At 72.7% G+C, this 57,105-nt stretch carries 47 protein-coding genes, 3 tRNA genes and 3 pseudogenes (1 of these 53 only partly in view); 22 read left to right on the top strand and 31 right to left on the bottom strand.

Features of this window, described 5'->3' with window-relative positions:
- Positions 1–171 precede the first annotated feature (171 nt).
- Positions 172–789 carry an NADPH-dependent FMN reductase gene (locus A4E84_RS12975; protein WP_062926725.1) on the top strand — a complete coding sequence of 206 codons (618 nt, stop codon included), beginning with the start codon at positions 172–174 and terminating at the stop codon, positions 787–789.
- A 104-nt stretch (positions 790–893) separates the two neighbouring features.
- Here A4E84_RS12975 and A4E84_RS12970 read toward each other — a convergent pair whose 3' ends face one another.
- Entirely contained in the window at positions 894–1,310 is a 417-nt protein-coding gene (locus A4E84_RS12970) for a gamma-glutamylcyclotransferase family protein (RefSeq protein WP_062926724.1), read from the bottom strand.
- Positions 1,311–1,449: 139 nt separating this feature from the next.
- On the opposite strand from A4E84_RS12970, the gene A4E84_RS12965 reads away from it, so the two are divergent.
- Positions 1,450–3,096 carry a M4 family metallopeptidase gene (locus A4E84_RS12965; protein ID WP_062926723.1) on the top strand — a complete coding sequence of 549 codons (1,647 nt, stop codon included), beginning with the start codon at positions 1,450–1,452 and terminating at the stop codon, positions 3,094–3,096.
- On the opposite strand, the gene A4E84_RS12960 is transcribed toward A4E84_RS12965, so the two are convergent.
- Complete coding sequence (locus tag A4E84_RS12960) at positions 3,083–5,209, bottom strand: molybdopterin oxidoreductase family protein (protein ID WP_062926722.1); 2,127 nt, start codon at positions 5,207–5,209, stop codon at positions 3,083–3,085. The genes A4E84_RS12965 and A4E84_RS12960 overlap by 14 nt on opposite strands.
- Before the next feature lie 395 nt (positions 5,210–5,604).
- Here A4E84_RS12960 and A4E84_RS12955 point away from each other — a divergent pair, with 395 nt between their 5' ends.
- From A4E84_RS12955 to A4E84_RS12945, 3 genes are read left to right on the top strand one after another with little or no spacing between them, the layout of a single operon-like run.
- Entirely contained in the window at positions 5,605–7,125 is a 1,521-nt protein-coding gene (locus tag A4E84_RS12955) for an amino acid adenylation domain-containing protein (RefSeq protein WP_062926721.1), read from the top strand.
- A complete protein-coding gene (locus A4E84_RS12950; protein WP_062926720.1) occupies positions 7,122–8,393 on the top strand; it encodes a ferredoxin reductase domain-containing protein in 1,272 nt (423 codons plus the stop codon). Before A4E84_RS12955 ends, A4E84_RS12950 begins: the two co-directional genes overlap by 4 nt.
- 35 nt (positions 8,394–8,428) lie before the next feature.
- Positions 8,429–9,196, top strand: a complete 768-nt coding sequence (locus A4E84_RS12945; protein ID WP_062926719.1) for an enoyl-CoA hydratase-related protein — start codon at positions 8,429–8,431, stop codon at positions 9,194–9,196.
- Positions 9,197–9,666: 470 nt separating this feature from the next.
- Here A4E84_RS12945 and A4E84_RS12935 read toward each other — a convergent pair.
- Positions 9,667–10,364: pseudogene (locus A4E84_RS12935) on the bottom strand (SanA/YdcF family protein).
- Positions 10,365–10,577: 213 nt separating this feature from the next.
- Here A4E84_RS12935 and A4E84_RS12930 point away from each other — a divergent pair.
- From A4E84_RS12930 to dnaG, 4 genes are all read left to right on the top strand, one after another.
- Positions 10,578–11,345 carry a sirohydrochlorin chelatase gene (locus A4E84_RS12930; protein ID WP_062926717.1) on the top strand — a complete coding sequence of 256 codons (768 nt, stop codon included), beginning with the start codon at positions 10,578–10,580 and terminating at the stop codon, positions 11,343–11,345.
- 133 nt (positions 11,346–11,478) lie between these two features.
- Entirely contained in the window at positions 11,479–12,756 is a 1,278-nt protein-coding gene (locus A4E84_RS12925) for a deoxyguanosinetriphosphate triphosphohydrolase (RefSeq protein ID WP_062926716.1), read from the top strand.
- 134 nt (positions 12,757–12,890) lie between these two features.
- Positions 12,891–14,156: an NAD(P)/FAD-dependent oxidoreductase gene (locus tag A4E84_RS12920; RefSeq protein ID WP_062926715.1), complete on the top strand. Its 1,266-nt coding sequence runs from the start codon at positions 12,891–12,893 to the stop codon at positions 14,154–14,156.
- Positions 14,157–14,281: 125 nt separating this feature from the next.
- Complete coding sequence (dnaG, locus tag A4E84_RS12915; protein ID WP_062926714.1) at positions 14,282–16,201, top strand: DNA primase; 1,920 nt, start codon at positions 14,282–14,284, stop codon at positions 16,199–16,201.
- A gap of 6 nt (positions 16,202–16,207) precedes the next feature.
- Here dnaG and A4E84_RS12910 read toward each other — a convergent pair whose 3' ends face one another.
- Both A4E84_RS12910 and A4E84_RS12905 read right to left on the bottom strand, forming a co-directional pair.
- Positions 16,208–17,203 carry a nucleotidyl transferase AbiEii/AbiGii toxin family protein gene (locus tag A4E84_RS12910; RefSeq protein WP_062926713.1) on the bottom strand — a complete coding sequence of 332 codons (996 nt, stop codon included), beginning with the start codon at positions 17,201–17,203 and terminating at the stop codon, positions 16,208–16,210.
- Positions 17,200–17,820 (bottom strand): hypothetical protein, encoded by a 621-nt coding sequence (locus tag A4E84_RS12905; RefSeq protein ID WP_237304901.1) that lies wholly within the window; start codon positions 17,818–17,820, stop codon positions 17,200–17,202. The genes A4E84_RS12910 and A4E84_RS12905 overlap by 4 nt, the downstream gene beginning before the upstream one ends.
- A gap of 139 nt (positions 17,821–17,959) precedes the next feature.
- On the opposite strand from A4E84_RS12905, the gene A4E84_RS12900 reads away from it, so the two are divergent.
- Positions 17,960–19,258, top strand: coding sequence for an RNA polymerase sigma factor (locus A4E84_RS12900; protein WP_062926711.1), 1,299 nt, complete (start codon positions 17,960–17,962; stop codon positions 19,256–19,258).
- Between the two features lie 100 nt (positions 19,259–19,358).
- On the opposite strand, the gene A4E84_RS12895 is transcribed toward A4E84_RS12900, so the two are convergent.
- From A4E84_RS12895 to A4E84_RS12880, 4 genes are all read right to left on the bottom strand, one after another.
- Positions 19,359–21,287, bottom strand: coding sequence for an ABC transporter ATP-binding protein (locus A4E84_RS12895; protein WP_062926710.1), 1,929 nt, complete (start codon positions 21,285–21,287; stop codon positions 19,359–19,361).
- Positions 21,287–23,020, bottom strand: a complete 1,734-nt coding sequence (locus tag A4E84_RS12890; protein WP_062926709.1) for an ABC transporter ATP-binding protein — start codon at positions 23,018–23,020, stop codon at positions 21,287–21,289. The genes A4E84_RS12895 and A4E84_RS12890 overlap by 1 nt, the downstream gene beginning before the upstream one ends.
- Before the next feature lie 109 nt (positions 23,021–23,129).
- Positions 23,130–24,578, bottom strand: a complete 1,449-nt coding sequence (locus A4E84_RS12885; protein WP_062926708.1) for a xylulokinase — start codon at positions 24,576–24,578, stop codon at positions 23,130–23,132.
- 151 nt (positions 24,579–24,729) lie between these two features.
- The gene (locus A4E84_RS12880) at positions 24,730–25,035 is read right to left on the bottom strand and encodes a YtxH domain-containing protein (protein WP_062926707.1); all 306 of its coding nucleotides are present in this window, start codon (positions 25,033–25,035) and stop codon (positions 24,730–24,732) included.
- A gap of 160 nt (positions 25,036–25,195) precedes the next feature.
- Here A4E84_RS12880 and A4E84_RS12875 point away from each other — a divergent pair.
- From A4E84_RS12875 to A4E84_RS12865, 3 genes are all read left to right on the top strand, one after another.
- Positions 25,196–25,268 (top strand) — tRNA-Asn (locus A4E84_RS12875).
- Between the two features lie 5 nt (positions 25,269–25,273).
- Positions 25,274–25,346, top strand: a tRNA-Asn gene (locus A4E84_RS12870).
- Positions 25,347–25,536: 190 nt separating this feature from the next.
- Positions 25,537–25,610: transfer RNA gene (locus tag A4E84_RS12865), tRNA-Ile, on the top strand.
- Between the two features lie 717 nt (positions 25,611–26,327).
- Here A4E84_RS12865 and A4E84_RS44425 read toward each other — a convergent pair.
- Positions 26,328–26,440: pseudogene (locus tag A4E84_RS44425) on the bottom strand (IS5/IS1182 family transposase); the annotation flags it as partial.
- A gap of 209 nt (positions 26,441–26,649) precedes the next feature.
- Between A4E84_RS44425 and A4E84_RS12860 the strand changes: the two are divergent.
- Complete coding sequence (locus A4E84_RS12860) at positions 26,650–27,342, top strand: response regulator transcription factor (RefSeq protein ID WP_062926706.1); 693 nt, start codon at positions 26,650–26,652, stop codon at positions 27,340–27,342.
- Positions 27,339–28,790: a HAMP domain-containing sensor histidine kinase gene (locus A4E84_RS12855; RefSeq protein WP_062926705.1), complete on the top strand. Its 1,452-nt coding sequence runs from the start codon at positions 27,339–27,341 to the stop codon at positions 28,788–28,790. The genes A4E84_RS12860 and A4E84_RS12855 overlap by 4 nt, the downstream gene beginning before the upstream one ends.
- Positions 28,791–28,987: 197 nt before the next feature.
- On the opposite strand, the gene A4E84_RS12850 is transcribed toward A4E84_RS12855, so the two are convergent.
- Positions 28,988–31,138, bottom strand: a complete 2,151-nt coding sequence (locus tag A4E84_RS12850; RefSeq protein ID WP_062926704.1) for an MMPL family transporter — start codon at positions 31,136–31,138, stop codon at positions 28,988–28,990.
- Between the two features lie 85 nt (positions 31,139–31,223).
- Complete coding sequence (locus tag A4E84_RS12845; RefSeq protein ID WP_159029571.1) at positions 31,224–31,451, bottom strand: aromatic-ring hydroxylase C-terminal domain-containing protein; 228 nt, start codon at positions 31,449–31,451, stop codon at positions 31,224–31,226.
- Positions 31,452–31,598: 147 nt separating this feature from the next.
- On the opposite strand from A4E84_RS12845, the gene A4E84_RS45740 reads away from it, so the two are divergent.
- Positions 31,599–32,105, top strand: coding sequence for a TetR/AcrR family transcriptional regulator C-terminal domain-containing protein (locus tag A4E84_RS45740; protein WP_418082197.1), 507 nt, complete (start codon positions 31,599–31,601; stop codon positions 32,103–32,105).
- A 218-nt stretch (positions 32,106–32,323) separates the two neighbouring features.
- Here the strand turns inward: A4E84_RS45740 and A4E84_RS12840 are convergent, their stop codons facing one another.
- Together A4E84_RS12840 and A4E84_RS42885 are read right to left on the bottom strand one after the other, a co-directional pair.
- Positions 32,324–32,575 carry a hypothetical protein gene (locus tag A4E84_RS12840; RefSeq protein ID WP_062926702.1) on the bottom strand — a complete coding sequence of 84 codons (252 nt, stop codon included), beginning with the start codon at positions 32,573–32,575 and terminating at the stop codon, positions 32,324–32,326.
- 72 nt (positions 32,576–32,647) lie between these two features.
- The gene (locus tag A4E84_RS42885; protein ID WP_159029570.1) at positions 32,648–32,887 is read right to left on the bottom strand and encodes a hypothetical protein; all 240 of its coding nucleotides are present in this window, start codon (positions 32,885–32,887) and stop codon (positions 32,648–32,650) included.
- Between the two features lie 392 nt (positions 32,888–33,279).
- Here A4E84_RS42885 and A4E84_RS12830 point away from each other — a divergent pair, with 392 nt between their 5' ends.
- Positions 33,280–33,729 carry a hypothetical protein gene (locus tag A4E84_RS12830; RefSeq protein ID WP_062926700.1) on the top strand — a complete coding sequence of 150 codons (450 nt, stop codon included), beginning with the start codon at positions 33,280–33,282 and terminating at the stop codon, positions 33,727–33,729.
- Positions 33,730–33,818: 89 nt separating this feature from the next.
- Here the strand turns inward: A4E84_RS12830 and fxsT are convergent, their stop codons facing one another.
- Positions 33,819–35,957, bottom strand: a complete 2,139-nt coding sequence (fxsT, locus tag A4E84_RS12825) for an FxSxx-COOH system tetratricopeptide repeat protein (protein ID WP_062926699.1) — start codon at positions 35,955–35,957, stop codon at positions 33,819–33,821.
- A gap of 200 nt (positions 35,958–36,157) precedes the next feature.
- Here fxsT and A4E84_RS12820 point away from each other — a divergent pair, with 200 nt between their 5' ends.
- On the top strand, positions 36,158–36,451 hold the full coding sequence (locus A4E84_RS12820) for a hypothetical protein (RefSeq protein ID WP_062926698.1): 294 nt from the start codon (positions 36,158–36,160) through the stop codon (positions 36,449–36,451).
- Between the two features lie 112 nt (positions 36,452–36,563).
- Here A4E84_RS12820 and A4E84_RS12815 read toward each other — a convergent pair whose 3' ends face one another.
- The 6 genes from A4E84_RS12815 to A4E84_RS12795 form a co-directional block, all read right to left on the bottom strand.
- Positions 36,564–37,337, bottom strand: coding sequence for a sulfite exporter TauE/SafE family protein (locus A4E84_RS12815; protein ID WP_062926697.1), 774 nt, complete (start codon positions 37,335–37,337; stop codon positions 36,564–36,566).
- 161 nt (positions 37,338–37,498) lie between these two features.
- A complete protein-coding gene (gene uppS / locus A4E84_RS12810; RefSeq protein WP_335340829.1) occupies positions 37,499–39,385 on the bottom strand; it encodes a polyprenyl diphosphate synthase in 1,887 nt (628 codons plus the stop codon).
- A 68-nt stretch (positions 39,386–39,453) separates the two neighbouring features.
- Positions 39,454–40,419: a YihY/virulence factor BrkB family protein gene (locus A4E84_RS12805; RefSeq protein WP_062926696.1), complete on the bottom strand. Its 966-nt coding sequence runs from the start codon at positions 40,417–40,419 to the stop codon at positions 39,454–39,456.
- Positions 40,420–40,487: 68 nt separating this feature from the next.
- On the bottom strand, positions 40,488–40,730 hold the full coding sequence (locus tag A4E84_RS12800; protein ID WP_062926695.1) for a DUF6411 family protein: 243 nt from the start codon (positions 40,728–40,730) through the stop codon (positions 40,488–40,490).
- 78 nt (positions 40,731–40,808) lie between these two features.
- Positions 40,809–40,970: a hypothetical protein gene (locus tag A4E84_RS43405; RefSeq protein ID WP_167455408.1), complete on the bottom strand. Its 162-nt coding sequence runs from the start codon at positions 40,968–40,970 to the stop codon at positions 40,809–40,811.
- 94 nt (positions 40,971–41,064) lie between these two features.
- Positions 41,065–41,763, bottom strand: a complete 699-nt coding sequence (locus tag A4E84_RS12795) for an ANTAR domain-containing protein (protein WP_062926694.1) — start codon at positions 41,761–41,763, stop codon at positions 41,065–41,067.
- Between the two features lie 185 nt (positions 41,764–41,948).
- Here A4E84_RS12795 and A4E84_RS12790 point away from each other — a divergent pair, with 185 nt between their 5' ends.
- Both A4E84_RS12790 and A4E84_RS12785 read left to right on the top strand, forming a co-directional pair.
- Positions 41,949–42,305, top strand: coding sequence for an STAS domain-containing protein (locus A4E84_RS12790; protein WP_062926693.1), 357 nt, complete (start codon positions 41,949–41,951; stop codon positions 42,303–42,305).
- A complete protein-coding gene (locus tag A4E84_RS12785) occupies positions 42,302–43,255 on the top strand; it encodes an anti-sigma factor RsbA family regulatory protein (RefSeq protein WP_062926692.1) in 954 nt (317 codons plus the stop codon). Before A4E84_RS12790 ends, A4E84_RS12785 begins: the two co-directional genes overlap by 4 nt.
- 13 nt (positions 43,256–43,268) lie before the next feature.
- Here A4E84_RS12785 and A4E84_RS12780 read toward each other — a convergent pair whose 3' ends face one another.
- The 8 genes and pseudogenes from A4E84_RS12780 to A4E84_RS44415 all read right to left on the bottom strand — a co-directional run.
- The gene (locus tag A4E84_RS12780; RefSeq protein ID WP_062926691.1) at positions 43,269–44,306 is read right to left on the bottom strand and encodes a rod shape-determining protein; all 1,038 of its coding nucleotides are present in this window, start codon (positions 44,304–44,306) and stop codon (positions 43,269–43,271) included.
- Positions 44,307–44,523: 217 nt separating this feature from the next.
- Positions 44,524–48,795, bottom strand: coding sequence for an SAV_2336 N-terminal domain-related protein (locus A4E84_RS43715; RefSeq protein ID WP_062926690.1), 4,272 nt, complete (start codon positions 48,793–48,795; stop codon positions 44,524–44,526).
- Complete coding sequence (locus tag A4E84_RS12770) at positions 48,785–49,792, bottom strand: AAA family ATPase (protein ID WP_062926689.1); 1,008 nt, start codon at positions 49,790–49,792, stop codon at positions 48,785–48,787. Before A4E84_RS12770 ends, A4E84_RS43715 begins: the two co-directional genes overlap by 11 nt.
- Positions 49,793–49,880: 88 nt before the next feature.
- Entirely contained in the window at positions 49,881–51,569 is a 1,689-nt protein-coding gene (locus A4E84_RS12765; protein ID WP_062926688.1) for a VMAP-C domain-containing protein, read from the bottom strand.
- A complete protein-coding gene (locus A4E84_RS12760) occupies positions 51,566–51,904 on the bottom strand; it encodes a CU044_2847 family protein (RefSeq protein ID WP_062926687.1) in 339 nt (112 codons plus the stop codon). The genes A4E84_RS12765 and A4E84_RS12760 overlap by 4 nt, the downstream gene beginning before the upstream one ends.
- A gap of 80 nt (positions 51,905–51,984) precedes the next feature.
- Positions 51,985–53,325, bottom strand: a complete 1,341-nt coding sequence (locus tag A4E84_RS12755) for a carboxyl transferase domain-containing protein (protein ID WP_062926686.1) — start codon at positions 53,323–53,325, stop codon at positions 51,985–51,987.
- Positions 53,318–54,763, bottom strand: a complete 1,446-nt coding sequence (locus A4E84_RS12750; RefSeq protein WP_062926685.1) for an acyl-CoA synthetase — start codon at positions 54,761–54,763, stop codon at positions 53,318–53,320. The genes A4E84_RS12755 and A4E84_RS12750 overlap by 8 nt, the downstream gene beginning before the upstream one ends.
- 13 nt (positions 54,764–54,776) lie before the next feature.
- Positions 54,777–55,016: pseudogene (locus A4E84_RS44415) on the bottom strand (hypothetical protein); the annotation flags it as partial.
- A 29-nt stretch (positions 55,017–55,045) separates the two neighbouring features.
- Between A4E84_RS44415 and A4E84_RS12745 the strand changes: the two are divergent.
- Entirely contained in the window at positions 55,046–55,267 is a 222-nt protein-coding gene (locus A4E84_RS12745; protein WP_335340828.1) for a VOC family protein, read from the top strand.
- Between the two features lie 81 nt (positions 55,268–55,348).
- Positions 55,349–55,939, top strand: coding sequence for a dihydrofolate reductase family protein (locus A4E84_RS12740; RefSeq protein WP_062926684.1), 591 nt, complete (start codon positions 55,349–55,351; stop codon positions 55,937–55,939).
- 73 nt (positions 55,940–56,012) lie between these two features.
- Here A4E84_RS12740 and A4E84_RS12735 read toward each other — a convergent pair whose 3' ends face one another.
- Together A4E84_RS12735 and A4E84_RS12730 are read right to left on the bottom strand one after the other, a co-directional pair.
- Positions 56,013–56,312 (bottom strand): hypothetical protein, encoded by a 300-nt coding sequence (locus A4E84_RS12735; protein ID WP_062926683.1) that lies wholly within the window; start codon positions 56,310–56,312, stop codon positions 56,013–56,015.
- An 80-nt stretch (positions 56,313–56,392) separates the two neighbouring features.
- On the bottom strand, positions 56,393–57,105 hold the 3' portion of the coding sequence (locus A4E84_RS12730; RefSeq protein ID WP_062926682.1) for a MerR family transcriptional regulator. It continues 364 nt past the right edge of the window; only the last 713 of its 1,077 coding nucleotides appear in the window; the start codon falls outside the window, past its right edge; it ends in the stop codon at positions 56,393–56,395.

The following is a 57,105-nucleotide window of genomic DNA, read 5'->3' as shown; positions in this document are numbered from 1 at the left end:
ACGGGTGTCAGACGGGGCTGAACCGGCGGCCTTCGACGGCCGTTTCGGCAGGTCACGGGCGTTCGGTGGGCGAGGTGCGGAAAAGCGTGGGGCGCGCGTGTGAACGGGTGACCCGGGTGTGCGCGGCCGGTGCTTGACCTCAAGTTTGGTTGAGGTACGAGGCTGTGCCGCATGAAGACAACCGCTACCGGTCCAGCCGCCCTGCCGCAAACCGCCGCCGACCCGCTCCGGCTGACCCTCGTCGTGGGCAGCAACCGGCACGGCCGCTTCGGCCCCGTCGTCGCCGACTGGCTCCTCGGCCGCATCCGGGACCGGGACGACCTGGTCGCCGAGGTCGTGGACGTCGCCGAGGCCGCGCTGCCGATGTCCCTCGAACCGACCCCGGAGGCGACCGCCGCGCTGTCCGGCATCACCCCGAAGCTGGCCCGCGCGGACGCGTTCGTGGTCCTCACCCCCGAGTACAACCACTCCTTCCCGGCCGGACTGAAGAACCTCGTCGACTGGCACTTCACCGAATGGCAGGCCAAGCCCGTCGGACTCGTCTCCTACGGCGGCCTGTCCGGTGGCCTGCGCGCCGCGGAGCACCTGCGCCAGGTCTTCGCGGAGCTCCACGCCGTGACGGTCCGCGACACCGTCTCCTTCCACAACGCCGGCGCCTCCTTCGACGACCGGGGTGCCCCGCGTGACCCGTCCGGCCCGGACGCGGCGGCGAAGACCATGCTGGACCAACTGGTGTGGTGGGGCCATGCGTTGCGGGAGGCCAGGGGGAAGCGGCCGTACGGGGGCTGAACCGGCATCAGCCGGACCCGACCTTCACGCCGGGCCCGACCTTCACGCCGGACCCGACCTTCACGCCGGGCCCGTTCACGCGGGCCCGATCACCCCCCGGCCCCTCACCCCCGCCCCCGCCAGTCCCCGCCCGCGATCGCCCGGCCCCGGGCCCGCAGCCGCGTGGCGACGGCGGGTGCGGCCACGTACACCCAGGCCCGGACGGCCACCCCGTCCGCCGCCCGGACGACCTTCCGCTCGACGCGTTCGTACAGGCTGCGCGGATCCCCCGGCACGTACTCCTCCAGCCGGTCCAGCTCGGCGAGCAGCTCCTCGTACGCCTCCGGCAGCGCGGTCACCAGCTCCCCGCTGACCACGCCGCCGCCGGGCTCCTCGACCGCGTACGGATAGCCCGGCCCGGCGTACAACACCGTGTCCGCGAGCTTCCCCGGCTCCTCCGAGCGGGTGCGGCCGCGCAGGAAGAGGTCGTGGTTGACCTCTCCCGGGCGGAGGGTGCCGTAGACGAAGAAGGGGAGGGTCACAGGAACGATTCTGCACCCTCACACACCTGCACAACGGCGCTATGGACATGCCATGTCCGCGCCGCCTTAACTCGCGGTCAACATCAACGCCGCCCCCGGTCGACCCCACGCGACCGGGTGCGCCCGTATGAGGAGACCGATGAGTCGGATACGTCATGTCCGCGGTTCCCGTCTCGCCCTCGCCGGTGTGGCCCTCACCGGCACCACCGCCCTGCTGGCAGCCGTCCTCTCCCCGGCCGCCGGCGCGGCGGACCGGCCGGCCAGGTCCGGTGCGATCGAGGACGCGCAGGCGGTGCTCGCGGACCGGGCCGGAGCCCTGGGCCTCACCCCGGCCCAGGAGACGGAGGTCCGGGACGTCGTCGTCGACGAGGACGGCACCCGGCACGTCCGCTACGACCGCACCTACCGCCGGCTCCCGGTCCTCGGCGGGGACTTCGTCCTCCACCTGAACCCGGACGGCACCTACCGCGGTACGAGCCGCGCGACGACGTCCGCGCTCTCCCTGGCGAGCGTCACCCCGGAGGTGACCGCCCCCAAGGCCGCCGACCTCGCGGCGAACCTGCTGCGCGCCGCGCACCTCGGCGAGACCCTGAGGAAGCTGACCGCCAAGCCGCGACTGGTCGTCGACGCCCTGCACGGCGCACCGAAGCTGGCCTGGCAGACCGAAGCGGTGGCGCACGACGAACTCGGCAACCCCGTCGGGCGCACGGTGCTGACCGACGCGACGACCGGCGACCGGATCGACGCCTGGGACTCCATGGAGTCGGCCTCCGGCGACGGCAAGTCCCTCTACGGCGGCACGGTCCCGCTTCAGACGACGGCGTCCGGCTCGTCGTACCAGCTGAAGGACGCGACCCGCGGCGGCACCTACACCGGCGACGCCGAGAACAAGACGGACCAGTGCCTGCTGACCGTCTGCCTGACCCGCGCCCCCGCGACGCTCTTCACGGACGCCGACAACCGGTGGGGGACGGGTACGGCCGCCGACCGGTCCACGGTGGCGGTGGACGCCCAGTACGGCACCGACGTCACCTGGGACTACTACAAGAAGGTCCACGGCCGCGCCGGCATCGCGGGCGACGGCAAGGGCTCCTTCAACCGCGTCCACTACGGCAAGGACTACAACAACGCCTTCTGGGACGACAACTGCTTCTGCATGACGTACGGCGACGGCGACGGCAAGCTGATGGGCCCGCTGGTGTCGCTGGACGTCGCCGGGCACGAGATGTCCCACGGCGTGACGTCCAAGACGGCGGCGCTGAGGTACTCGGGCGAGTCCGGCGGCCTGAACGAGGCCACGTCGGACATCTTCGGCACGCTGGTGGAGTTCCACGCGGCCAACCCCGAGGACCGGGGCGACTGGCTCATCGGCGAGAAGGTCGTCCGCTCCGGCCTCGGCCGAGAGGCCCTGCGCTTCATGGACAAGCCGTCGAAGGACGGAAAGTCGGCGGACTGCTGGAACGCGAAGCTCGGCGACCTCGACGTGCACTACTCCTCGGGCGTCGGCAACCACTTCGCTTACCTGCTCGCCGAGGGCAGCGGCAGGAAGACCCTGGGCGGCGTCGCCCACAACTCCCCGACCTGTGACGGTTCCACGGTCACCGGCATCGGCCGGGCCAAGCTGGGCAAGATCTGGTACCGCGCGCTGACGGTCTACATGACGTCCTCGACGGACTACGCGGCCGCCCGCGCGGCGACCCTGAGCGCGGCGAAGGACCTCTACGGCGCCGACAGCACCGAACAGAAGGCGGTGGCGGCGGCCTGGAAGGCGGTCAAGGTGAGCTGACCGCCTCCAGCCGCACCGCGCACGCCTTGAACTCCGGCATCCGGGAGGTCGGGTCGAGCGCGGGGTTGGTGAGGGTGTTGGCGCGGCCCTCGCCCGGCCAGTGGAAGGGCATGAAGACGGTGTCGGGCCGGATGGCGTTCGTGATCCTCGCGGGCGCCACCGCCCGGCCCCGCCGCGACACGACTGCCACCGGATCGCCCTCGGCCGCTCCCAGCCGGGCCGCCAGCCGGGGGTGCAGCTCCACGAACGGCCCCGGCGCGGCGGCGTTCAGCTCCGCCACGCGCCGGGTCTGCGCCCCGGACTGGTACTGCGCCACGACCCGCCCGGTGGTCAGCAGGACCGGGTACTCGTCGTCCGGTTCCTCGGCGATCGCGCGGTGGGAGACGGGGACGAACCGGGCCCGGCCGTCGGGGGTGGCGAAACGGTCGAGGAAGAGGCGGGGCGTGCCGGGATGCACGGCCGGTGCCTCCCCGGCGGGGACGGCGCCCTCGCTCACGTCGGCCGCCTCCGCCGGACAGGGCCAGAACACCCCGTTCTCCTCCGCCAGCCTGCGGTACGTGATCCCCGAGTAGTCCGCCGCCCCGCCCGCCGACGCCCGGCGCAGCTCCTCGAAGACCTCCTCCGGGTCGGTCGGGAAGCCCTTCTCCACACCCAGCCGGGCGGCGAGTTCGTGCATGACCTCCAGGTCGCTGCGGATGCCCTCGGGCGGGGTGATCGCCCGGCGCCGCAGCAGGACCCTGCCCTCCAGGTTGGTCGTCGTGCCCGTCTCCTCGGCCCACTGGGTGACCGGCAGGACCACGTCCGCGAGCGCCGCCGTCTCCGACAGCACCACGTCACAGACCGCCAGGAAGTCCAGCGACCTGATGCGCTCCTCGATGTGCGCGGCCCGCGGCGCCGACACCACCGGGTTGGACGCCATCAGCAGCAGCGACCTGATGTCGGTGCCCAGCGCGTCCAGCAGCTCGTACGCGCTGCGCCCCGGGCCGGGCAGGCTGTCCGGGTCGACCCCCCACACCTCGGCGACGTGCGCCCGCGCGGCCGGGTCGTCCAGCTTGCGGTAGCCCGGCAACTGGTCGGCCTTCTGCCCGTGTTCGCGCCCGCCCTGCCCGTTGCCCTGTCCGGTCAGACAGCCGTACCCGGACAGCGGGCGGCCCGCCCGGCCGGTCGCCAGGCACAGGTTGATCCACGCGCCCACGGTGTCGGTGCCCTTGGACTGCTGCTCGGGCCCCCGGGCGGTGAGCACCATCGCCGACTCCGGCTCGCAGAACAGCCGTACGGTCTCCCGGAGTTGAGGAACGGACACCCCCGTGATCCGCTCCACGTACTCCGGCCAGTGCGCCATCGCCGCCGCCCGGGCGTCCTCCCAGCCGGCCGTGCGCTCCCGGACGTACTCCTCGTCCACCCGTCCCTCGGCGATCACGAGGTGCAGCAGGCCCAGGGCGAGGGCCAGGTCCGTGCCCGGCCGGGGCGCCAGGTGCAGGTCGGCCTGCTCGGCGGTCTTCGTGCGGCGCGGGTCGATCACGATCAGTGTGCCGCCGTTCTCCTTCAGCTCGGTGAAGAACCGCAGCGACGGCGGCATGGTCTCCGCGAGGTTCGACCCGACGAGGATCACGCAGCCGGACTTCGGGATGTCCTCCAGCGGGAAGGGCAGCCCGCGGTCCACCCCGAACGCCTTGATGCCGGCGGCCGCCGCCGACGACATGCAGAAACGCCCGTTGTAGTCGATCTGCGAGGTGCCGAGCACGACCCGCGCGAACTTGCCGAGCGTGTACGCCTTCTCGTTCGTCAGCCCGCCCCCGCCGAACACCCCGACCGCGTCCGGCCCGTACTCCGCGCGTGTACGGCCCAGCCCCGCGGCGATCCGGTCCAGCGCCTCGTCCCAGGAGGCGGGCACCAGCGTGCCGCCCTCGTCGCGCACCAACGGGGAGGTCAGACGGACGTTGCTCGCGAGCACCGCCGCGGACGTACGGCCCTTGCCGCACAGCGCGCCCCGGTTCACCGGGAAGTCCGTGCGCTCGCTCACCTCGACGGTCCCGTCCGGCGCGGGCGTCAGGTTCATCCCGCACTGCAGGGCGCAGTACGGGCAGTGCGTGGGCGTCACGGTGCTCTGCATACCGTTCAGCCTGCGTCGGCCGTGTTACGCCCGGGACGGTTCCCTGTTACGCGGCCGGGACGGCAACCTCCCCGCCACCGCTGCGCCCGCGTGAGGCAGGAGAGCCCCTGGCCTGGTCAGGCACAGGCCCGCCCTCCTACAGGTCGCCGCCGACCGCCACCGACGTTGCCCGTGGGACGAGAAACGCCACATGTGGCTCATTGCGTTCCTTTCTTGGCCGATCCGGCGTCGTTGAGAGTTGAATCAGCCGCACTACGCTCTCGCTACGCGCAGCGCTCGCACGACTCCGCACGGCGTTCGACACCCGGGCATGCCCGCCGCTCACGGCTGCATCCACCCGCGGCTCCGCCGCGGGTGGCAATCCGACCTCGAAACAGCCAGGAGGCCACCCGACCATGCCTCTGCGCCACTTGACCCCCCTCGACCAGCGGCTCTTTCGGCAGTACGGCCAAGGCCCCACCGTCCCCGTCCCCGACCCGCTCCTGCACCACGCCGTCGCCCGGCACGCCAGGGCCACCCCGCACGCCGTGGCCGCCGAACACCAGGGCGCCCGCATCACCTACGGCGAGCTCGACCGGCACGCCGGCGCCCTCGCCGCCCGCCTGGTCCGCGAGGGCGTACGCCCTGGCGACCACGTCGGCCTCTTCGTCCGCCGCTCCATCCCGATGCTGGTCGGCCTGCTCGGCATCCTGAAGGCCGGCGCCGCCTACGTCCCGCAGGACATCGGCCTCGCACCCCCGGCCCAGCTCACCCACGTCATCCGCACCGCCCGCACCCGGGTCGTCCTCACGGTCGCCGAGCACGCCCGCCGCGTCCCCCTGCCGGACGGCCATCTGCTGCTCCCGCTCGACGAGCCGCTGCCGCACGCCCCGGCCCCACGCGTCCGCGTCACCGGCGACGACGGCTGCTACGTGCTGTTCACCTCCGGCACCACCGGCCGCCCCAACGGCGTGAAGGTCACCCACCGCAACGTCGCCAACCTCCTGCTCACCGCCCCGGGCGGCCTCGGCGTCCGGCCCGGCGACCGGGTCGCCCAGCTCCTCAACATCGCCTTCGACATGGCCGCCTGGGAGATCCTCGGCTGCCTCGCCCAGGGCGGCACGCTCGTCATCCGCGGCAAGGACCTCGCCGCCGCGGCCCGCACCGCCGACGTGCTGATCGCGACCCCGACCGTGCTCTCCGGCCTCGACCCGGCCGCCTGCCCCCGGGTGCGCACGGTCGCCGTCGCGGGGGAGCCCTGCCCGCGCCCGCTGGCCGACCGGTGGGCCCGGCAGGCCGCCTTCTTCAACTGCTGCGGCCCCACGGAGACGACGATCGTCAACACGATGAGCCGCCACGACCCGTCGGCCCCGCTGCTCACCATCGGCCGCCCCACCCCCAACAACACGGTGTACGTCCTCGACGCCGACCGCCGCCCCCTGCCGGTCGGCGAGGTGGGCGAGATGTGGGCCGGCGGGGACTGCGTCTCCGCCGGCTACCTCGGCGACGACGCCCTCAACGCCGAGCGCTACGCCCCCGACCCGTTCCTCGGCGGCGGCCGGCGCATGTTCCGCACGCGCGACCTCGGTCGCTGGACCCCCGGTGGCGAGCTGGAGCACCTCGGCCGCACCGACGACCAGGTCAAGGTGCGCGGCTTCCGCGTCGAGCTGGACTCCGTCTCCTCCGTCCTGGAGTCGGCCGCCGGCTGCACCCGGGCCGTCACCCTGAAACGCGACGCCCGCACCCTGGTCTCCTTCGTCTGCCCGGCCGACGTCGACCCGGACGCCGCCCGACGCGCGGTCGCGGACGCCCTGCCGTACTACTGCGTCCCCGAGCAGGTCCTGCCGCTGGCCCTGCTCCCCGAGACCGACCGCGGCAAGGTCGACAAACAGGCGCTGCTGCACATGATCGAGGAGCGCGTGGCGGTGGCCCGATGACCACGTCCCCGCCCCGGAACCAGCGAACCCGGAACCAGCAGGCCACCGGCGAACTCCCGCCGCTCCTGTCCGGCCCGCGCCGCCTGCTCAAGCACCCCCGCCTGATGCACTACAACCGGCTCGCAGCCCTGGTGCTCCTCGCCAACGCGGCCTTCGCGTGGGTCCTTCGGCCGCTGGATGCCGCCACCCTCGGGCACGCGGCCCTCGCCAACCTCGCCCTCGCCGTCGTCGTACGCCAGCAGTACGTCATCAACCTCTTCTTCCGGCTGGCGACTTCGGCGCCGACCGGCTGGCCGCTGCGGGTCCGCTGGACGCTCGGCAAGGTCTACCACTTCGGCGGACTGCACGTCGGCGGCGCACTGGCGGGCACGGCCTGGTTCCTGGCGCTGACGATCACGACACCGAGCGGCTCCCTCAGGGCCGTCGGCTGGACCCTGACAGCCCTCCTCGCCCTGATCATCGCCACCGCCCTGCCGCCCTTCCGCTCCCGCCACCACGACCACTTCGAGAAGATCCACCGCTTCGGCGGCTGGACGGCCCTGGCCCTGTTCTGGACGCACACGCTGCTGTCGTCGCCGGGCCCCTGGCAGGTCGGCACCCTCGCGGTGGTCACCTTCAGTGTCGCCCTGCCCTGGCTGCGGCTGCGCAAGGTGGACGTCCGCCTCGAACGCCCCTCCTCCCACGTGGTGCTGGCCCGCTTCGACCACGGTGAGACCCCCTTCGCGGGCTCCTCCACCGCGATCAGCCGCAGCCCGCTGAAGGAATGGCACTCCTTCGCCAACGTCCCCGCCCCCGGCGAGCCCGGCTTCCGCCTGACCATCTCCCGGGCCGGCGACTGGACCGGTTCCTTCATCGACGACCTGCCCCGGAAGGTGTGGGTCAAGGGCATCACCACGGCCGGCGTCGCCAACATCGAGGTCCTGTTCACCAAGGTCGTCTACGTCGCCACCGGCAGCGGCATCGGCCCCTGCCTGCCCCACCTGCTCGCCGCCCAGGTGCCCTCCCGGCTGGTCTGGGCGACCCGCGACCCCCGCGCGACCTACGGCGACGCCCTGGTCGACGAGATCCTCGCCGTCCAGCCGCACGCCCTGATCTGGGACACCTCCCGGCACGGCAAGCCCGACATGGTGCGCCTCGCCCACGAGGCCCACCGGGACTTCGGCGCCGAGGCGGTCATCTGCATCTCCAACAAGAAGCTGACCTGGCAGGTGGTCCACGGACTGGAACGGCGGGGCATCCCGGCGTACGGCGCGATCTGGGACTCGTGAACCCGGCCGCGCGATCTCTCGGAAGGAGAAGGCATATGAACCATCTCAAGGTCGAACGGCACGGCCGAGTGGTGACCGTGCGCCTGCACCGCCCGCACGTCCGCAACGCGCTCAGCAGTGAGCTCCTCACCGAACTCCTCGACGTGCTCCGCCCGCTGGACTCGGACCCGGAGACCGGCTGCTTCGTCGTCACCGGCTCGGACACGGTCTTCGCCGCGGGTGCCGACATCAAGGAGATGGCGGGGAAGTCGGCCGTCGACATGGCGGCCGAGGACTACTTCGCCGGCTGGGAGGAGTTCGCGGACCTCCGCACCCCGAAGATCGCCGCCGTCAACGGGCATGCCCTGGGCGGCGGTTGTGAGCTGGCGATGATGTGCGACCTGGTCGTCGCGGGGGAGTCGGCGGTCTTCGGCCAGCCCGAGATCAAGCTGGGCGTGATCCCCGGCATCGGCGGCACCCAGCGGCTGACCCGTCTCGTCGGCCGGGCCACGGCCATGGACCTGGTCCTCACCGGCCGCACGATGGACGCACGGGAGGCTGGACGCTGCGGTCTCGTCTCCCGCGTGGTCCCGGACGACCGGGTCCTGCCCGAGGCCCTCGAAGCGGCGGCGGCGATCGCCTCCCACGGCCGTGCGGCGGTCAGGGCGGCCCGCGAGTGCGTCGACCGGGCCCTGGAAACCGGCCTGCGCGACGGTATCCGCTTCGAACGCCGCGTCTTCCACGCCCTGTTCGCCACCGACGACCAGAAGGAGGGGATGACGGCGTTCCTGGAGAAGCGCCCACCGCGCTTCCGGGGCCGCTGACGGCCACGGCGGATCCGGGGGTGGGGGCGCGGCGCCGCCCCCACCCCCGGACGCGTTCAGGGAGGTGCCTGGTCAGGACACGGTCCCGGTCACCCTGCGGACAGCAAGGTCGGCACTCGTACGCGCAGTACGGCTCGTCACCCTGATCCAGGCCGATCCTGCCGACCCCGCCGGGGCCCATCTGGATGCACGACGGGTCCCAGCCGTCGACTTCCACGCCGGCGGAGATGGTGTGCCCGCACACGTTGTGGATGTCGGCCCACCACTGGCCGTGGGCGCCGGGCTTCGCGCAGCCCGGCTCCGGAGCCTGGATCACCGGTGCCGCCTCGGACGCCGCCGAGGCGGTCCCCATGGCGGCCGGCACCGCCAGCAGCACAACGCGACTTCGCTCCGCGTTGGTGGTGGCCGCCGCAGGTCACACGCGAGGGTGAAATGACCGCATCAAGCCTGTAGGAGGAGAACGTCCGGATTCATCCGAGCGTTTCTTCGGCCCTGGCCAGCGCCCTTTGCACGCCCGGCTCCCGCGGCCCGAGGAACCGCGATCCGGCCGGAACACCGCGTCCAGCGCGGCCTTCCCGGCGGCGAGGATCTCCCGGGCGCCCCCGTAGTACCAGGTCGCGTCGTGCACGGCGTCCACCCCGACCCCGTACGACTCCACCCCGGCCGCCTCGCACAGCGCCACCGCCCGCCGGATGTGGAAACCCTGGCTGATCAGCACGGCCTGGTCCACCCCGAAGATCTTCTTCGCACGCACGCAGGAGTCCCAGGTGTCGAACCCCGCGTAGTCGCTGACGATCCGCCCGCCGGGCACCCCGTGCCGCGTCAGATAACCGCGCATCGCGTCCGGCTCGTCGTAGTCCTCCCGGCTGTTGTCCCCGGTGACCAGCACCACCTCGACCCGGCCCTCCCGGTACAGCTTCGCCGCCGCGTCCAGCCGGTGCGCCAGGTACGGCGAGGGCTCCCCGTCCCACAGCCCGGCACCGAACACCACCGCCACATCGGTACGCGGCACATCCGCCGCCGTACGCAGCCGGTCACCCGCCACGGCGTACATCCACGTCGCCGGAAGCAGCGCGAGCACGCACCCGGCCATCACGGCCTGCACCAGCCTCCGCTGCCCCCGCCGGGTACGCGGCAGTCGCGGTCTGCGGAACGTCACACGGCGCATCGGACGGTCCCTCCCCAGGTCGGCCCCTCGACAGTCAGGGACGTCCTCCCGGCCCGCCCGGTTCACCCGCGGCCACGTGATCAGCTTCACGTCGCCGTGGAAACCGCAGGTCAAGACGGCTCACACACCCACTGTCCCGCATGGTGAACCGCTGGAAAACACCCGTGACGCCCACGCAACGGGAAGGCAACGTGGCGCCGCGACCATCTGTGCATGCCCAGTCAGCTCAGCCTCGTCCCGCCGCCCGCCACGCGCCGCCCGGCCCCGCCCGCCCTCGTGGTCGTGGCCCACGGCAGCCGCGACCCCCGCGCGCTGAGCACGGTGAGCGCGCTCCTGGACCGGGTCCGGGCCCTGCGCCCCGACGTGCCGGTGCACCTGGGCCACATCGAACTCAACGCCCCGCTGCTCCCCGACACGCTCGCCGCCCGCGGAGACACGGAGGCGGTCCTCGTGCCCCTGCTCCTCAGCCGCGGCTACCACGTCAAGCGGGACATCCCCGAGATGGCGGCGGCCTCCCGGGCCCGCACCCACCTGGCCGCCCCCCTCGGCCCGCACCCGCTCCTGGTCGACGCCCTTCAGGCCCGCCTCACGGAAGCCGGCTGGGGCGGAACCCCCCACCGCACCAGCGCGGTCGTCCTCGCCGCGGCGGGCTCGCGCGACCCGGACGCGAAAGCGGACACCGCCCGCACGGCCCACCTCCTGGCGGCCCGCCTGGGCGTCCCGGTCATCCCGGCCTACGCCTCGGCCGCCACCCCCACGGTCCCGACCGCGGTCCGCACCCTCCTGGCAAGGGGCCGCCGCCACATAGCCCTCGCGTCCTACTTCACCGCCCCGGGCCGCTTCGCCACGGAGTGCGCCCAGAAGGCCCCCTGGATAGCAGCGGCTCCCCTGGGCACCCACCCGTCGATGGCCCAACTCGTCCTCCACCGCTACGAGGAAGCGCTGACGGCGGCTGCCGAACCGGCACTGGCCTCGGCCTGAAACGGGGAGTGGGGCCGCGTCCTCAGGGGCGCGGGGAACTGCGCGACAGGCCACGACGAGCCCGCACGCGCCACACCACCGGACTCGGCACACGGGACGGCGCACAGCGCACCCGTGCCCGTACTGTCGACACATGGCAGGCACCGCACAGAACCCCCCGGCCTACGACCCGACGTCAGTCGACCGCTGGGCCCCGGAACCAGACAAACGCCCCGGCCGCACCGCCTTCCAGCGCGACCGGGCCCGAGTCCTCCACTCCGCCGCCCTGCGACGCCTGGCCGGCAAAACCCAGGTGGTAACGCCCGGCACCCGGGGCCCCGCCTGGGACGCCAGCCCCCGCACCCGCCTCACCCACTCCCTCGAATGCGCCCAGGTCGGCCGCGAACTCGGCGCGGCCCTCGGCTGCGACCCCGACCTCGTCGAAGCCGCCTGCCTCTCCCACGACCTCGGCCACCCGCCCTTCGGCCACAACGGCGAACAGGCCCTCAACGAGTTCGCGGCGGACTGCGGCGGCTTCGAGGGCAACGCCCAGTCCCTCCGGCTCCTCACCCGCATCGAGCCCAAGCGGTTCACCCCGGACGGCTCCGTCGGCCTCAACCTCACCCGCGCCGCCCTCGACGCCGCCACCAAGTACCCCTGGCCCCGCGGCGCCCACCCCACCGACCCGGCCTCGAACAAGTTCGGCGTCTACGAGGACGACCGCCCGGTCTTCGACTGGCTCCGCAAGGACGCCCCCGGCACCCGCACCTGCTTCGAGGCGCAGGTCATGGACTGGTCCGACGACGTGGCCTACTCGGTGCACGACGTGGAGGACGGCCTGCACGCCGGTCACATCGACCCGAACTGCCTGCACGCCGATCCCGAACGCCGGGACGTCTTCCAGGTCGCCCGCGGCCGGTACGTGCCCGCCGACACCGATCCCGCCGAGCTCGCCGAGGCCCTGGACCGGCTGCTCGCCCAGGAGTGGTGGCCGCACGGCTACGACGGCACCGCCGTCGCCCAGGCCCGCCTGAAGGACGCCACCAGCCAGCTCATCGGCCGCTTCTGCCTGGCCGCCGAGACCGCGACCCGTACCGCGTACGGAGCCGGGCGGCTCACCCGCTACGCCGCCGAGCTGGTCGTCCCGCGCGAAACCCGGATGGAGTGCGCCGTCCTCAAGGCCGTCGCCGACCTCTACGTCATGCAGCGCGCCGAGCAGGAACGCCTGCGCGCCGACCAGCGGATCGTCGTCGCCGAACTCGCCGAGGCTCTCACCACCCGCGCCCCGGAGGGCCTGGACCCGCAGTTCCGCGCCCTGTTCGACCAGGCGGCGGACGACAGGGCGCGCAAGCGGGTGATCGTCGACCAGATCGCCTCCCTCACCGACACCTCCGCCCGTTCGCTTCACGTCCGTCTGACGGGACAGGCATGAGACTGACGCGAGGGGAGGGACGCGAGCGCCCTCCCCTGTGACCCTCCGTGGCCTGATCGGGTCACTCCCTCTTCCCGCACCACGCTCCGTGCGGGACGCTCGCAAGTGGCGACACCTTCACGAGGAGGCACCAAGTGGTCGACGCGGATCAGACATTCGTCATCGTCGGAGGCGGACTGGCCGGCGCCAAGGCGGCGGAGACGCTCCGCGCGGAGGGCTTCACCGGCCGCGTGATACTGATCTGCGACGAACGCGACCACCCCTACGAGCGCCCGCCCCTGTCCAAGGGCTACCTCCTCGGCAAGGAGGAGCGCGACAGCGTCTTCGTGCACGAACCCGCCTGGTACGCGGCCAACGACATCGAGCTCCACCTCGGCCAGACCGTCGACGCGATCGACCGTACGGCGAAGACGGTCCGCTTCGGCGAGGACGGCACGGTCGCCCGCTACGACAAGCTGCTCCTGGCGACCGGCGCCGAGCCCCGCCGCCTCGACGTGCCGGGCACGGACCTGGCGGGCGTGCACCACCTGCGCCGCCTCGCCCACGCCGAACGCCTCAAACACGTCCTGACCAACCTCGGCCGGGACAACGGCCACCTCGTCATCGCCGGCGCCGGCTGGATCGGCCTGGAGGTCGCGGCGGCGGCCCGCGAGTACGGCGCGGAGGTCACGGTCGTCGAGCACGGGCCGACCCCGCTGCACGGCGTGCTAGGCCCGGAGCTCGGCGCGCTCTTCGCCGAGCTGCACCGCGAGCACGGGGTGCGCTTCCACTTCGGCAGGCGGCTGACGGAGATCGTCGGCCAGGACGGCATGGTCCTCGCGGCCCGCACGGACGACGGCGAGGAGCACCCGGCGCACGACGTGCTGGCGGCGATCGGCGCGGCCCCGCGCACCCACCTGGCGGAGGCGGCCGGCCTGGAGATCGCCGACCGGGCCCACGGCGGCGGCATCGTCGTCGACGAGCGGCTGCGCACCTCCGACCCGGACGTCTACGCGGCCGGAGACGTCGTCTCCTTCCCGCACGCCCTCTTCGGCACGCGGGTACGGGTCGAGCACTGGGCCAACGCCCTCAACGGCGGCCCGGCGGCCGCGCGCTCCATGCTGGGCCACGACGTGACGTACGACCGGGTGCCCTACTTCTTCTCCGACCAGTACGACCTGGGCATGGAGTACTCCGGCTGGGCACCCCCGGGCAGCTACGACCAGGTGGTGATCCGCGGGGACGCCGGGAAGCGCGAGTTCATCGCGTTCTGGGTGAAGGACGGCCGGGTCCTGGCCGGGATGAACGTGAACGTGTGGGACGTCACGGACAAGATCCAGCGCATGGTCCGCTCCCGGGCCCCGGTGAACACCGAGGCCCTGGCGGACCCGCGCGTTCCGCTGGACAGCCTCGTCTCGTAGCCGCCGGGGCCGTCAGGAGTGTCGGTTCGCCGCCGTGCTGCAATTCCCGGGGGGCGGCCCCCGGACCCCCGGCCGGAAAGCCGTCTCGCCTCAGGAGTGTCGGTTCGGCCCCGTAGACTCACCTCGTGGCTGGACGGATCAACGACGAGGACGTGAAGGCGGTACGGGACGCGGTCCCGATCGACGCCGTGGTGTCCGAGTACCTCCAGTTGCGCAACGCGGGCGGCGGCAACCTGAAGGGACTGTGCCCGTTCCACGACGAGAAGTCGCCCTCCTTCCAGGTCAGCCCGAGCAAGGGGTTCTTCCACTGCTTCGGCTGCCAGGAGGGCGGCGACACCATCACGTTCGTGATGAAGATCGACCACCTCTCCTTCTCGGAGGCGGTCGAGCGCCTGGCCGGCCAGGCGGGCATCACCCTGCGCTACGAGGAGGGCGGCTACAACCCCTCCCACCAGCGCGGCGAGCGGATCCGCCTGGTCGAGGCCCACAAGATCGCCGCCGACTGGTACGTGGAACAGCTCGCGACCAGCCCGGAGGCCGACACCGGCCGCCAGTTCCTCGCCGAACGCGGCTTCGACCAGGCCGCCGCCCAGCACTTCTCCGTCGGCTACAGCCCCCAGGGCTGGGACCACCTCACGCGCTTCCTGCGCGGCAAGGGCTTCACCGACAAGGAACTGATCCTCTCCGGCCTCTCCCAGGAGGGCCGCCGCGGCCCCATCGACCGCTTCCGCGGCCGCCTGATGTGGCCCATCCGCGACATCGGCGGCGACGTCGTCGGCTTCGGCGCCCGCAAGCTCTACGAGGCGGACAACGGCCCCAAGTACCTGAACACGCCCGATACGGCGATCTACCGGAAGTCGCAGGTCCTCTACGGCATCGACCTGGCGAAGAAGGACATCGCCAAGGCGTCCCGCGCGGTCGTCGTCGAGGGCTACACGGACGTCATGGCCTGCCACCTCGCCGGTGTGACGACCGCCATCGCCACCTGTGGCACCGCCTTCGGCGGCGACCACATCAAGATCCTGCGCCGCCTGCTCATGGACAACGGCTCGGCCCGGGTCATCTTCACCTTCGACGGCGACGCCGCCGGCCAGAAGGCGGCCCTGCGCGCCTTCGAGGACGACCAGAAGTTCGCCGCCGAGACGTACATCGCCATCGCCCCCGACGGCATGGACCCCTGTGACCTGCGCCTCGCCAAGGGCGACGAAGCCGTCGCCGACCTCGTCGAACCCCGCACCCCGCTCTTCGAGTTCGCGCTGCGCCAGATCGTGAGCCGCTACGACCTCGACACCCCGGCGGGCCGCGCGTCCGCGCTGGACGAGGCCGCCCCGATCGTCGCCCGCATCAAGAACAGCGGCGCCCAGCACGAGGTCGCCGTCCAGCTCGCCGGGATGCTCGGCATCCTCGACACCCAGTTCGTGGTCAAGCGGGTGGCCCAGCTGGCCCGCTGGGCCCGCGACCGCGGCGGCAAGGGCCCCGCCCCTGAGCGGCACCACCAGGGGCAGCAGTACGCCGGCCCGCCGCAGTCCGCCACCCCCCGCGGCCCGGCCCTCAACCTCCGCAACCCGGTCTTCGCCACCGAGCGGGAGCTGCTCAAACTGGCCCTACAGCGCCCCGAGTTGGTCTCCCCGGCCTTCGACGCGTACGGCGTGGACGAATTCACCGCCCCGCCCTACGCCGCCGTCCGCCAGGCCATCCTCGACGCGGGCGGCGCCGAACCGGGCGTGGCCGACCCCCAGGACTACCTGGTCAGGGTCCGTGAGGCCGCCCCGGACGACGCGGTCCGCGCGATGGTGACGGAACTGGCCGTCGAGGCGATCATGCTGCACAAGGGCGTGAAGGGGGTCGACGAGGTGTACGCGGGCGCCCAGTTGGTGACGGTCCGCCGCCGGGCCGTCGAGCGCCGTATCCGCGACATCACCGGCCGCCTCACCCGCCTCGGCACCCACGGCGACCCGGCGCAGCTCGCCGCCGTGCAGAACGAGCTGTGGGTCCTCCAGCAGTACGACCAGACCCTGCGAGAGCACGGCGCCGCGGCGCTGTAGGCCGGGTCAGGCCCCGCTCTCCTCGAACGTCGGGGTCACGGCCCGCACCAACCGGTCGGCGAACGCCCGCTCGTCGTTCCTGAACTGCGGATACTCCGTGACGAAGTGGTTCCACTCCACATACCCGACCGCCTCCACCACGTGCTCCAGGACGATCTTCTCGCGGTACGGGTACGGCCACTCGCCGGACAGCCGGAACACCTCGTGCAGCAGCTCCCGGCGCAGCGGATGCCGCTCGGCCAGGAGCACGGCGTCGTACAGGTCCTTGCCCTGCGCGTACGTGTCGTTGATCAACCACATCAGCTTCCACGCCAGCGACAGCTCCGGCGTCGCGGCCTGCACGATCGCGCCGCCCGGCAGCTCGACCGGCTCGGGTTCCTCGGGCAACCGCTCGTTGAAGACGAAGTCGAGCTGGACGTGCCCGCCGGGCAGCCCCGGCGCGCTCCAGGGCAGCAGCATCCGACGGCCCGGCACCCGCTCGTAGCTCCAGATGTCCTCGGCCACCGCGCCCCGGGCCGAGATCCCGACCTCGCGCCCGCGGGCGTCGGCCAGCGTCTGTGCGGCCTCTGCGATCCCGGTCAGCATCCGGTCCGTACGCCCGTCGTCGATCCGCCAGGCCGGCGGTACGACGACGAAGTCCAGGTCCCCGGGTTCGCGGGCGGCGCCGCCGAACCACACCGACATCAGCACGCTGCCCCGCAGTACCAGCGAGTCCACCCACTCCGAGTCGGCGATCGCGGCCAGCACCAGGTGCAGGGCCCGGCGGCGGGCCGCTCGCCATGCCTCACCCCGAGTCGGGTCGGCGAAGCGCGGGTCGGTGGCGCGGTAGGCGTTCTGGTAGTGCTTCAGGGCCGGGTCGAAGACCGGGAGCTGCACCACGTCGTCCCCCGGCACCGGCCGGAGCGACTTCGGCAGCTGCTGGGCCTTGCGGGTGGCGTCGTCCAGGGGCTCACGGGGAATCTCCGTGTTCGCCCAGCCGAAACCCTGCCACGACTGTTTCATCCCGACACCCCCACCGGCTCCCCGAGCCATCCGTCGTCCATCGACACATCACTGTCGTGCAGGACGAACTCACGCTCCACGCCCAGCACTTCGTATCCGCCCAACTCGGTGAGCAGCCGTTCCAGCTCCCGGCCCGCGCCCTCGGCGTCCACCCCGCGGCACCGCTGGGTCACGAACCGCTCGTGCCGTGCGCCCGCACGGACCCGCCGGGCGTTCCACGACAGATGGGCGCCGTGCGGGAGCACGCGGGCGGTAAGTCGCGCGAGGTCCGCGTCCGGAGCGAGCAGCAGCTTCACATGGTGCTCGAAGTACCGTCCGTCCGCGCAGGGCCGACGCGGCACCTCAGGCGCCCACGGCGACGACTCGATCTTCACGCGCACAGGTTCGAAGCCGTCCGCCCGCAGGCGCGCGGTCACCTCCCGCGCCCGTCGGAACTCCTCGGCATACGACGCGGAACCGCACAGGGTGAGCATCGGCTGGTCGCGCATCCGGCCCCTGGCCAGCACGATGTGCGTGAGCTTGAACCCGCCCGCCGCCGCCCAGCGGCGCAGCCGGGCGACCTCGTCGGGGCCGGCGCAGCGGACCGTCACATGCGACTCGTACAGGGAAGCGGACATCGGATGATCGTCGCAGACCGGCGGCGCATGAGGCATCCGGGTTTCCCACGAGGGGCGACCGCGCGGTCACGGACCGGCAGCAAAAAGTCATCGCACGCCCCTCGTGGCGACGATGTGTCTTACCCCACACTGGGTTCCGGTGCCTGAGTCCTCGGAGCGCGGCCGATCCGTCACCGACGGGTCCCAGACCCCCGTGGTTCCGCTCATCCCGTACGGGACGGAAAGCGGCGAGGCCGTCGACTCCGCCCCCGAAGTACCGCTGCCGTACCCCCTGGCAGCGATCATCCTGGAGGTCGCCCCCGTGCAGACCCAGACCCTCACCCAGACCGACGCCGGTGCCGCCCCCGGCGCCGACGGGACCGCGCCGGACGCGGAGGCCGACGCCCTGTCCGCGGTCCCGGCGCAGAGCCGCGCCGCGCACCACCCCGAGGCGGAACCGGAGCCGGAGGAGCCGCCCGCCGGTGCCGTGGAGCCGGCCGAGGTCCCCGAAGCCGTCGAACCGCCGCCCCTGCGCACCGAGACCGGAAGCCCCTCCTCGGACCTGTTCCGCCAGTACCTGCGGGAGATCGGCCGCATCCCCCTGCTGACCGCCGCGGAGGAGGTCGAACTCGCCCGCCGTGTCGAGGCCGGCCTGTTCGCCGAGGAGAAGCTGCGGCTCACCCCCGACCTGGACAGCCAGCTCGCCGTGGACCTGGACCGGCTCGTCGTGATGGGCCGCATGGCCAAGCGCCGTCTCATCGAGGCGAACCTGCGCCTGGTCGTGTCGGTGGCCAAGCGCTACGTCGGCCGTGGTCTGACGATGCTGGACCTCGTCCAGGAGGGCAACCTCGGCCTCATCAGGGCCGTCGAGAAGTTCGACTACGCCCGCGGCTACAAGTTCTCCACGTACGCCACGTGGTGGATCCGCCAGGCCATGTCCCGCGCCCTGGCCGACCAGGCCCGCACGATACGGGTCCCGGTCCACGTGGTGGAGCTCATCAACCGGGTCGTCCGCGTCCAGCGGCGCATGCTCCAGGAGCGGGGCTACGAGCCGACGCCGGAGGAGGTCGCGGCCCACCTGGACCTCGCGCCGGAGCGGGTCAGCGAGGTTCTGCGCCTCGCCCAGGAGCCGGTGTCCCTGCACGCGCCCGTCGGCGAGGAGGACGACGTCGCCCTCGGTGATCTGATCGAGGACGGCGACGCGGCATCGCCCGTCGAGTCGGCGGCGTTCCTGCTGCTCAGGGAGCATCTGGAGGCGGTCCTGTCGACGCTGGGGGAGCGGGAGCGGAAGGTGGTGCAGCTCCGCTACGGGCTGGCGGACGGCCGCCCGCGCACCCTGGAGGAGATAGGCCGCATCTTCGGTGTGACGCGGGAACGGATACGGCAGATCGAGTCGAAGACCCTCAACAAGCTGCGGGACCACGCCTTTGCCGATCAGCTGAGGGGCTATCTGGACTGACGCCGGTCCGCGCTCCGACCCGAGGGGCGCGGGGAACTGCGCGACCGGCCCCCCGGCTCGCAGCCGCCCCGCGACCCACGCGGCACCCCCGGATCGCGACTCAGTCGACCTCGGCCACCGCCTGCGCGAACTGTGCCTGGTACAGCCGCGCATAGGCCCCGCCCGCCGCCAGCAGCTCCTCGTGCGCCCCCTGCTCCACGATCGACCCGTTCTCCATCACGAGAATCGCGTCCGCGTCCCGGATCGTCGACAGCCGGTGGGCGATGACGAACGACGTACGCCCGTGCGCGAGTTTCGCCATGGCCTTCTGGATCAGCACCTCCGTCCGCGTGTCGACCGAGCTCGTCGCCTCGTCCAGCACCAGGATCACCGGGTCGGACAGGAACGCCCGGGCGATGGTGATGAGCTGCTTCTCACCCGCGCTGACCCCCGCCCCCTCGTCGTCGATCACCGTGTCGTACCCGTCCGGCAGCGTCCGGACGAACCGGTCCGCGTGCGCCGCCCGGGCCGCTTCCTCGATCTCCCCGCGGGTGACCTCCCGGGACGCGCCGTACGCGATGTTCTCCGCGATCGTGCCGCCGAACAGCCAGGTGTCCTGCAGCACCATGCCGATCCCGGCGCGCAGTTCGTCCCGGGACATCCGCGCGATGTCGACCCCGTCGAGGGTGATGCGCCCGCCGGTGACGTCGTAGAACCGCATCAGCAGGTTCACCAGCGTCGTCTTGCCGGCGCCCGTCGGTCCGACGATGGCCACCGTCTGCCCGGGCTCGACCTTGAGCGACAGGTCCTCGATGAGCGGCTTGTCGGGGTCGTAGCGGAACGCCACGCGCTCCAGCGCCACCAGCCCCCGCAGCTCCTCGGGCCGCACGCCCGGCACCGGATCGGCACTCTGCTCCTCTGCGTCGAGCAGCTCGAAGACCCGCTCCGCGGAGGCGACGCCCGACTGCACCAGGTTCGCCATGGAGGCGACCTGCGTCAGTGGCATGGAGAACTGCCGCGAGTACTGGATGAAGGCCTGCACATCACCGATCGACAGTGAGCCCGAGGCGACCCGCAGCCCGCCCACCACCGCCACCAGCACGTAGTTGAGGTTCGACACGAACATCATCAGCGGCTGCATCACCCCGCTGTTGAACTGCGCCTTGAATCCCGCCTCGTACAGCGCGTCGTTCTGCTCGGCGAACTGCTGCGCCGACTCCTCCTGACGCCCGAACACCTTCACCAGAGCGTGCCCGGTGTACATCTCCTCGATGTGCGCGTTCAACTGCCCCGTCGAGCGCCACTGCTGCACGAAGTGCGGCTGCGACCGCTTGCCCACCCGCGTGGCCACGACGAACGACAGCGGCACGGTCACCAGCGCGACCAGCGCGAGGATCCAGGAGACGTAGAACATCATCGCGAGGACGCCGATGATGGTCAGCACCGAGTTGATGAGCTGCCCCATCGACTGCTGGAGCGTCTGCCCGATGTTGTCGATGTCGTTCGTCGCCCGGGACAGCACCTCACCGCGCTGGCGCTTGTCGAAGTACGACAGCGGCAGCCGCGACAGCTTCGTCTGGACGTCCTCGCGCATCCGGAACATGGTCCGGTTCACGGCCCGGTTCACCAGCCGCGTCGCCACCGCCATCAGCAGCCCCGCCACCGTGAACACGACCAGCGCGATCAGCAGCACATGCCCCACGGCCGTGAAGTCGATGCCCTCGCCGGGAGTGAAGTCGGTGCTGCGCAGCATGTCGGCGACGTCTCCGTCCCCGCGCTGCCGCATGGAGTCGAGGACCTGCTCCTTGCTCGCCCCCTGCGGCATGCCCCGTCCGACGAGGCCCGCGAAGACCAGGTCGGTCGCCTTGCCGAGGATCTTCGGCCCGACGACGTTGAGGCCGACGCTGAGCACCACGCACAGCAGCAGCACGCAGATGGTCGCGCGCTCCGGCCGGAACCGTGCGACGAGCCGTTTGCCGGATCCCTTGAAGTCCAGCGAGCGCTGGTCGGGGCCGCCCCCCGCCATCATCCGCCCCATGGGCCCCGCCATCAGGCAGCCTCCGCTTCCGTGAGCTGGGAGAGCACGATCTCCCGGTAGGTCTCGTTGTCCGCCATCAGCTCGTGGTGCCGCCCGGTGCCGACGACCCGGCCCTCGTCGAGGACGACGATCCGGTCGGCGTCCCGGATGGTCGCCACCCGCTGGGCGACGATCACCACGGTCGCCTCGGCGGTCTCCTGGGTGAGCGCGGCCCGCAGGGCGGCGTCCGTGGCGTAGTCGAGCGCGGAGAAGGAGTCGTCGAAGAGGTAGATCTCGGGCCGCTGCACCAGCGTCCGGGCGATCGCGAGCCGCTGCCGCTGCCCGCCGGAGACGTTCGTCCCGCCCTGTGCGATCGGCGAGTCGAGACCGCCCTCCAGCCGCTCCACGAAGTCCTTGGCCTGCGCCACCTCCAGCGCGTGCCACAACTCCTCGTCGGTGGCGTCCGGATTGCCGTAGCGCAGGTTGGTCGCCACGGTCCCCGCGAACAGGTACGGCTTCTGCGGCACGAGCCCGACGGTCCTCGCGAGCAGCTTCGGATCGATCTCCGCGACCTCGACACCGTCGACGAGCACCTGCCCGTCGGTCGCGTCGAACAGCCGCGGCACCAGCCCGAGCAGGGTGGACTTGCCGCTGCCGGTCGAGCCGATGACGGCCGTCGTCTCACCCGGCCGGGCCACCAGGTCGACGGCGCGCAGCACCGGCTCCTCGGCACCCGGGTAGCGGAAGCCCGCCCCGCGCAGCTCCAGATGCCCGTGCCGGCGCAGCTCCCGCACCGGCGCCGACGGCGGCACGACACTGGAGGAGGTGTCCAGCACCTCCTGGATGCGCTCGGCGCAGACCTCCGCGCGCGGCACCATCATGAACATGAAGGTGGCCATCATCACGGACATGACGATCTGCATCAGATAGGCCAGGAACGCGGTCAGGTCACCGATCTGCATCCCGCCGCTGTCGATCCGGTGCGCTCCGAACCACACCACGGCGATCGACGACAGGTTCACCACCGTCATGACGATCGGGAACATCAGCGCGAGCAGGTTGCCGGTGCCCAGCGCGAAGTCCGTGAGATCGGTGTTGGCCTTCCGGAAGCGCTGCTGCTCGTACTCGTCGCGGACGAAGGCGCGGATCACGCGGTTGCCGGTGATCTGCTCGCGCAGCACCCGGTTCACCGAGTCCAGCCGCTCCTGCATCGCCCGGAACAGCGGCCGCAGCCGCCGCACGATCAGCGTCACGCAGATGCCCAGCACCGGCACGACCGCCACCAGCACCCCGGACAGCGGCACGTCCAGACCGAGCGCGAGCACGATGCCGCCCGCGCACATGATCGGCGCCGACACCACCAGGGTGAACGTCATCAGCGCCAGCATCTGCACCTGCTGGACGTCGTTCGTCGTCCGCGTGATCAGCGACGGCGCCCCGAAGTGGCCCACCTCACGCGCGGAGAACGACTGCACACGGTCGAACACGGCACCGCGCACGTCCCGTCCCAGCGCCGAGGCCGTACGGGCGCCGTAGTACACGGCACCGATGTTGCACACGACCTGGACCAGCGAGATGCCGATCATCAGACCGCCGTAGCCCAGGATGTAGCCGGTGTCGCCGTTCACGACGCCCTGGTCGATGATGTCGGCGTTCAGCGTGGGCAGGTAGAGCGTGGCGCAGGTCTGCAGGAACTGCAGCAGCACCAGCAGGGCGATGGGTCTCTTGTAGGGCCTGAGATAGGTCCGCAGGAGTCGTATGAGCACGCTGCTTCTCTCGGAGTGGGCGACGGAGCGGTTGGTTGCCCCTGGCCCCTATCGTCGAACACTCCACCGGTGTTACCTCAACCGAATTAACCCAACAGGCGGTCAAAGGTCAGAGGGCTCCGGGATGCGTCTGCTCCCGCACCGCGACGAACTGCTGCCGCACCGCCTGCCCCACGGCCAGTTCGTCCCCGGGGTCCAGCACCTGCGCCACCGCGCCCTGCCAGACCGGCGGGTTCCGCACGTCGAGCGTGCCCTGCGACGCCCCGAGCGCCCAGGCCGCCTGACGGGCGGCGCCGATCGCCGCGTAGTCCGCCGGCTGCGGCACCACGACCTGCGTCCCGAACAGCATGGGCGCCGCCGCCTGCACGGCGGGCAGTTCGGCGGCCTGCCCGAGCAGGAACACGCGCCGCACGTCCACGCCCCGGCCGCGCAGCACGTCCAGCGCGTCCGCGAGCCCGCACAGCATCCCCTCGAACGCGGCCCGCGCCAGGTGCTCCGCCTTCATCGACTCGCGCCGCAGCCCGGCCAGGGTCCCGGCCGTGTGCGGCAGGTTCGGCGTCCGCTCGCCCTCCAGATAGGGAAGCAGCACCAGCCCGTGCGACCCGGGCGTCGACTTCATCGCGAGGTCGGACAGGCTCTCCAGATCGGGCAGCCCCAGCAGCTCGGCGGCCCCGCGCAGGGTCCGTACGGCGTTCAGCGTGGTGACGACGGGCAGGTGCATGCCGGTCGCGTCCGCGAGCGCGGTGATCATGCCCGACCCGTCGACCAGGGCCTCGGGGTGCACGGCCATCACGGACCCGGACGCGCCCAGCGACACCACCGCGTCGCCGAGGCCGATGCCGAGACCGAACGCCGCCGCCATGGTCTCGCCGGTGCCGACGGAGATCAGCAGCCCCTCCGGCGTCGTACCGGCCGCGTCCGCCGGACCGATCACCTCCGGCAGCATCACCTGGTGCCCGAGCGCCAGCTCCACGAGGTCGGGCCGGTAGCCGCCGGTCGCCGCCGACCAGTAGCCGGTGCCGGACGCCCCGCCCCGGTCGGTGGTCCTCCTGACCGGCCGGCCCAGCAGTTGCCACACCAGCCAGTCGTGCGCCTGGAGGAGGATCGCGGTGCGCTGCGCGTTCTCCGGCTCGGTCCGGGCCATCCAGCGCAGCTTCGTGACGGGCTGCGCGGCCTGCGGTACACAGCCCACGGCCTGCGCCCACGCCTCACGCCCGCCGAGCGCGTCGACCAGGTCGGCCGCGGCGACCTGCGTCCGCTTGTCGCCGCCGACCATCGCCGGCCGCACGGTGTTGCCCTGCGCGTCCAGCGGCACGACGGCGTTCTGCTGGGCCGAGACACCGATCGCCTGCACACCTTCGAGCAGCCCACCGCCCGCGGCCTCGCCCAGAGAGAGCAGCCACGCCTGCGGATCGACGTCCGACGGCCGGCCGCCGCCCGCGGGGCTCTCCACCGGATGCGGTGCATATCCCTGCCTGAGCACGGCTCCGGTGTCCGAGTCACAGACGACGATACGAGTGAAATCGGGTGAACTGTCCAACCCGGCGACTATCCCCATGGCCAAAATTCTGCCGTACGCTCCGCTCGGGTTGAGCCGTGGGCGCCGTGGATCTTGACGCCGGTGCGCGGGTGCGGGGTTCGTCGTGGCTGGTCGCGCGGTTTCCCGCGCCCCTGAGAGACGTGCCCGCACCCGGCGCGAGAAGGAACTGTTACGTGTTGGTCGTGCCCCAGTCGTCCTCGCCGCCGTTGTGGGTGGCTCGGTCGCGGAGGTGACGGACCCGGTCCGCCACCGAGTCGGGGACTCGGTCGCCGACCTTGTCGCTCACCACGTGGTACGCCTTGCCCGCGAACTCACGGCCCTGGTGGGCCGCCGTCTCGGCGGTGTTGCGGACCGCGGGGTTCTGAGCGAACTGCCGGGCTGACTTCTTCAGCTGCTCGTAGCGCTCGCGCCCGGCCCTCGTGCCCAGCACGTAACCCAGGACGACTCCGGCGACGAACGTGAGCCGGTAACGCATGGCGGCCACCCTTTCCTTGCGTAGGTCTCCAGTGCGGCGTCGGCGCCGGGGAGTACCGATTGGCGGAGCACCCCCCTGCTTGCGCTAATGTATGTGTCGCAGCGAACGCGCGCCCCCTGGCGGATACCCAGGTAGGTACGTTCGATGCAAAACGAGACCTTCCTCGGTAGCTCAATTGGCAGAGCAGCCGGCTGTTAACCGGCAGGTTACTGGTTCGAGTCCAGTCCGGGGAGCTCGGTCCTCCGTAGCTCAATTGGCAGAGCAGCCGGCTGTTAACCGGCAGGTTACTGGTTCGAGTCCAGTCGGGGGAGCAGGTTGAACGAGGACCCCTCTCAGGGGTCCTTTTTCATGTCCGATCCGTTGTCCCGGGAACCGCGCGGTACCCGGCGCAGTCCTCAAGGTCATGTAGGCCGTGCGAAGCCGCCCAGCCGAAGCAGGAGATCGTATGAGCGGCTATGCTGCGGCAGACGGCGCGCACACGTGTACGCGACACGCCGCTATGGGGCGGTAGCTCAGCCGGTTAGAGCAGCGGACTCATAATCCGTCGGCCGTGGGTTCGAGTCCCACCCGCCCCACCTGTGCAGGCCTCTGACCTGCGGAAACGTTCCTCGTGAGGTGTCGGAGCGTCAACTCTCGCTCAACGGACTGAATCCGCTGCTCGCGAGTTCGAAGGCCAGGAGATCTGCGGTAGCCAACAGTCCTGTGACCTGCGCGTATGCGCCGTTTCCACTGTCAGTGCGGGTCGTGCCAGGTGCCCCATTCTGCGGCAAGGCAGCGATGTGGGGACACTGTGGGGACACGGGGATCATGAAAGTGTGTGCGATGGGTCTCGTCGGCGAGGTTCGCCTCCGGGCGCGGCATGGTTGGCGGGCTCCATTGGGTGTAGCTCCTCTATAGAGACCGGACCGGGATCGTGTACGCGTTACTCGGATCGGTGGCGGATTGCTGAGAGGAAGCGCCGCATGCCAACCACGTGCCCGTCCGTCCCGATGGCGAGCCGTCGGTAGATGCCGCCGGCCAGGCCGGGAAAACGGCAAGGGGCCGTGGCCCAGACGCTGTGCAGTCCGCGGATCCCACCAGTCTCGCGTACTCGGCCATGCCGGGACACGAGAAGGATCGGTCCAGTGCCTCGCCCAGACTGCGTCAGACGTCGTCGACCCGCGCCGCAATGACCGTCGCGTGCTCATCGAAGTACGGCAACGAAGCGATCACCCGGCCGCGGCGTGCACGCTTTGGGTGTCGAGCACGACCAGGCTCGGGTCCGCCTTCCGCCGCGCCTGCTCCCGTACCGGCCCTGATGGCCGCTGATCGAGGGGTGTGCGGCCTTCCATGCGGTGATCACCGACTTGATCAGCGCCCACTGCCCGTCGGACAGGTCGGTCTTGTAGGGCTTGCGCTCACTCAGGGCTGTCCAGCCCAGCACGCCCGAGCCCGCCGACCGGCTGAGATGCCGCAGTCCCACACGTTCAGGAGACGACAAATAACCTACCGGACCTCATATCGCCCTCTTAGGTATCCGTAAGAACGCGGTCCCCAGCGACGCTCTAATCCTGGCCTCAGGTTGATCGGGGACAATGAGCCGCAAAAAAACCGACTGGAAGGGGGCGGGTCGGCGTGCGGATCATGATCGCGGATGATGAAGCGGCCATCCGTGAGTCGCTGGAGCGGGTGCTCCAGGTCGAGGGTTACGACACCAGCACCGTCGCCAACGGTCTCGCCGTGCTCGACGGGGTCGGTGGGGCCGACGGCGACACGCTGGATCTGCTGATCCTCGACGTGATGATGCCCCGCCTCGGCGGGTTGGAGACCTGCCGGCGGTTGCGGGCCGCGGGTCGGGATCTGCCGGTGCTGATGCTGACCGCCCGTGACCAGGTCTCCGACCGGGTCACGGGGCTGGACGCGGGCGCCGACGACTACCTGCCCAAGCCGTTCGCCACCGAGGAGTTACTGGCCCGGGTGCGGGCCCTGCTACGCCGGCGCACGCCGACCGACGGGGAGTCGCAGATCCTGTCGTTCGCCGACGTCCGGCTCGATCCCGACAGGTTCCAGGCGTGGCGGGGCGGGCGGCCGCTGCGCCTGACCCGGACCGAGTTCTCCCTCCTGCAGGTCCTCATGAGCAACGCGACCCGGGTCCTGACCCGCGACGCGCTGTTCGAGGCGATCTGGGGCTTCGACATGAGCGCCACCGCCAACAACCTCCAGGTATACGTGAGCTACCTGCGCCGCAAGATGGAGGCCGAGGGTGAGCCGCGATTGATCTACACGCTGCGCGGCCTGGGATACACGTTGCGGGAGACTCCTCCGTGAGCAGGCCCGCCGGCCGGGAACCGCGCCGGCTGACCCGATGGTGGCGCCGGCGGTCCCTGCGGACCAGGCTGACGGTGATCGCGGCGACGGCCATCGCGGTCAGCGTGTTCGTGGCCTTCCAGGTGGCCAGCGAACTACTGGACTGGGAGCTGCAGGACACCGCCGAGAATCAGCTACGCGCCGACTCCCGCGTCCTGGCGACGAACGCGCAGCGCGCCGGTCTGGCGCAGGTCCAGCTACCGCCGTATCCCGGAACCGGTCGGCTGGTGCGGGTCATCCTGCCCGACGGCTCGACCCGGACGCCGGCCGGCCAACCCTCGCTGCCCCCCGTCAGCGAGCACGCCGGGCGCGTGGCGCAGGGCGCGTCGGCCGACCTGATGGAATCCAACGACAGCGACGACGACGGCTACCTCATCTACACGCTGCGGGCAGGCGACGGCGCGGTCCAGGTGGCCCAGGTCGCCGACGACAGCCCGATCAACCAGTTCGGGTTCGGCATGCTGCTGATCGGGCTGCTCTGCGTGATCGGCGGCGCCCTTGTCGGGCGGACCGTGGCGCGGACCGGGCTGGCACCGATCGACCGGCTGACCGCCGCCGCGGTACGTGTCGCGCACACCCGGGATCTCGACGCCGACATCCCGGATGAGGGCGGTGGGGAGATCCGGCGGCTGATCCAGTCGATCAACGACATGCTCGCCGCGCTCCGGGACTCCCGGCGGGCCCAGCGACTGCTCGCCGAGGACGCCGCCCACGAGCTCAAGACCCCGCTCACCAGCCTGCGCCTCAACGCCGAGCTGCTGATCCGGCTCGATCGGAGCGGCACCCTGGACAGCGCCCTGCCGGCGGAGAGCCGGACCCGGCTGCTCAACGATCTGGGCGCCCAGGTGGCCGAGTTGAGCACCCTTGTCGCCGAGCTGACCGACCTGGCGCGCGGTGACGTCAGCGACGAGAGCACCGAGGTGCTCGACCTCGCCGACGTGGTGGTGGCCGCCGCGACCCGGGCGCGTTCCCGCGTGCCCGACATCGAGGTCGCGCTCGACGTGACCTCCGTGTGGGTGAGCGGGCGTCCCGCTGCGCTCCAGCGGGCGGTGCTCAACCTCATCGACAACGCCGGCAAGTGGTCCCCCGAGGACCAGCCGGTCCAGGTCCGGCTCCGTGCCGAGGGCACGTCGGCGGTGCTCGAGGTCGACGACGCGGGGCCGGGCATCGACGCCGTCGACGTACCGCGGGTGTTCGACCGGTTCTACCGTGCCGACAGCGCCCGGGCGTTGCCGGGATCCGGTCTGGGGCTGTCGATCGTGCAGCGGGTCGTCGACGCCCACGGCGGCCGGGCCACCGTCGCCCGCTCCGCACGCGGTGGCGCGCTGCTTCGGGTCGACCTTCCGGCGGCGGCCCCGCCCGCCCCGATCGCGCGGCTCACCGCCGGGGAGGACACCGCGGCGTGCTGACCCGCCCTGCGGCGCAGGACAAGGGGCGGCGGCCCTCGGGCATGGCCCCGCGCGGCTCACCGTCGGGGCAGGACACCGCGATGCGCCGACCCCAGCCCTGGCGTGTGGCGCAGGACCAGAGGGCGGCGACCGTCGGGCCCATAAAAAGGCCGGGACGGGCCTGGTGCCCGTCCCGGATCTCGTCCGTGCCGCCGCGCTCACCGTTGCAGCGCGGGCTCCTCGTCGTCGGCGAGCGGCTGTTGACCGTCCGGCAGCTCCGCCGCCGGCCGGGACAGCCGGCTCGGCCACCACATCCGCCGGCCGATCAGCAAGGTGAGGGCGGGCACCAGGATCGACCGCACCAGCAGGGCGTCGAGCAGCACGCCGAAGGCCACCAGGAACCCGACCTCGATCAGCATCACCAGCGGAAGTGTGGCGAGGACCGCGAACGTGGCCGCCAGGACCAGGCCTGCCGAGGTGATGACGCCGCCGGTAGCCGAGAGGGCTTTGAGCATGCCCTCTCTGGTGCCGAGACGCACGGTCTCCTCCCGGGCCCGGCTGGCCAGGAAGATGTTGTAGTCGACGCCGAGCGCCACCAGGAACAGGAATGCCAGCAGCGGCACCGAATAGTCGACACCCTCGAACCCGAGGATCGTGTCGAAGACGAACACGCTGCCGCCGAAGGCTGCGGCGAATGAGACGATCACAGTGGCCATCAGGACCAGCGGGGCCAGGATCGCGCGCAGCAGCAGCCCGAGGACGATCAGGACGACGGCGAGCACCAGCGGGACCACCAGCTTCTCGTCGCGGCTGGTGGTCACCTCGGTGTCGAGGTTCTCCGCACTCGGCCCGCCGACGATCGCCTCCGCCCCGCTCACCGCGTGCACGGCGGTGCGCACCCGCTTGATCGTGTCGTACTCCGCGACGGTGTCCGGCGCGTCCTTCGGAAACACGGAGATGTTGGCCCAGCCACCGCTGGTCTGCTCCGGGATGGCCAGGGCCACACCGCGAGTGTCCTTGACGATGTCGAGCACCCGCTCCTGGTGCGCCGGCCGCGTGAAGATCGTCATCGGCTGGCCGCCGAGCTCCGGGAAGTGCTGGCGAAGAACGGTGAAGCCGGTGACCGACTCCGGCGCCGACAGGAACTGGTCCTGCTCCCGCAGGGCGCCGGTGTTGCCCGCCAGCCCGATGGCGAGCACGCCGAGGACTCCGAGCGAGCCGAGCGTCGCCACCCACCGGCGGCGGCTGATGGCGGTGCCGAGCCGTCCCCACAGCCCCGGCTTCTCCTCCACGGCCGTGCTGAACCGCGGGATGGCCGGCCAGAAGATCCGCCTGCCGAGCACCACGAGCACCGCCGGGAACAGCGTCAGCATGGCCACCAGCGCGCAGAGGATGCCGGCCGCACCGATCGGGCCCAACCCGCTGGTGCTGTTCAGGTCCGCGACGAGCAGGCAGAGCAGGCCGGCGACCACGGTGGCCGCGGACGCGACGATGGCCGGCGCCGCGCCGCGTAGCGCGTGGACCATCGCGACCCGGACGTTCTCATGGTGGTGCAGTGCCTCACGGTATCGAGCGATGAGCAACAGCGCGTAGTCCGTGCCGACGCCGAATACCAGGATCGTCAACAGCGCGGAGTTCTGGTCGTTGACCACGATGCCGAAGCCCTTGACGAGCAGGTAGACGGTCCCCATCGCGGTCAGTGCGGCCGCGCCGACGGCCACCAGCGGGATGATCCACAACACCGGGCTGCGGTAGGTGAGGATGAGCAGGAGCGTGACGACGACGATGGTGGTGAGGAGGACCTGCACGTCGATGCCGTCGAAGACGGCGTCCATGTCGCCGTCGATCGCGCCCGGGCCGGTGACGTCGAGTTGCAGGCCGGAGGGGCGGTCCTTCGCGGCGTCACGCAACGGGCCGACGATGTCCTCCGGTGCGCCGTAGGCCGTGCTCACATCGAGGGTGAACATCATCGCCTTGCGGTCGGTGGAGGGGCTCGTCGGTGAGCCCTCGTCGTCCTCGCCGGCCGCCGCCGTCGCCTTCGGCGGGTACCGCTTGGCAAGGGTGTTGTAGTGGCGCTCGACCGTCGCGCGGTCGGCGTCGGTCATGCCGCCGGCGCGGTGGTACACGAAGACGAACGTGTTGCTGTCACCACCGGGGAGGCGGTCGTCCAGCACCGCCACCTTGGTGGACTCGGCACTGGCCGGCAGGGTGTCTACGGCGCTGTCGGTGGTGACCGAGCTCAACTTTCCGCTCAGCGGCACCATGCCCGCCGCCAGCACCAGCCACAAGCCAATCACCAACCACGGCACCCACCGGCCTGCCAACCGACCGGCCGGCGCTTCCCCGGACGGCGCTGCGTTGACTGCCATCACTGGCCTCCTACATACGGTTGCATCGCTTATCTGGATGCCTACTTCCTACGGAGCGAACCTGAGACGACTGTTAATGCGGTGCTCAGGCGGGTTGGCCGAACCATGTGCTCAGAGCACGCACCAGCGTGGTGGCGTCGAGGTCCCGCCCGGTGGGCAAGGCCCAGGCGACACAGCCGTCGGGCCGGATGAGCAACGCGTCGACGTCCACCCGGTCCGTGCGGACGGTGACGGTGTTGACCCGTCCGGTCCACGCGGCCGCGGCGTCGCGGACCTCCGCGCGGTCGGTCGAGCAGGAGCCCACGACCCTCACGCAGCAGGTCCGCCGACCGGGTTACCGCGGTGACCCACCGCGACGGTGCGCGGGTCTTCGCCGGTTCGCACTCAACCGGGTCCAACACCCTCGGCTTCGCCGACGTGTTCGTGGGCACCCTGCGCGACGCACGACGACGATGCGGCGATGGCGCTCTTCGCCGTGGCCAACTTCACCGTGGGCCGCACCTTGGAGGTACAGGCCGCCCTCCAGCGGGGAAGCGGGGTACCGGCGGACCAGGGAGTTCTACGCGACGCCGTGACGGCGGGCACGTACTCCCACCTCAGCGCCACACTGCCTACGCTCACCAGCACGGACTTCACCCGCCCCTTCGAGTTCGGGCTCGGCCTGCTCATCGAGGGCCTGAGGGCGGGCTCGCCGGGGGCAGCAGGTGAAGCGGTGCTTCCTGCACCGATGCCCCCACACCCGGACCTCGCCTCCAGGCCAACCAGGCACGCGACCATGCCCTCGTATTCACCGGGGAAGACGATCTGCCGAATGAGAGTCCGCTGCGGACCGCGTCGTGACCAGGTCGTGGCGTGCTGCCGAGCAGGCCGTTTTGTCCTCCTGACCCTGCGCTTTCGTCTTGAGGAAACCCGTTGGGGACGCGTTGGGGACGCAAGGATAGGAACGGACCGACAAAAGCAAGGGTGAGCTGACACAGTTCACCGCGGCTGACCTGCAAAAACGCCGTGGATCAGCGTAGAAACGCAAGGGCCGCCAAGATTCTCAAAGGACTCATAATCCGTCGGCCGTGGGTTCGAGTCCCACCCGCCCCACAACTCGCTACGCGGGGAGAACCGTTTCTCCTGCGGAAACGTAGGGGTGGTGGTCACCACTCCAACGGGCCGACCGCCGTTCACCCGCTCAGATCAAGAGCCGGGGGTCCTACAGGGGCTCGGAGGGCGCCGCTCGCATCGCGCGGGAGCGTGGGCCACCTCCTGAGGCCGGCCGGCCTCCTCGTAGTGGGCCCGTACCCACTGGATGACGGCCGGAGTCACGCTCTCCTGGCCGGCGGCGGTCGTCTTGATCTTGCCGAACGAGCGGCCGTCGTGCCGAGCCTTCACGCTGACGGTCCGGACGCGGGCGCAGGCGCGGGGGGCGTCGGCGTAGACAACGGCCATGCCGTCGCCTGGGCAGGTCGCTCCTGATGTGGGCCTGGTACTTGAGACAACTCCGAGTTGAGCTATGGGGAGTTACGAGCCGAGATGACTGTCGGACAGTCGGCGAAGCGGCCAGGACACCACCCACGTCACCGACGCACACAGCACCGCCCACCCGAATCCGTCGACATAGAGGGCTTCACCGAGCAGACGAGCGATCAGCAGCGCATTGACGGCGCCGACTACGGGCGGTGTTAAGAGAACGAACACGGCCGCCAAGCATCCGGCGGCGAAGCAGGACAGAACTGCGGTGAAGGGGTCGATCACCAGCACCCGTACGCTCGTGACCATAATCCGAGCGCCCACAAGGGAGCGGGCGGTAGCGGCAAGTGGGCCTACAGCCGCGCTGACGACGGCCCATCCCAACGCACCACCGGCCAGTGCGGCGGCCTCCCGGCGGAGGCTCTCGTCCCCCGTGCCCACCCGCACTCCCGGCAGCATCCACACAGCGCAGGCGAAGCCCGTCGCATGCCCCAGCAACCGCGCTATGAGGTGCACCACGGATGGAGACCAGCCCGGTCGGCCTCGGGGCGGCCCGGTCTTTTCGGCGGAGGGGTGGCCGTGGGTGAGCGGAGGGAGCGACGGGCCGGACCTCAACGGGAACCGAGCCGCCCGACGAGGCGTTCTACTCATGGTGAACATCCACTCACGGAGGGTGTCTCGGCATGGATCCGATATCGATGGGGTTGCTTGCGGCCTTGGCGGGCGGTGCAGGGGGCGAGTTGGGCCGGCAGGCGTGGGCGGGGCTGAGTGCCCTGGTGCGGCAGCCGTTCCGGCGCGGGCGGGACGCGGCAGATGCCCCTCAGGTCAGTACCGGAGAACCGGAGTTGGCAGCCCTGGGGCAGGCACCGGACGATCAGGCGCGCGCACAGGCCCTCAGCGTCGCCCTCGCCGCTCGCAGCTCGCTGGACCCCGACTTCGACGCCGGCTTGCGGCAGTGGCACGAGGGGGCGAGGCTGATCCTCACGCAGGACGGCGACGTGCGCAACAGCGTCAGCGGGGGCAACCAGTACGGGCCAGTCCTTCAGGGCCGGGACTTCTCCGGGCTCTCCTTCACCACCCAGCCTCCGCCGCCGACCGCCCCTGAGGGCGGAACTCCTGCGGCGCGGAACTGAGCGGCACTGAAGCGGCCTCGCGCGGGGCGGGTGCGCGCCGGGAGCGGTCACCGCCCGGGGACCGCGGAGGTGTTCCGGGCCTGCACCGTTCAGGGGGAACCGTCGGGAGCAGGCGCGGAGTGCTGCCGTTCCCGCGCGGCTTCGAGTCGCTCACGCGACCCGCGGGTGTCCGGCGCCTCCGGCCCCAGTACCCGCTCCCGCTGGGCGAGCGTACGCTCGTGCAGCGCAACGGCTTCGGACACCCGGCCCGCAGCGAGATACGAGTCGGCCAGATTCGACTGGGACCGGAGAGTGTCACGGTTCTCCGGCCCCAGGACACGCACGCGGTCCGCGACGCTCTGCTCCTGCGCGGCGATGGCTTCCTCGTAGCGCCCCGCATCGTGGTGGGCGTTGGCGATGTTGTGCAGGCACCGCAAGGTGTCCGGGTGGTCCGGCCCCAGTACGGCCGTGCGGCGCTCGAGGACCTGATGGTGCAGATCCAGCGCCTCGTCGAGCCGGCCTGCCTGCTTGTAGGTGAGTGCGAGGTTGTGCATCGACCACAGCACATCGGTGTGATCGTCGCCGAGGGCCGCGGCACGATCACGCAGGATGGCCTCGTGCTGGACGACAGCTTCGTCGGTTCGCCCCATGGCCTTGTAGGTGATGGCCAGCGCCTCCCGCGTCTGCAGGGTGAGCCGGTGCTCCGCGCCGTGCAGCCTCAGCCGGGCGTCCAGCGTCGCGGAGTGGACGTCGAGCGCCTCCTCGAGGCTGCCGAGGGCGCGGAGCGCCTCTCCGAGACGATGGCCGGAGTCGAGGGTGTCGGCGTGCCCCTCTCCCAGTGCCGTCGTCCGCCGCTCGACGGCCCGCGTCAGAGACCCACGGGCCTGGCCGGTCCACCCCTGGGCCAGCATGAACGTCCCCACTCCGTGCAGTGCTCCCGCGAGGTCGGCGACCGCTTGCTCCGGCACACCACCGATCGAGTCGACGAAAGCGTCCAGGGCCTCGGTGTGCGAGATCAGGCGGAGCCAGTGCGGCCAGTCGGCGACCGTCGAGAACGGGTCCACGGGGAGGGCGGACCTGAGCAGCTCGCAGGCCGTGGCCGCTTCCCCGCCGTCCACAGTCATGTCCGCCCGGAGCAGCCGTCGCAGGAGCTGATGGATGCTCACGCTTCCGCGGTCCGACGTGATCAACGAATAGGAACGCAGGAGTTCGATGTCGGAGCGTTGGCGTATCGACGTTTGAGGTTCCGGCGTCAGCAAGCCGAGCGGGATGGCCTCGGGCGCATAACAGCAGGCCGTCTTGAGGAGGCGGACGGCGCTCGGACGTAGCGCAGCGACGGCGTCGACACTCAGGCGAAGGCTTCGCGCCGTGTTGCGGCGGTGCACGTCCGTCCATGCCGGTGAGTCGAGGAGTTCGCCGGGCTCGGCGTCGAGCAGCCGCTGATAGCTCTCGTAGGACAGACCCTGTTCGCGCAGGTAGGCCGAGGCCTGCTGGAGGGCGAGCGGGAGCCCTCCCAGGTCCGCCGCCAGCCGGTGGGCGCCGTCGTCGGCGTACAGGCCCGTGTGCCCGGAGAGCCACGCGGCGCCGACGGGGGCAGGCAGGGGCTCGACGCCCCTCGCGGTCAGCCCGCACTCCCTCCAGTCCACGTCCCACCGCGTGGTCACGACCACCGGCCCGCGATCGATCCGGGCCAGCACGGCGGCCACGTCACTCGGCGTCTCGACACTGTCGAGGACGAGCAGCCAGCCGTCGTGGTGGTGCAGCCAGTCCATGGCCCAGGCGGCCGCATCCGCCGGTGTGCGCCAGTGCCGGTGTCCGGGCAGCAGATGATGGGCCAGGGCTGCGAGGCTCCGGGTCACGGCCGCGCCGTCCTGCGCGCTGACCCACCATGTGAGCCGATACCGCTCTCGCAGCGCGCGGGCAGCGTGCAGGGCGAGTTCGGTCTTGCCCACACCGGGCATGCCGACGAGCGCCACGCCGAAGCCGCCGTCCGAGGGCGCCTTGAGCAGCCGGACGACTTCGTTCAGATCGTCGTCGCGGCCCCACAGTCGACCGGACGGAGGCCGTGGTGGGTTCGCCGCCGGCGTGAACGCGTGGACGTCCGATGCCAGCGGCAGGCCCGACTCGTGGATGTGCGTGTGCACGCCGCCCTTGACCGTGCCCGCTTGGACAACCGGCCCGAAGACGGTCCCCGACAGGTCGTTCCTGGTGACTTCCCGCTCCGTGCCGTCGGCCGTGCCCTCCGCCATTCCTGCCCCCGTTCGTCCCGGATCACAGCGTGGCACAGGTCGGCCCTGGACCAGGCGGTGTCTTCAAATGATCTTTTTTGGTGGGACATGGTGTCGTGACACGCCGCCTTGGACTGTCCGCTGGCGAAGGGGAGTTCGCCAGGTCGCCGCTGCCCGAGCCGTCGCGGGGGCGGGGGCGGCTGGAACGGTGCTTCAACCGCTTGAAGCAGTGGCGAGGCAACGCCACCCGCTACATCGAGATCGACGGCACGCGAATCGACCCGAGCGCCGTCAAGGTGTACCCCGTCAGCCACTACGCCGGGGAGCGCCCGGAGGCGCTTGTGCACGTCGCGGACCGCGGCGACACTCGGTGGTCCGGGATGGCCCGCGTCGCGGTGGCCGACCTGCCCGACCCCGGCCCGGCGGCGGCGGTGTTCCTCGACGCGATCGATCCGGAGGCGCTGGAGCGTGCCGCGCCGGCCGCCCCGGCCTCGGTACCGAGCCCTGTTCGCTGACCAAGGCGATGCTCACCCAGACCGGGGAGTGGGCGCGTAGCGCGACGATCTCCTTCAGCCACTCGGCGGGGGTGGACCCGACGGTTGCGGAGCCCTACGTGGCGTGCGCGTCTCAGCGCAGCAGGAGTTGGAGGATCGCGATGAGGCCGACGGCGACGATGACGGCGCGCAGTGCCGAGGGCGGGAGGCGCTTGCCGACCTTGGCGCCGATCTGCCCGCCCAGGGCGGACCCCACGGCGATCAGCAGGACCGCCGTCCAGTCGAACTCGGCGACTAAGAGGAAGACGCAGGCGGCGACCCCGTTGACGACCGCGCCGAGGATGTTCTTGACGGCGTTGACGCGTTGCAGATCCTCGTCGAGGAACAGGCCCATCAGGGAGAGATGCAGAACTCCCTGGGCGGCGCCGAAGTAGCCGCCGTACACACTCGCCAGGAGCAGTCCGACCAGCAGCACGGGTCCGCCGTACGGGCGGTTGGTGGCGCCGGCGTCCCCGCGGCGACGCCGTACGACGTCGGCGAGGCGCGGCTGCATCAGCACGAGGACGAGTGCCAGGGCGATCAGTACGGGGACGAACGTGTCGAAGGCCTCGGAGGGCAGAGCGAGCAGCAGGACGGCGCCGCCGAGTCCGCCGATGAGGGCGGTGAGGCCGAGGACGAGTGCTCGGCGGCCCTGTCCGCGCAGTTCGGCGCGATAGCCGATGGCTCCGCTGATGGAGCCCGGGACGAGGCCGAGGGCGTTGGAGACGTTGGCGGTGACCGGCGGCAGCCCGGTCGCGAGCAGCACCGGGAAGGTGAGCAGAGTGCCGGAGCCGACGATGGTGTTGATCGTGCCGGCTCCTGTGCCGGCCGCGAAGACGGCCAGTGCTTCCCAGATGGACAACGCCATCTCCTCATGAAGGCTCGGCGTGTCGCCTCCCCGCTGCGCTGAAGGCGGTCGAGGGGCTCGCACCGATCATGCACGAGCAGGCTGACGGCCCGGCATGTGCGCCCAGGATGCGGGCTCCGTCGGGCAGGGGCACGATGCCGACCCAGGACGGGACGCCCGGTTCAGTCGCCCGCGCCCGCGGCAGGGGTCGCCACGCAGCGGGCCGCCGACGGCCCGTGGGCAGGGGGGAGCTTCCCCGCCGAGTCCGGGGTCGCGCCGAGGTGGCGCTGGCGGTGGGTGTAGGCGGTGATCGCCTGCCAGAGGTCGCGGCGGTCCGTGTCGGGCCACAGGCCGGGGGTGAAGTGCAGCTCGGCGTAGGCCGTGTGCCAGGGCAGGAAGTTGGAGACGCGCTGCTCGCCGCCCGTGCGCCACAGCAGGTCCACGTCCGGCAGGTCCGCCAGGGGCAGGTGCCGGGCGAAGTCGTCCTCGGCGATGAGGCCGGGGTCCAGACGGCCGGCCCGGGCCCGGCCGACCAGGGCGGCGGCCGTGCGGGTGAGCTCGTCCCGGCCGCCGTAGTCGATGCACATCGTCAGGGTCAGGCCGGTGCGGGCGCGGGTGGTGCGCTCGCGCAGCTGGAGGACGTCGACCAGGTCGGGCGGCAGCCGGCCGGCGCGGCCGTGCCAGCGCAGCCGGACGTCCAGGTCGCGGAAGGGGTTCTCGGTCATCTCGCGGCGCAGCAGGTCGAGGATCGCGTCGACCTCCTCCGGGTCGCGGTGCCAGTTCTCGGTGGAGAAGGTGTAGAGCGTCAGGTGGCGCAGGCCGATGTCCAGGGCGCCGTGGACCACCTCGCGGACGGCGTCGGCGCCGGCACGGTGGCCCTCGTGCCGGGGCAGGCCGCGCTGCTGGGCCCAGCGGCCGTTGCCGTCCATGATCACGGCGACGTGGGCGGGCAGAGCGTCCGGCGGGATTGCGGGGGGCCGCTCGCCGCTGGGATGGGGCGGCGGCTGGAGGAAGGTGCCGGCGGGTGCAGGCGGGGCGGGTGCCGGTGGCCGGTGCGCGCCGGGGCGCTGCGGCGGCGGCACCGTCAGCGGGGTCAGGCTCCAGGCCAGGGCCGCGCGGGCCCGGGCGGGGGCGAGGATGCGGGCCCGGGTGCGGAGCGCGGGCCGGGGCGGGGAGCGCAGGATCGCCGGGCCGGCCGCGTCGACGGCGTCGAGCTGCGCGTGCAGCAGGGCGGCCATCGTGTCCAGGACCGTCGCGGGGCCCGGGTGCATGCCGCGGGTGAGGGCCTCCTGGGCCACCCACTGGCGGGCCAGGCCGGTCAGGTGAGTGACCAGGGCGGCGATGGCGGGGCTCCAGCGGCGCTGCGCCAGGTCGGCGGCCGAACCGGGGTGCAGGTCGAGGGCCTCGGCGGGCAGCAGGAGGTCGCCCTGGGCGAGGTCGGCGGACAGGTCGGTGAGGATGTCGGTGAGCCGGACGCCGTCGAGGAACTCCTCGTAGGCCTCCCGGGTGTCCAGGCGCAGCGCCACGGGGACGCCGGCCCGGTCGAAGACCGTGCGGACCTGGCCGAACCAGGGCAGGAGGTTGTCCCGGCCCCAGGCTCGCCACTCCGCCCAGTCGGCGAAGTGCCTGCCGCGGGTGTCGTCCTGGACCTGGGCCATGGCGTCCCGCAGCTCGGACAGGTCAAGGCGCCAGCGGTTCGCGGTGTCCACCAGGGCGTGGCGGACCGGGTCCGGGCTGGAGCCGGTGGGCAGTTCGCGGTGCAGGGCCGTGATCCAGGCCTCGACCCGGGCGGCCCGCTCGGCCGCGGGCGCGGTGCGGTCGTCGCCGAGGTCGTCGAGGGCGTTGGCGGCGGCCCACAGGGCGTGGAGCGCCGGGCGCAGGGCCGCGGGCACCAGCTGGATCAGCGCGTACTCCGCCGGGTCCTCGTCCTTCGTCCGGCGCCGGCACAGTCGGTAGGCCGCCCGCAGGGCCGGGTCGTCGCCGCTCACCGGGCGTCCGGCCGGTCCGGGGGTTCCGTGGGCCGCTTCTCGGTCTGCCGGTGTCGTGGTCGCGGGGGGCACATCGGTCACACCGAGGACGATACGTCCTGGTTCCGCGCGGTGATCACAGGGGCCGGGGTGCGCGTCAGACGCGTACGTCACGGGCCCGGGCCCGGGTCGGGGTGCACGGCCTCGGTGATGCCGGCCCGGGCCGCTTCGAGCTGGGCGGCGAAGGCGATGCCGAGGAACAGGGCCACGCCGGTCAGGTTGGCCCACAGCAGCAGGGCGACGAAGGCCGTCAGCGGGCCGTAGACGGCGCCGAAGGAGCCGCTCTTGGCGACGTAGAGCGCCAGCAGCCAGGTGGCCGTGATCCACAGCACCAGATGGACCGCGGAGCCGAATGCCAGCCAGGTGTAGCCCGGTTGGTCCCGGCGGGGCGCCCAGCGGAAGATCGCCGCCGAGGCGACCCAGGCCAGCACCACGCCCAGCGGCACGTCGAGGGCGCCCCACCAGTCGAGCCAGGTGCGGGACCAGCCGAGGGCCTGCACCACCGCGCTGCCGACGGCGTCACCGGCCACGAGCACGAGGAACCCCAGGACCATCGGCATGCCCGCGGCCATGGCGAGGAGCAGGGATCGGCCGTACTTGGCCAGGAAGGGCCGGTCGCGCTCGATGCCGTAGATGCGGTTGGCGCCCCGCTCGACCTGGGCCATCGCCGAGGCCAGGTTGAGTACGGCGAAGGCCAGGCCCAGCCACATGGCGACGGCGCCCCAGACGCCCGAACCAGCGCTGCGTGCGGTGCCGTCCAGGGCCTCCTCGACCAGGTCCGCGCTGGCGCCGGGCACGATCCGGCCGAGGGTGAGTTCGATGATCCGCCCCACGCTCTCCGTGTGCACGGTGGTGGCCACGCCGACCAGCGCGATGGTGAACGGCACCATGCCCAGGACGACCTGGAAGGCGAGGGAGCGGGAGCTGCTGAACCCGTCGGCGTAGCGGAAGCGGGTGAACGCGTCGAGGAACAGCCGGCGGCCTCCGTAGCGCCGCAGCGCCGTGAACGCCTCATCCCCGGAGAGTTCCTCCCCGATCATGTCCCGCGTCTGCGGGACATGCACTGCGGTGCCCATCGAGAAGCTCTCCTTCTGCCTGCCCTGCGTACCGGACCAGCATGCCGGGCGGCACGGCCGCGTGTGGGTCAGAAGGGCATGCGGCCGCGGGTGCGGCGGCCGGCCGAGCCGCTGCGGCTCACCGCGCGGGAACTGGAGTGGAAGGGCTTGCTGAAGAGCCTGCCCAGCACTCCGGGTGCTTTGCCGCCGGCCCGGGCGCCGGCGCCGAGCGAGCGCTGGGTGCCGCGCTCGGGGTGGCGCGAGAGGCGGGGGACGAGGAAGGCCAGCACGGCCAGGAGGACACATCCGGCGATGACGACGGCGATGATCACAAGTAACTCCCTTGTGTAGTGGGAGAGTTACGGGTTCCCCGTCACATCGTCTCCATGTGGCCTCTCTCTGTGGCCTCTCTATGCGGCATCCGTCCGGTCGCCGTCGCCGTCGCCGTCGCCTTCTTCCTGGGCGCTCGTGTCGTCGCGGTCGCCCTCGGCCTGGGACGGGGTGGGACGCGGGGTCGTGTCCTGCTCGTCGTCGCGGTCGCCTTCGGCCTGGGACGGGGTGTGGTCGCTCATCGTGCACCTCCTCGCGCGGCTGTCGGCTGCCGGGTACCCCGCCGGGGGCGGGAGCACCGGCCCCCGGCACGCGGGTACCCCGGGCCCCTGCCCGTCAGCCCCGGCGGCGCCTCGCGACGGCCCGCTTCAGTGCCGTGGACAGCTCGGGCGACGGGGGCGGGCCGTCCGCTTCCGCGCTCGCGGTCACCGCCGCCGCGACGTCCCGCAGCTTCGTGTTCGACAGCTGGGACGTCTCCCGCAGGATGTGCCACGCCTCGTCCGAGGTGCAGCCGTGGGTGGCCATGAGGATGCCCCGGGCCTGGTCGATGACGGGACGGGAGGCGATGGCCTGGCGGAGCTGCTCGACCTCCTCCTCCAGGAGGTGCAGGCGCTCCGCGCGTTCCAGGGCGACCGCCGAGGGGGCCGGGGCGGCGGGTGCCACCGCGGAGACCGCGCCGGAGGTGTCCGGACCGGCCAGCGGATCGGTCGTGTCCAGGCCCGCCAGCTCCAGGATCCGGCGCGGCTGGCCGTTCCAGTTCGTCGTCGTCACCGTCAGCGACCGCTGCCGGCCGTGGTCGGCCAGCACGTCCAGGAACTGCAGGCCGGCCGTGTCCATGAAGTGCACGCCCGCCATGTCCAGGTCGACCCGGGTGACCGTGGCCGGCAGGCCGGCCAGGGTTCTCATCAGAATGTCCGCGCAGCCGTGCACGAGCTCACCACGGGGGGTGAGCTCGGCGCGGTCCGCGTCGACGCGGCCCGGGATGACCAGGGTGTCCAGCCCTCCTGTGAGATGTGGTGATGCCGCTGAGGTCATGTCACCGCCTTGTCGGTCCTCGTCTGTCGTGTTCGTCTCGCCGGACTGCACGACGTCACTCGCCCCCGTGGACGTCGGTGTGAGGTGCGCCTGCCCGCCGTACGGCGTACTACACACGTGGCGGGGGAATGAGCCTTTGCCTTACGGGTAAGAGCGCTGTGGTCCAGAAGTGTGGGGAGAGGGGCTTGAACACTCGGCAGCAGCTGTCGGCGACCGGCCCTTGCGATCCGGTGCCCGGTCTGGCGGTCTTTCCGCTGGCCGGACGGCGGGGCGTCCGGGCGGCCGGTGAGGTCGGCCTGACGACACGTGCGATCTGGGAAAGCGTACTGGAACAGGCTGTCCGCGAGGATGACGACGTGTACTACCTCGAACTGTCCGGCGTGACGTTCGTCGACGTCGCGGGCGCCGGTGCGCTCGCGGCCGCCGCCGGACAGCTCCGCGACGGCCGGCGGTTCGTGGTGCGCCGGCCCCCGCCCGCCCTGCGGCGCACGCTGGACCTGCTGTGGCCCGGCCAGGAAGGAATCGAGGTGTCCACATCATGACCAGCACGGTCACCGAGCCCTTCGGGCCCCTCGACCCCTTCGTCCACCCCGCGCTCTTCTACCGGGACGAGCAGGACTACCTCGACGGCACCCTGCCCTTCGTACGCGAAGGGCTGGAGGCCGGAGAACCCGTGGCAGTCGCCGTACCCGGCAAGAACCTCGCCCTGATCCGGGACGCGCTGGGGGGTGACGCCGCCGCCGTGCGGCTCCTGGACATGCGCGAGGCCGGACGCAACCCCGGGCGGATCATCCCCGGCGTGCTGCGCGCCTTCGCCGACGCCCAGCCGGCCGGCCGCCGGGTGCGCATCATCGGCGAGCCGATCTGGGCCGGCCGCTCCGATGCCGAGTACCCGGCCTGCGCCCAGCACGAGGCGCTCATCAACGCCGCCTTCCGGGGCCGTACGGCGACGATCCTGTGCCCGTACGACGTCGAGCAGCTGCCCGAGCACGTCGTCGCCGACGCCTACGCCACCCACCCCACCGTCATCCACCCCGGTTCCCGGGCGGAACAGCGCAGCGACGCGTACGCCCCCGAGGGTGTCGTCACCCGCTACAACGAGCCGCTGCAGCCCGTGCCGGAGGCGCTGTCGTTCGCCTTCGACTCCGACTCCCTGCCCCACGCCCGGCACGTGGCCGTCGGGGAGGGCGCGCGGCTCGGCCTCGTCGGTGTGAAGCTGGACGACCTGGCCCTGGCCACGGCCGAGCTCACCACCAACAGCGTGGTGCACGGCGGCGGTTCGGGCCTGCTGCGGGTGTGGGCCGAGGACGGGTACGTGGTGTGCGAGGTCCGCGACCAGGGGCGCCTCGCGGACGTCCTGGCCGGACGCCGGCCCGTGCCCCGCGACCAGCGCGGCGGGCGCGGGATCCTGCTGGTCAACCTGATCGCCGATCTGGTGCGGCTGCACCGGAGCGACAGCGGGACGACCGTGCGCTGCTGGTTCGCCCGCTGACCGGCGCCGAACCTCAGCTGCCCAGCGGGTCCAGCGCCAGCGGCGCGATCCTGCCCTCCAGCATCGCGCCGAGACCCTGCACGGCGCACACGTCCGGGCGCTCTGCGATGTGCACCGGCATGCCGGTCGCCTGCCGCAGCATCTGGTCCAGGCCCGGCAGCAGGGCGCTGCCGCCGACCATCATGATCCCCCGGTCGGCCAGGTCGGCGACCAGGTCGGGCGGGCAGGCCCGCAGCACCTTGCCGATGCCGTCGAGGATCGCGGTGAGCGGCGTCTGGATGGCGTCCCGGACGGCCGCGGTGTCGACCTGGACGGACCGGGCCAGGCCCGTGGCGACGTCCCGGCCGTGAATCTCCGTGGAGGCCGGGCCCTGCGGGGTGAGGCCGTTGCCCGACAGGGCCAGCTGCAAGGGCCGCACCGACTGGCTCGGAAGCATCAGCTCGTGCTCGTGACGCAGGTGCTGGACGATCGCCTGGTCGACGGCCTCGCCGCCCACCGGGATGCGCTCGGCCGTGACGATCGAGCCGAGGGACAGCACGGCCACCTGCGTGGCTGCCGCCCCGCACACCATGATCATCGTGGCCTCGGGCTGCTCCACGGGCAGCCCGCAGCCGACGGCGGCGGCGATCAGCGTGTCGACCAGCTCCACCTTGCGGGCCCCGAGACCGACCAGCGTCTCGATCGCGGCGCGCTGGGCCAGCGGGTCGGCGTCGTGCGGGGTACAGGCCGCGGCGCGCAGGATCGGCTTGCGGCGCAGCGCGCGGCGCATCTTGTCACCGAGCAGATGCCGCAGCATGCGCTGCGCCATCTCGATGTCGACGACGGTGCCGCCGGAGACCGGCCGGACCACCCGGATGTAGTGCGGGGTGCGGCCCGTCATCTTCTCTGCCAGCTCACCGACCGCAATCAGCGCGCCGGTGCGGGTGTTCACGGCGGCGGCGGACGGCTGGTCGACGACGAGCCCGGCGCCCTTGACGTAGACGCGTGTGCGGGCCGCTCCCAGGTCGACGGCGAAGTGGCAGCGGCGCAACTGCTCCAGACTGGCGGTCATGGCAGGTCCTCCCGAGAGCACAGACCGTGGGGGGCCGCCAGGTGGCGGGCCTCGCATACGTGGGTCCGCCGGGCGGCGGGCCTCCTTCGCATCGTGCGCGGGACGGGGCCGGGCCGCCTTTCCTGGGGGGCCGGGCGGGGCGCCGCCGAACGGGGGGTTCGGCGCTCGGGCCTGCCGTTTGGCTCAGGTCGCAGGGAATCGGCGGATCCACTTCAGGTCACAGGGAGTGAGCGGCCTCCAGCAGCGGTGCGAGGGAGGTCACCGTGGTTTCGCAGCCGGCCTCGCGCAGCCGGCGCTCGGTGGTGGCGTTGCGGGCGAGGCCGACGAAGCGCAGCCCGGCCCGCTGGGCGGCGGCCAGCTCGGCGACCGTGGAACCGATCACCAGGCCCGTCGACGCGGACCCGTCGCAGGCGTCGAGGGCGCGCAGCATGCAGTCCGGGTCCGGGGTGAGCAGAGCCAGGTCCTCGGCGCGCCCGTGGACGCCGGCCAGGGGCAGGGAGCCGTAGGGCCGCAGGTAGCGGGGGACGGCCTCGGCGCAGACGTCCGTGATCACGCAGACGCGGCGGCCGGAGGCGTGCAGGGTGCGGACCAGGGGCGCGGAGTTGTGCGTCGCCGGGGCGTGCGGCACCGCCCGTAGTTCGATCTCGTCCAGACGCTCCCGCAGCAGCGGCCCGAGCGGGTCCCGCGCGAAGGCCCGGAGCACGTCCAGCGGATGGGCGAACGTCTCCCGCACCGCGCCGGGCAGGGCGTGCCGCGGCGCGCGGTGCTCGTCGACGAGGGCGAGCAGACCGAGCACGGCCTCGCGGGCGGTGCCCGCCGAGAACAGGCGGGCCATCGGGCCGTCGAACCCGACCAGGACCGTCTCGGCCGCACCGAGGAGCTGCGGCAGCGGGCGCTGCGCGGGTGCGGCCCCCTGCGGTACGGGCAGGGCCGTGCCCTCCGGGCCGAGCTGCACCGACGCGGTCACCGACAGACCGGGCACCGGCCAGTGGCCCAGCCCGGCGTTCACCGCGCGCTCGGCGGCACCCGCCCGGCGCAGCGGGTGCCTCCGGGTGACGCGGGCCGCCGCCTCCAGCAGGTGGCCGAGCAGTACGTCGGACACCCGGCCGGTCTCGGCCCGCACGAACGCGACGGGGTCCTCCACGTGCCAGGCCAGCTCGACCGCGGCGGCGAAGGCGCCCTTGCCCGAACTGGGCAGGGAGACCCGGTGACGGGACTGGTGCGTGGTGAGGTCCACCTCGTAGTACGTCACGAGCCCCGGCGGCCGGTCGCCGTGCGGCCGGGCCGGGTTGAGGAGGGTCAGCGGACCGTCGGGCCGGGTGTGGACGACGGCCGTGCGGCCCGGGACCGGTATGCCGAGCCGGCGCAGGTCGCGGGTGATGAAGGGGCCCTGCACCAGGTCACGGGCCCCGGGCTCCGGGGTCGTGGCCGGGGCCAGCGGGCAGTACCAGGCGACGGGCGGCGTGTCCGTGGCGCCGTCCTGGAAGAGTGGCTGGAAGCGCTGGGGGCCCTGGGCGGCCGAGCTGGCCGCGAACTGCTCGTAGAGGTCCGGGGAGACGATCACCTGGATGTCGGCGGGCACGCGCGGCGGCTCGGGCGGCGGGGCGGGCCGGTCCCAGAACGTGACGGTCAAGGGCGGCGGGTCGGCGAGCCCGGTGAGGACCTCGGGCAGGCCGCGCAGGACGGCGGCCAGGACCGGGAGGAGGTACGTACCGGGCTCGGTGTGGACGTCGTAGCCGCCGCCGCGGACGCGCACGTCGAACTGGTGGGGGGCGAGCGCGCCGCGGGAGAGCATCTCGTGCACCGCGTATTCGAGGGTGATGCGGGCCTCGGGGTGGCCGGTGAGGTCGTCGGCCTCGAAGAGGATCGTGGGGGCGGCGGCCTCCGGCCGCGACCGCAGCACCGCCTTGAGGGTGCGCAGCCGCTCCCGGGTGGCCGCGGCGGCCGGTCCCGGGACGCCGTCGAGGGGGTCGCCGTACCAGAGGCCGAGGGCGCGACGGGGGTCGCCGGTGTCGCCCGCGAGGAGCCGCTCGCAGTGCAGCACGTCGACGTACACGTCGGGCACGTGCAGGGCGTACGAGTCGGAGAAGGCGACGAGGCCGCCGTCCGGCAGCACCCGCCGGACCTCCGCGGCCAGGGCGTCGAGGCGGTGGGCGGCCTCGCTCTCCGGCAGGGGTTCCTCCCACAGCCCGCCGGCCAGTTCGGAGTGGGGCACGCGCCGGCCGTGCCGGAGGAGCAGCATGCACAGCAGCGCCCGGGCCTCGGGGGAGGGCGGTTCCACGGGCTGCGTGCCGGCGCTGATGCGCAGGGGACCGAGCAGGGTGAAGGAGCGCGGCGGTGGCCACTGGGCGGGCAGGCGGGCGGCGTACGCGGCGGCTTCCGGCAGCTCGTGCCGGTCGATCAGTTCGAGCAGTTCCCGGTGCTCGGCGGGCACCTGGGTGCCGGCGGCCAGCTGCTTGAGCAGCCACCGGAACTCCGCGACGTCCGCCTCGGGGGCTTTGTTCCGGGACTCCTCACCCAGGGCGATGCGGCTGAGCAGCACCGTGCCGTCGGGGCGCAGCAGCAGGCCGGCCGGCCCGCGTTCCCCGCGTACCAGACCGTGCGCGTGCAGGGCCTCCAGCCCTGCCATGCCCTGGCACACCAGGCGGGCGAAGGCCGGGAAGGTGATGCCCGAGAGCACTTCGGAGACGGTCAGGCCGTCCACGAACTCCGTCACCAGGTAGGGCACGTCGCCTTCCACTCCGAAGTCGAGCACCTTCACCACATGCGGATCGTCGACCCCGGCCAGGGCGCGCGCCTCGCTCAGGAACCGTTCCTGCGGGGCGGGCTGCTCACGGTACCGGCGCACGATCACCTGCCGGTCGGTGCGGACGTCCACGGCCCGGGACACGCGCCCTTCCCCGCCGCGCCGCCCGGTCAGCCGGTACCGTCCCGCGAACGGCGTCTCCCCGCCGAGGCGCCGCACGGTCTCCTCGCTGACCGTCGCGAACGCCGGACCCGCATCACCCTTCCCGCCGTCCGTCTCGGCCCGGAACTCCCCGGCCGCGAGCCCCGCCCGCTCGTCGATCAGCCCCCCGACCCGTTCGAGGAACTCCCGGGTCCGGCCGCGGGCCGTGCGGGGCAGGGAGCGCAGCAGCAACTCCCGTACGCCGGGCCGGAACGCGTAGGAGCCGGGCGGGCCGGGCGCGGAGGTGAGCATGCCGCTGAGGATGACCTCGGCCAGGTGCTGGGGGCGCGGGTCGCGCTCCAGAGTGCGCTGGACGAGGCGCATCACCGGCACCGAGGGGACCGCCAGCGCGAGATGCCCGGCGAGGCGGAAGGCCTCCGGGGACGCGGTCGCGCGAAAGCGCAGGACCAGGTCTTCGGGGGAGGCGGTGGTGATGTCGGGGGCGGGCTCGGCGGGCGGTGCGGGTGCCGGCGGCAGCCAGGCCACCGCGCCCGGTGTCCGGGCGCCGCCCGGGTCGGCGAGCAGGGCCGCCCAGTGGGCGAGCCAGGGGGCGCCCGGTTCCAGGACCGGCAGCGGCAGGGCCCGGCCCGGCTGCGGTGACCCGTCGTACGGGGTGAACGCGAGGGCCGCCGAGGGGGCCGCGGTGGACGGGGACGTCAGCAGACCCGGCTCGGCGGGCAACGCCGTTGTGGGCCACAGGTGTTCGGGGAGGGGCTGGACCACGGCGAGCGGCATGCGACGGGCCCACTGCCGCAGCGTGCGGTACCAGCGCTCGCCCGCCTCGCCCGGGCGCCACTGCGGGCCCATGCAGTCACTGACGAGGAGGGTGGCCGTGCGGCCGTCGTCGAGGACGGGGACCTGGCGGGCCCGGCCGTCGGGCGTCGCGGGGTGCAGGGTGACCGTGCGGAAGATGCCCGACTGGGCGAGCGCCGTGTGCAGTTCGCTCACCAGGGGGCGCCAGACCGGCATGGTGGGGCCGGTGTCGTGCACGAGGTTCAGGCGCAGCCAGCGGTCGGGCGCCGGCCGCAGCACGGGGAACCACACGTCCGGGTGGGCGCCGAGCCGCGCGATCCGGTCGGCCGTCGCCCGTTCGTCGAGCAGGCGCAGATGCGGGGAGGGCACCTTGCGCTGGAGCGGGCGCAGGGCGCGCTGGAGCGCGAGGGGGTGGGGCAGCATCGGGGGCGCGGGCGCGAGGAGCGCCGATCCGCCGCCGGAGTGGTGGCCGGCGCGGTCCGGGGAGCGCGGGGCGGGGAGGCGGAGCGGGACGCGGCCCGGGCCGGCCGGGGCGGGGGGCTCGGCGGTCTGCGGTGATGCGGGGGCGGCGGGTGCCGGCTCGTCCGGGCCGGGAGCCGCTCCCTGCGTGACGGGAGCCTCGGGAGCGTTCGGCCGGCCTGTCCGGGGCTCGCCGGACGGCGCTTCCAACTGTCCGGCCAGCCACAGCAGTTCAGCGATCTCCCGCGGGGTCGGCGCGGCGCCCGCCGCCGACAGGGCCGCCTGCAGCCGGGCGACCGGGGACGGCCCGGGTCCGCCGTCAGAAGCCATCGCCGTCGGCCGCCGCGCTGAGGTACGGCATCAGCTGCTCGGCGAGGTCGTCGCGGGACTCGGCGTCCAGGCCCGCCACTCCCGTGAGGTAGAGGGCGTTCAGCAGCTGGTCGGTGGCCAGTTCGCCGCCGGAGGCCCGCTCAAGGAAGCGGGTGATCAGACGGTCCGCGTCCCCGCTCGGCGTGTCCAGATGGGCCCGCACGATATGGGTGAGCTGGTCCCGGCCGGGGCGGCGCAGTTTCAGCCGGACGCAGCGGCGCAGGAAGGCGGGCGGGAACTCGCGCTCCCCGTTGCTGGTCAGCACGACGAACGGAAACGCCCGGCAGCGGACCCGGCCGCGGCGGACGGTCACCGGCGTGTCCGTGCCGTCGGCGAGCACCTCCGCCGCGCCGTCGCCGGAGTGCCGGGCGGCACGCACCAGTTCGGGGATCTCGTACTGGCCCTCCTCCAGGACGTTCAGCAGGTCGTTCGGCAGGTCGAGGTCGCTCTTGTCGATCTCGTCGACGAGCAGGGTGCGGGGCCGGTCGTAGGGGAGCAGGGCCGTGCCGAGCGGGCCGAGGCGCAGGTGGTCCTCGACACCGCCCCGTTCCTCCCGTGCCTCCCGGGCCGCGTACAGCCGGGACAGCGGGTCGTACTGGTAGAGGCCGTCGGCCAGCGAGCTGCGGCTGGTGATGTTCCAGCGCAGCACCGGGCCGAGCCGCAGCTCGCGCGCCACCGCGTAGGCGAGGGACGACTTGCCGGTGCCGGGCGGGCCGGTGACGAGCAGGGGGCGGCGCAGGCAGAGCGCGGCGTTGACGAGCCGGACGCTCTCCTCGGTGGCGACGTACGACTTCGCCCGGTGCACACGGTCGGGGGAGACAGCCGTCGCGTCGTCGCCGTCGTGCGGCGGCGGCAGGGCGGGCCCGCCGTCGAAGGCACGCCAGGGCGGCGGGGCGGGCAGGTCGTCGATGCCGTCGTGCGGCTCGTCGCGGCCGGTGTAGACGGACCAGTGCGGCATGGGGAGTGGTCTCGCTCTCCGTCTTCGTGCGGGTGCTTCTCGGGGGAGTGGCAGGCGGCGGGGCAGACGCCTCGGGTGCGGGGGTGGGTCAGGCCACCGGCGACCTCGCGTGCGCGGCGGCGACGGCGTGCGGGTCGGCGAAGACCCGCGGGTCGTCCCAGAGCAGCTGGATGCCGCGGGCCCAGTGGTCCACCTCCGCGAGCGCCTCCTCGCGCAGGGCGAGGACCTGGCGCGGGAGTTCGGCGGGCGGTACGGCCATGACGTGGGTGTCGAGCGCGTCGAGGAACGCCTTGCCGGTGCAGCCGTCCGCCCCGGCGCACTCCTCCTGCCCGGAGCCGCAGCCGCCCCGCGACCACACGATCACCGGGGCGGGCGCGGCGAGCGAGGTGTCGAAGTGGGGCCGGGTGCGGGCGGCGGCCGGGGCGGTGCCGAACCCGGCGAGGCAGGCGTCGCGCTGCCGCAGCCGCAACCGCAGCCGCCCGGGCTCCTCCGGCACGCCGCACTCCACCCGGTGCATCCGCGCGCCCGGCCAGGAGTCGAGGCGCTTCCACGTCCGGGTCAGCACGTGCCGGGTGCTGGCCTTGCGGCGGGCGTGGTCGGTGACGACCAGCGGGGAGACGCAGCCGAGCGGCGTGTCGTCGTCCGGGGCGCTCTCCCAGCGGTCGACCGGCCAGTCCAGCCAGTCCCGGGGCAGCGCGAAAGCGACCAGCTCGTCCGCGCCGGGCGTCAGATGGCGGAAGGCCGCCTCGATCCCCTCCTGCACGTACGCGCGCAGCCGGTGCCGCTCGACCGTGCCGGAGTCGACCGGGTGGCGCCGCCCCTCGCTGTACGCGGACACCTCGACCCGGACCAGGCCGTCGCCCGCTCCGCTGTGCCCGAGCTCGACGAGGATCGGCGACCAGTCCGGAGCCGACGGCTCCACGGCCGGGGCGTGCAGCAGGTCCTGGAGCCGGTCGGCGAACCGGGCGACGGTCCGTGCGGCGCCCGGGCCGTCGAGTTCGCACAGCACGAACAGGGCCGCCGACCACAGCGAGCCGAACCCCTCCTCGGGCGGCGGAGGGTCGAACGGGTCGGCCGCCGCCCGGTACAGCCGCACCGGGTCGCAGTCGACGCCCGCGCGGGCCGCCCTCTCGACCAGGGCGCGCAGCCGGGCGCGGTCGGCGGTGGCGTGGCCGGAGGCCGGGACCAAGCCTTGCAGGCCCGGCCAGTAGCGGGCCATGACCTGGGTGGGCATCATCCGGCCGGTGCGCACCTCGCCGCTGCCGGCGTCCGCCGTGACCATGCCGACGACCTCGCCGGTGTCGGCCAGGGTGACGGCGGCCCCGCTGAAGCCGGGGGCCAGGGGCTGGCCGCCCTGGTGCCAGGCCTCCAGCTGGAGCCACTCCCGTCGGATCAACTGCGCCGCCGTGACACGGCATTCGGTGAGGGTGCCCTCGTCGAAGCCGCGCGGGAAGCCGTAGACGACGAGCTTGCGGTCCGTCGTGCCGTGTGCCGCGTCGGCCGGGGCCAGTGCGGCCGGGGCGACCGGCACCTCCCGGTCGAGCTCCAGCACGGCCAGGTCACCGGGGTCGGTGACACCACCGGCCCAGCCGCCGTGCGCGACGACCCGGGCGGACACGGCCGGGGTGCCGGGCCGCTCGGTGAAGGTCACCGCCAGGTCCTCGCCGTCGCCCACGACATGAGCACAGGTCAGTACCGTGCTCGGGGTGACGAGGAAACCCGCTCCGGCCACCCGGCCCCGTAACTCGATCCGGGCGTGCCACTCGGCGCTGTTCATGAGGCGGAGCTCGCCCCAGGGGCCTCCGGGGACCAGGTCAGCTTGACGACCAGATGGCCCTCGGCGGTGCCCTTGGCGATGAACGCGCCCGTCTCGGCGGCCAGTTTCACCCCGAACTCGATCTCCACGCCGTCGGGCCTCAGCGAGCCGTCCCGGAAGACGCGCAGCGCGGACTCGGCCGCCGCCCGCACACCGTCCAGGGCGCCCTCGAAGGTGCGGGCCGCCTGGACCGTGCCGTCGCCGCGGGAGACCAGACGGGAGCCGGACCGCTCCTCCACCGCCTCGACCGCGACCACGGCCCCGTCACCGGTTCTGAACTCGACCAAACCGTCCACGACACCCCCGTCGTTCGATTGCGCTGGGCAGCACCATTGTGACGGAAGGTGCTCGATGACGCAGGGGGCATTCAGGGAACTCACCCACCGACGGTCCCCCGGATCACCCCCAGCTCCACCAGGTCCTGTGGCCGGATGCGGAGTTGGTCCGCCGTCGCCTCCACCTCGCGCGGTGGCCGTTTGAGGATGGCCGCCGCCAGTTCCGGCGCGATCACCGAAAAGTAACTGTCGGGGGTGGCCCAGGTGTTGCCGGGCGCGGCCAGGGCCAGCGCGCCGCCGGAGCCGCCCTCGCCGATCACCAGCGTCGTCACCGGAGTGCGGGCGCCCGCCACCGCGGCGAACAGGTCGGCGATCGCCGCGCCCGCGCCCTGCCGCTCCGCCTCCGCGTCGTTGGCCGCGCCCGGGGTGTCCACGAGGGTCAGCACCGGGATGCCGAGCCGGTCCGCGAGGCGGATCAGCCGGGCGGCGGTGCGGTATCCGGCGGGGCGGGTCGCCGTCCCGGTCTGCGCGGCGTAGGCGACCGTCCGGCCCTCGCGCGTGCCGAAGCCGCACAGCATGCCGTCCGGGTCGGTGCCGCCGCAGCGGTCACCCCTGATCGCGGCCCGGTCCGTGAAGTAGGCGTCCAGGTAGGCGGTGGCGCGCGGCCGTTGGGGGGGCCGGGCACGGCGGACGGCGTCCCAGCCGGTGGCGGGCAGGACCGCGGACCCGCCGAGCGGTCCGGGCGGCGGCGCGGGCGTCGTGGACGGGCAGGTCAGCAGCCGCAGCCACCGCCCGAGCGTCTCCCGCAGCTCCTGCGGCCGTACGACCGCGTCCGCCGCGCCCGCCGCGAGCTGCGCCTCCGCGGTGTACGCCGCCGGGTCCGCGTCCGCCGGCCGCACCCGGGAGCCGGCGAAACCGACCTGGGCACCGGGCAGCGCGAGCACCACGTCGGCGCCCGCGCCCAGGGTCGCCCAGCCGCCCCCGGTCGTCGGGTCGCGCAGGACCGCGACCTGCGCGAGACCGGCCTCCCGGGTGAGCGCCGACTGACGGGCCACCCGCTGGAGCTGGGTCAGCGCGAGCATGCCCTCCTGCATCCGGCTGCCGCCCGTCGCCACCAGGGGCACGACGGGGAAGCGGCGTTCCCGGGCGTACGCGTACGCCGCCTCCAGCCGGTCGCCGGTGCCCTCGCCCAGGGAGCCGCCGAGGAAGCCGAACTCGAACGCGATCAGCACGGCCCGGGTGCCGCCGACCCGGGCGGTGCCGCACACCACGGACTCCTGCTCGCCGGTGCGTTCGGCGGCCCGGGCGCGGGAGGCGTCGTAGCCCGGCCAGCCGAGGGGGCCGTCGGGCTTCGGCCTCCGTACGGGGACGGGGAGTTCGGCGAAGGTGGCGTCGTCGGCGAGGGCGCTGACGGCCTCGCGGGCGGAGAGGCGCTCAGCCATCGGCCAGCGCCCGCTTCATGATCTTCCCCATGTCGTTGCGGGGCAGCGCGCCGAGGTGGTGCACGACCCGCGGCCGCTTGTGCGGGGCGAGCCGCCGCGCCACATGACCGGCCAACTCCTCCAGACCGGGCGGCGACTGGGGATCCGCCGGCACGATCCACGCCACGATCCGCTCACCCAGATCGGCATCGGGCTCCCCGGTGACGGCCGCCTCCCGCACCCCGGGGTGTTCGAGGAGCGCGTTCTCGATCTCACCGGCCCCGATCTTGTAACCGCCGCTCTTGATCAGGTCGGTGGCCTTGCGGCCGACGATCCGGACGTAGCCGTCGGGCTCGCGCACCGCCATGTCGCCGGTGCGGAACCAGCCGTCGGCGGTGAAGGCGGCGGCGGTGGCGTCGGGACGGTTGAGGTACTCGGTGAACAGGTTCGGACCGCGCACCTGGATCTCGCCCACCGTCTCCCCGTCGTACGCGGCGACCTCCGAACCGTCCTCCTCGACCAGCCGCAGCTCCACGCCCGGCAGCGGCACGCCGACCGTGCCGGGGCGGGCCTCGCCGTCCGCGCGGACGCTGGTGTTCATCAGTGTCTCCGTCATGCCGTACCGCTCGATCACCCGCCGCCCGGTCGCGGTCGCGATCCGGCCGTGGTCGTGCACGGGCAGCGCCGCGGAGCCGGAGACCAGCAGCCGCGCCCCGGCCAGCGCCTTCACCAGTTCCGGGTCGCCGGTCACGGCCTCGGCGATCCGGTGGTACATCGTCGGCACGCCGAACAGCATGGTCGCGCCGGCGTTGAGCTCGCGGGCGACGCCCTGGGTGCTGAAACGGCCCAGGTGCCGCACCGACCCGCCGCGCCGCAGCGGGCCGAGGGTGCCCAGGACCAGGCCGTGCACGTGGAACAGCGGCAGTCCGTGGACGAGGACGTCGTCGCCGGTCCACTGCCAGGCGTCGGCCAGCGCGTCGAGGGTGCTCGCGATGGCCCGGCGCGGGACGACGGCGCCCTTGGGCGGGCCGGTGGTGCCGGAGGTGTAGACGATCAGGGCCGGGGCGCCCTCGTCCGCGGGCTCCGCGGGGGCGGTGCCGGTGCCGTGCACATCGACGTCGAGCCGGGCCAAGTCTCGTACAGGGTCCGGGAGTTGGTCGTCGGGCGCCGTGAGCACCAGGTCGGGGGCGCTGTCGGTCAGGATGTGCCCGAGTTCCTTCTCGCCGGACTTGGGGTTGAGCGGCACGGCGGGCACCCCGGCCAGCAGCGCGGCGACGACGGCGACGGCCGTCTCCATCGTGGGCGTCGCACAGACGGCGACCCGGCGGGCGTCCCCGATGCGTTCGGCCGTCGCACCGGCCGCGGCGGCGAGTTCTCCGTACGTCAGCGAGCGCTCGCCGAACCGCAGGGCGGGCCGGTCGGCCGAGCCGCCGGTCAGGGCGGGGAAGAGGGAGGTCACGCGTCACGTCTCCTTAGCTGTTTGCCTGCAACTGTCTGCCTGCTCCACTGGCCGGCGGTGGGCACCCCCAGCCGGGGACGACCATCACCAGCCACGCCGCCGCGGGGACGACCGCGACCACGATCCCTCCGTACACCATCAACTGCCGGAAGAAACGCTCGCGGTAGACGTCCGGTGCGGCGGCGAGGACGAGTGCGCCGTCCGTGGAGAACGGGCTGACGTCGACGACCGTCGCCGAGACGGCGAGCGCGGCGTGACCAGGCGCTCGCCCGAGGCATCGAGGTGCTGCCGCCCGAGCAGCGTGATCAGCGTGTCAGTGGCCTGATTCTGGCCTTCACCGTCGCCTCCGGCCTGCAGGAGCAGGAAAAGCGGCTGCGCGAGGCCGGAGTTCGGGTCACCATGCCGTTGCGCCGGGAACCGTGGGGCGAGCGCCTCTTGCAGGGCACCGACCCCAACGGAATGATCGTCCAGTTCGTCGAGTGGGCTGCTCCCGAGCACGGCTGACACCGTCCCGGCGCAAAGGATCTCGGGCTGTCGCCCGGTCCGCCCCGTTCACCATCCGCCACCCGATCGACAAGGAACCCCGTGCGCAAGCTCGTGTACTACATCGCCGCCACCCTCGACGGCTTCATCGCCGGGCCCGACGGCGCCGACCCCACAGGACCTGACGGTTTCTGGCCGATCCCCGGCGACTATGTGCAGTACCTCGCCGCGGAGTACCCCGAGACCCTGCCCGACCCGGCCAGGAAGGCGCTGTCCGTCACCGCGGAGGGCACACACTTCGACACCGTCCTCGAGGGACGCAAGACGTATGAGATCGGCCTCGAAGCCGGAATCACCGACGCCTACCCGCACCTGAGACACCTGGTGTTCTCCACCACGCTGACCGAAAGCCCCGCCCCGGCCGTGGAACTGGTCACGAGCGACCCGGTGGCGAAGGTACGGGAGCTGAAGCAGGAGGACGGCAAGGACCTCTGGTTGATCGGCGGGGGCGAACTGGCCGGCGCCCTGTACACCGAGATCGACCGGCTGATCGTCAAACTGGGCCCGTTGACCATCGGCACCGGGATCCCCCTCTTCGGCCGCACAGCCGCGTTCGATCCGCGCACCTGGAACCTGACGGACCACATCGTCCTGGAGAGCGGGGCGGCATTCCTCACCTACACCCGCGGCTGAGGGCAAGCCTGTTCCCGGACTGACGGATGACGGGTGACAGTTGACCGAGCCGCGCCTGGTGGCGGGGTTCGGATCAGGCCCCGCCGCCGGCGCCGGGCGCCACGAACCGCCGGTGGACCGGTGCGAAGCGGACGTCCGGCTGCCCGGCGAGTCCGACCTCCTGGACGGCCGGGGCGAGGCGCTCGGCGAAGAAGCGCTGGAAGTCCCCCTCGGCGTCCCACACGTCGGTCACGTGCATGACCCCCGGCTCGAACCAGGCCACGTGCAGGACGAGACCGTCCGGCACCCGCTGCTCCCAGCCCACCGTGTCGAGCATCGCGTCGTACTGCTCGGGCGTCACCCCGGCCCAGCGCAGCGTCAGCACCACAGCCATGGGAATCCCTTCCTCCGTCGGTCTCCCGGCCAGTAGACCGGCCGGGGACCCCCACGGCCCGTGGTGCTACGCCGTCCGGATCAGGGCTCCACCACGTCGGCCACCACGCAGCTGACGTTGTCCGGGCCGCCCGCCGCGTTCGCCGCCCCGATCAGGGCCTGGACGGTTTCGCCGGGGGAGAGGGGAGAGGCGAGGAGTTCCCTGACGCGGTGGTCGGGGACGACGCCCGTCAGGCCGTCGGAGCAGAGCAGATAACGGTCGCCGGCCCGGGTGTCGTGGAGGCGGAGGTCCGGGGACGCGCTGGGCCCGCCTCCGGTCAGAGCCTTCAGGAGCAGGGCGCGCTCGGGGTGGGAAGCCGCCTCCTCGGGTGCCAGCCGGCCCTCGTCGACCATCGACTGGACCATCGTGTGGTCGTGCGTGATGCGGAACAGTTCGCCGTCGCGCAGCAGATACGCGCGGGAGTCGCCGATGTGCACCAGCGCCAGCCGCGAGCCCGTCCACAGCAGGGCCGTCAGGGTCGTGCCGGCCTCGTCGGAGCCGTCGGCGACGTCCCGGACGGCCTGTTCGGCGCCCCGTACCGCGTCCTCCAGGACGTCGAGGACGCCGCCGGACGGGATCTCGTCCGTGTCCAGGAAGCGCAGCGCCTCCACGGCGGCGCTGCTGGCGGGCGCGCCCGCCGGTCCGAAGCCGTCGGCGACGGCGAGGAGCCGGGTGCCCGCGTAGGCGGTGTCCTGGTTGGCGGGGCGTACGCGGCCGGTGTCCGAGTGGGCGCAGTAACGCAGTTCCAGCATGG

The sequence above is a fragment of the Streptomyces qaidamensis genome (assembly GCF_001611795.1).
Classification (GTDB): domain Bacteria; phylum Actinomycetota; class Actinomycetes; order Streptomycetales; family Streptomycetaceae; genus Streptomyces; species Streptomyces qaidamensis.
Note: the sequence above shows the minus strand (reverse complement) of the source record. Positions and strands in the feature narration are given on the sequence as shown.

What these genes read in the sequence shown, in the direction of transcription:
- A4E84_RS12975 (WP_062926725.1), top strand. Translation starts at nt 172, where the DNA reads ATGAAGACAACCGCTACCGGTCCAGCCGCCCTGCCGCAAACCGCCGCC.
- A4E84_RS12965 (WP_062926723.1), top strand. Translation starts at nt 1,450, where the DNA reads ATGAGTCGGATACGTCATGTCCGCGGTTCCCGTCTCGCCCTCGCCGGT.
- A4E84_RS12960 (WP_062926722.1), bottom strand. Translation starts at nt 5,209, where the DNA reads ATGCAGAGCACCGTGACGCCCACGCACTGCCCGTACTGCGCCCTGCAG.
- A4E84_RS12955 (WP_062926721.1), top strand. Translation starts at nt 5,605, where the DNA reads ATGCCTCTGCGCCACTTGACCCCCCTCGACCAGCGGCTCTTTCGGCAG.
- A4E84_RS12950 (WP_062926720.1), top strand. Translation starts at nt 7,122, where the DNA reads ATGACCACGTCCCCGCCCCGGAACCAGCGAACCCGGAACCAGCAGGCC.
- A4E84_RS12945 (WP_062926719.1), top strand. Translation starts at nt 8,429, where the DNA reads ATGAACCATCTCAAGGTCGAACGGCACGGCCGAGTGGTGACCGTGCGC.
- A4E84_RS12930 (WP_062926717.1), top strand. Translation starts at nt 10,578, where the DNA reads ATGCCCAGTCAGCTCAGCCTCGTCCCGCCGCCCGCCACGCGCCGCCCG.
- A4E84_RS12925 (WP_062926716.1), top strand. Translation starts at nt 11,479, where the DNA reads ATGGCAGGCACCGCACAGAACCCCCCGGCCTACGACCCGACGTCAGTC.
- A4E84_RS12910 (WP_062926713.1), bottom strand. Translation starts at nt 17,203, where the DNA reads ATGAAACAGTCGTGGCAGGGTTTCGGCTGGGCGAACACGGAGATTCCC.
- A4E84_RS12905 (WP_237304901.1), bottom strand. Translation starts at nt 17,820, where the DNA reads ATGTCCGCTTCCCTGTACGAGTCGCATGTGACGGTCCGCTGCGCCGGC.
- A4E84_RS12895 (WP_062926710.1), bottom strand. Translation starts at nt 21,287, where the DNA reads ATGGCGGGGCCCATGGGGCGGATGATGGCGGGGGGCGGCCCCGACCAG.
- A4E84_RS12885 (WP_062926708.1), bottom strand. Translation starts at nt 24,578, where the DNA reads ATGGGGATAGTCGCCGGGTTGGACAGTTCACCCGATTTCACTCGTATC.
- A4E84_RS12880 (WP_062926707.1), bottom strand. Translation starts at nt 25,035, where the DNA reads ATGCGTTACCGGCTCACGTTCGTCGCCGGAGTCGTCCTGGGTTACGTG.
- A4E84_RS12850 (WP_062926704.1), bottom strand. Translation starts at nt 31,138, where the DNA reads ATGGCAGTCAACGCAGCGCCGTCCGGGGAAGCGCCGGCCGGTCGGTTG.
- A4E84_RS45740 (WP_418082197.1), top strand. Translation starts at nt 31,599, where the DNA reads ATGGCGCTCTTCGCCGTGGCCAACTTCACCGTGGGCCGCACCTTGGAG.
- A4E84_RS12840 (WP_062926702.1), bottom strand. Translation starts at nt 32,575, where the DNA reads ATGGCCGTTGTCTACGCCGACGCCCCCCGCGCCTGCGCCCGCGTCCGG.
- A4E84_RS12830 (WP_062926700.1), top strand. Translation starts at nt 33,280, where the DNA reads ATGGATCCGATATCGATGGGGTTGCTTGCGGCCTTGGCGGGCGGTGCA.
- fxsT (WP_062926699.1), bottom strand. Translation starts at nt 35,957, where the DNA reads ATGGCGGAGGGCACGGCCGACGGCACGGAGCGGGAAGTCACCAGGAAC.
- A4E84_RS12815 (WP_062926697.1), bottom strand. Translation starts at nt 37,337, where the DNA reads ATGGCGTTGTCCATCTGGGAAGCACTGGCCGTCTTCGCGGCCGGCACA.
- A4E84_RS12805 (WP_062926696.1), bottom strand. Translation starts at nt 40,419, where the DNA reads ATGGGCACCGCAGTGCATGTCCCGCAGACGCGGGACATGATCGGGGAG.
- A4E84_RS43405 (WP_167455408.1), bottom strand. Translation starts at nt 40,970, where the DNA reads ATGAGCGACCACACCCCGTCCCAGGCCGAAGGCGACCGCGACGACGAG.
- A4E84_RS12795 (WP_062926694.1), bottom strand. Translation starts at nt 41,763, where the DNA reads ATGACCTCAGCGGCATCACCACATCTCACAGGAGGGCTGGACACCCTG.
- A4E84_RS12785 (WP_062926692.1), top strand. Translation starts at nt 42,302, where the DNA reads ATGACCAGCACGGTCACCGAGCCCTTCGGGCCCCTCGACCCCTTCGTC.
- A4E84_RS12780 (WP_062926691.1), bottom strand. Translation starts at nt 44,306, where the DNA reads ATGACCGCCAGTCTGGAGCAGTTGCGCCGCTGCCACTTCGCCGTCGAC.
- A4E84_RS43715 (WP_062926690.1), bottom strand. Translation starts at nt 48,795, where the DNA reads ATGGCTTCTGACGGCGGACCCGGGCCGTCCCCGGTCGCCCGGCTGCAG.
- A4E84_RS12770 (WP_062926689.1), bottom strand. Translation starts at nt 49,792, where the DNA reads ATGCCGCACTGGTCCGTCTACACCGGCCGCGACGAGCCGCACGACGGC.
- A4E84_RS12765 (WP_062926688.1), bottom strand. Translation starts at nt 51,569, where the DNA reads ATGAACAGCGCCGAGTGGCACGCCCGGATCGAGTTACGGGGCCGGGTG.
- A4E84_RS12755 (WP_062926686.1), bottom strand. Translation starts at nt 53,325, where the DNA reads ATGGCTGAGCGCCTCTCCGCCCGCGAGGCCGTCAGCGCCCTCGCCGAC.
- A4E84_RS12735 (WP_062926683.1), bottom strand. Translation starts at nt 56,312, where the DNA reads ATGGCTGTGGTGCTGACGCTGCGCTGGGCCGGGGTGACGCCCGAGCAG.